General features: G+C 72.7%; 51 protein-coding genes, 1 tRNA gene and 1 pseudogene (1 of these 53 running past the window's edge). 29 read left to right on the top strand and 24 right to left on the bottom strand.

What is annotated here, in order from left to right; translation table 11 throughout:
* A protein-coding gene (locus tag IF99_RS0114145) for a LacI family DNA-binding transcriptional regulator (RefSeq protein ID WP_078655086.1) crosses the window boundary here: on the top strand, positions 1 to 630 show its 3' portion. The gene continues 462 nt to the left of window position 1, outside the view; only the last 630 of its 1,092 coding nucleotides appear in the window; the start codon falls outside the window, past its left edge; its stop codon occupies positions 628 to 630.
* Between the two features lie 339 nt (positions 631 to 969).
* On the opposite strand, the gene IF99_RS0114140 is transcribed toward IF99_RS0114145, so the two are convergent.
* A complete protein-coding gene (locus IF99_RS0114140) occupies positions 970 to 3,174 on the bottom strand; it encodes an MMPL family transporter (protein ID WP_051703493.1) in 2,205 nt (734 codons plus the stop codon).
* Between the two features lie 113 nt (positions 3,175 to 3,287).
* Between IF99_RS0114140 and IF99_RS0114135 the strand changes: the two genes are divergently transcribed.
* Positions 3,288 to 3,893, top strand: a complete 606-nt coding sequence (locus tag IF99_RS0114135; RefSeq protein WP_030996807.1) for a TetR/AcrR family transcriptional regulator — start codon at positions 3,288 to 3,290, stop codon at positions 3,891 to 3,893.
* 279 nt (positions 3,894 to 4,172) lie between these two features.
* On the opposite strand, the gene IF99_RS0114130 is transcribed toward IF99_RS0114135, so the two are convergent.
* Complete coding sequence (locus tag IF99_RS0114130) at positions 4,173 to 4,628, bottom strand: MarR family winged helix-turn-helix transcriptional regulator (RefSeq protein ID WP_030996806.1); 456 nt, start codon at positions 4,626 to 4,628, stop codon at positions 4,173 to 4,175.
* Between the two features lie 108 nt (positions 4,629 to 4,736).
* On the opposite strand from IF99_RS0114130, the gene IF99_RS0114125 reads away from it, so the two are divergent.
* The 3 genes and pseudogenes from IF99_RS0114125 to IF99_RS33440 form a co-directional block, all read left to right on the top strand.
* Positions 4,737 to 6,209 carry an MFS transporter gene (locus IF99_RS0114125; RefSeq protein ID WP_051703491.1) on the top strand — a complete coding sequence of 491 codons (1,473 nt, stop codon included), beginning with the start codon at positions 4,737 to 4,739 and terminating at the stop codon, positions 6,207 to 6,209.
* Positions 6,206 to 6,781 (top strand): YbhB/YbcL family Raf kinase inhibitor-like protein, encoded by a 576-nt coding sequence (locus IF99_RS0114120; RefSeq protein ID WP_051703490.1) that lies wholly within the window; start codon positions 6,206 to 6,208, stop codon positions 6,779 to 6,781. Before IF99_RS0114125 ends, IF99_RS0114120 begins: the two co-directional genes overlap by 4 nt.
* Positions 6,782 to 6,796: 15 nt before the next feature.
* Positions 6,797 to 6,967 (top strand): annotated as a pseudogene (locus IF99_RS33440) (integrase core domain-containing protein); the annotation flags it as partial.
* Positions 6,968 to 6,979: 12 nt separating this feature from the next.
* Here IF99_RS33440 and IF99_RS0114115 read toward each other — a convergent pair.
* The gene (locus tag IF99_RS0114115; protein ID WP_030996803.1) at positions 6,980 to 7,621 is read right to left on the bottom strand and encodes a response regulator transcription factor; all 642 of its coding nucleotides are present in this window, start codon (positions 7,619 to 7,621) and stop codon (positions 6,980 to 6,982) included.
* Positions 7,622 to 7,717: 96 nt separating this feature from the next.
* Here IF99_RS0114115 and IF99_RS0114110 point away from each other — a divergent pair, with 96 nt between their 5' ends.
* The 4 genes from IF99_RS0114110 to IF99_RS0114095 all read left to right on the top strand — a co-directional run bounded on the left by IF99_RS0114110 (position 7,718) and on the right by IF99_RS0114095 (position 10,993).
* Complete coding sequence (locus tag IF99_RS0114110) at positions 7,718 to 8,614, top strand: oxidoreductase (protein WP_030996802.1); 897 nt, start codon at positions 7,718 to 7,720, stop codon at positions 8,612 to 8,614.
* A 159-nt stretch (positions 8,615 to 8,773) separates the two neighbouring features.
* Positions 8,774 to 9,271 (top strand): SRPBCC family protein, encoded by a 498-nt coding sequence (locus IF99_RS0114105; RefSeq protein WP_030996801.1) that lies wholly within the window; start codon positions 8,774 to 8,776, stop codon positions 9,269 to 9,271.
* Positions 9,268 to 10,116: a helix-turn-helix transcriptional regulator gene (locus tag IF99_RS0114100; RefSeq protein ID WP_030996800.1), complete on the top strand. Its 849-nt coding sequence runs from the start codon at positions 9,268 to 9,270 to the stop codon at positions 10,114 to 10,116. The genes IF99_RS0114105 and IF99_RS0114100 overlap by 4 nt, the downstream gene beginning before the upstream one ends.
* 322 nt (positions 10,117 to 10,438) lie before the next feature.
* Positions 10,439 to 10,993 (top strand): maleylpyruvate isomerase N-terminal domain-containing protein, encoded by a 555-nt coding sequence (locus IF99_RS0114095; RefSeq protein ID WP_051703489.1) that lies wholly within the window; start codon positions 10,439 to 10,441, stop codon positions 10,991 to 10,993.
* Positions 10,994 to 11,262: 269 nt separating this feature from the next.
* Here IF99_RS0114095 and IF99_RS0114090 read toward each other — a convergent pair whose 3' ends face one another.
* Entirely contained in the window at positions 11,263 to 12,711 is a 1,449-nt protein-coding gene (locus tag IF99_RS0114090) for a GntP family permease (RefSeq protein WP_030996798.1), read from the bottom strand.
* Positions 12,712 to 13,131: 420 nt separating this feature from the next.
* Between IF99_RS0114090 and IF99_RS0114080 the strand changes: the two genes are divergently transcribed.
* Positions 13,132 to 15,240, top strand: a complete 2,109-nt coding sequence (locus tag IF99_RS0114080; RefSeq protein WP_234340693.1) for a sensor histidine kinase — start codon at positions 13,132 to 13,134, stop codon at positions 15,238 to 15,240.
* Positions 15,237 to 15,935: a response regulator gene (locus tag IF99_RS0114075; RefSeq protein WP_051703488.1), complete on the top strand. Its 699-nt coding sequence runs from the start codon at positions 15,237 to 15,239 to the stop codon at positions 15,933 to 15,935. Before IF99_RS0114080 ends, IF99_RS0114075 begins: the two co-directional genes overlap by 4 nt.
* Positions 15,936 to 16,108: 173 nt before the next feature.
* Here the strand turns inward: IF99_RS0114075 and IF99_RS30785 are convergent, their stop codons facing one another.
* Positions 16,109 to 18,493, bottom strand: a complete 2,385-nt coding sequence (locus tag IF99_RS30785; protein ID WP_051703487.1) for a DEAD/DEAH box helicase — start codon at positions 18,491 to 18,493, stop codon at positions 16,109 to 16,111.
* 76 nt (positions 18,494 to 18,569) lie between these two features.
* On the opposite strand from IF99_RS30785, the gene IF99_RS0114060 reads away from it, so the two are divergent.
* A complete protein-coding gene (locus IF99_RS0114060; protein ID WP_030996795.1) occupies positions 18,570 to 18,953 on the top strand; it encodes a hypothetical protein in 384 nt (127 codons plus the stop codon).
* A 248-nt stretch (positions 18,954 to 19,201) separates the two neighbouring features.
* Here the strand turns inward: IF99_RS0114060 and IF99_RS0114055 are convergent, their stop codons facing one another.
* The 5 genes from IF99_RS0114055 to IF99_RS0114035 form a co-directional block, all read right to left on the bottom strand.
* The gene (locus IF99_RS0114055) at positions 19,202 to 19,444 is read right to left on the bottom strand and encodes a DUF6411 family protein (protein WP_030996794.1); all 243 of its coding nucleotides are present in this window, start codon (positions 19,442 to 19,444) and stop codon (positions 19,202 to 19,204) included.
* 180 nt (positions 19,445 to 19,624) lie between these two features.
* Positions 19,625 to 20,626 (bottom strand): cation diffusion facilitator family transporter, encoded by a 1,002-nt coding sequence (locus IF99_RS0114050; RefSeq protein ID WP_030996793.1) that lies wholly within the window; start codon positions 20,624 to 20,626, stop codon positions 19,625 to 19,627.
* Positions 20,627 to 20,729: 103 nt separating this feature from the next.
* On the bottom strand, positions 20,730 to 21,611 hold the full coding sequence (locus IF99_RS0114045) for an acyl-CoA thioesterase (protein ID WP_008745836.1): 882 nt from the start codon (positions 21,609 to 21,611) through the stop codon (positions 20,730 to 20,732).
* Positions 21,612 to 21,672: 61 nt separating this feature from the next.
* Entirely contained in the window at positions 21,673 to 22,830 is a 1,158-nt protein-coding gene (locus IF99_RS0114040; RefSeq protein ID WP_030996792.1) for an acyl-CoA dehydrogenase family protein, read from the bottom strand.
* A 199-nt stretch (positions 22,831 to 23,029) separates the two neighbouring features.
* Positions 23,030 to 23,215 carry a hypothetical protein gene (locus IF99_RS0114035; protein ID WP_030996791.1) on the bottom strand — a complete coding sequence of 62 codons (186 nt, stop codon included), beginning with the start codon at positions 23,213 to 23,215 and terminating at the stop codon, positions 23,030 to 23,032.
* 183 nt (positions 23,216 to 23,398) lie between these two features.
* On the opposite strand from IF99_RS0114035, the gene IF99_RS0114030 reads away from it, so the two are divergent.
* The gene (locus tag IF99_RS0114030) at positions 23,399 to 24,016 is read left to right on the top strand and encodes a nucleoside/nucleotide kinase family protein (protein WP_030996790.1); all 618 of its coding nucleotides are present in this window, start codon (positions 23,399 to 23,401) and stop codon (positions 24,014 to 24,016) included.
* A gap of 118 nt (positions 24,017 to 24,134) precedes the next feature.
* On the opposite strand, the gene IF99_RS0114025 is transcribed toward IF99_RS0114030, so the two are convergent.
* A complete protein-coding gene (locus IF99_RS0114025; protein WP_030996789.1) occupies positions 24,135 to 24,947 on the bottom strand; it encodes an alpha/beta fold hydrolase in 813 nt (270 codons plus the stop codon).
* Positions 24,948 to 25,358: 411 nt separating this feature from the next.
* On the opposite strand from IF99_RS0114025, the gene IF99_RS0114020 reads away from it, so the two are divergent.
* A complete protein-coding gene (locus IF99_RS0114020) occupies positions 25,359 to 26,864 on the top strand; it encodes an MDR family MFS transporter (protein WP_030996788.1) in 1,506 nt (501 codons plus the stop codon).
* Between the two features lie 6 nt (positions 26,865 to 26,870).
* Here the strand turns inward: IF99_RS0114020 and IF99_RS0114015 are convergent, their stop codons facing one another.
* Complete coding sequence (locus IF99_RS0114015) at positions 26,871 to 27,458, bottom strand: TetR/AcrR family transcriptional regulator (RefSeq protein ID WP_030996787.1); 588 nt, start codon at positions 27,456 to 27,458, stop codon at positions 26,871 to 26,873.
* Between the two features lie 132 nt (positions 27,459 to 27,590).
* Here IF99_RS0114015 and IF99_RS0114010 point away from each other — a divergent pair, with 132 nt between their 5' ends.
* From IF99_RS0114010 to glmS, 7 genes are all read left to right on the top strand, one after another.
* Positions 27,591 to 29,312 (top strand): carboxyl transferase domain-containing protein, encoded by a 1,722-nt coding sequence (locus IF99_RS0114010; RefSeq protein ID WP_030996786.1) that lies wholly within the window; start codon positions 27,591 to 27,593, stop codon positions 29,310 to 29,312.
* Positions 29,313 to 29,377: 65 nt separating this feature from the next.
* The gene (locus tag IF99_RS0114005; RefSeq protein ID WP_030996785.1) at positions 29,378 to 31,378 is read left to right on the top strand and encodes a biotin carboxylase N-terminal domain-containing protein; all 2,001 of its coding nucleotides are present in this window, start codon (positions 29,378 to 29,380) and stop codon (positions 31,376 to 31,378) included.
* A complete protein-coding gene (locus IF99_RS0114000; protein WP_030996784.1) occupies positions 31,375 to 32,316 on the top strand; it encodes a hydroxymethylglutaryl-CoA lyase in 942 nt (313 codons plus the stop codon). The genes IF99_RS0114005 and IF99_RS0114000 overlap by 4 nt, the downstream gene beginning before the upstream one ends.
* A gap of 109 nt (positions 32,317 to 32,425) precedes the next feature.
* Positions 32,426 to 33,598 carry an acyl-CoA dehydrogenase family protein gene (locus IF99_RS0113995; protein WP_030996783.1) on the top strand — a complete coding sequence of 391 codons (1,173 nt, stop codon included), beginning with the start codon at positions 32,426 to 32,428 and terminating at the stop codon, positions 33,596 to 33,598.
* 332 nt (positions 33,599 to 33,930) lie between these two features.
* Positions 33,931 to 34,353, top strand: a complete 423-nt coding sequence (locus IF99_RS0113990) for a hypothetical protein (protein WP_030996782.1) — start codon at positions 33,931 to 33,933, stop codon at positions 34,351 to 34,353.
* Between the two features lie 924 nt (positions 34,354 to 35,277).
* Positions 35,278 to 35,562: a hypothetical protein gene (locus IF99_RS0113985; protein WP_030996781.1), complete on the top strand. Its 285-nt coding sequence runs from the start codon at positions 35,278 to 35,280 to the stop codon at positions 35,560 to 35,562.
* A 163-nt stretch (positions 35,563 to 35,725) separates the two neighbouring features.
* Positions 35,726 to 37,549 (top strand): glutamine--fructose-6-phosphate transaminase (isomerizing), encoded by a 1,824-nt coding sequence (glmS, locus tag IF99_RS0113980; RefSeq protein ID WP_030996780.1) that lies wholly within the window; start codon positions 35,726 to 35,728, stop codon positions 37,547 to 37,549.
* Between the two features lie 108 nt (positions 37,550 to 37,657).
* On the opposite strand, the gene IF99_RS0113975 is transcribed toward glmS, so the two are convergent.
* Entirely contained in the window at positions 37,658 to 38,182 is a 525-nt protein-coding gene (locus IF99_RS0113975; RefSeq protein WP_007822581.1) for a universal stress protein, read from the bottom strand.
* A gap of 1,203 nt (positions 38,183 to 39,385) precedes the next feature.
* On the opposite strand from IF99_RS0113975, the gene IF99_RS0113970 reads away from it, so the two are divergent.
* The 5 genes from IF99_RS0113970 (at position 39,386) to IF99_RS0113950 (ending at position 43,020) form a co-directional block, all read left to right on the top strand.
* The gene (locus IF99_RS0113970) at positions 39,386 to 40,570 is read left to right on the top strand and encodes a helix-turn-helix domain-containing protein (RefSeq protein WP_030996779.1); all 1,185 of its coding nucleotides are present in this window, start codon (positions 39,386 to 39,388) and stop codon (positions 40,568 to 40,570) included.
* A 10-nt stretch (positions 40,571 to 40,580) separates the two neighbouring features.
* Positions 40,581 to 41,177: an oligoribonuclease gene (orn, locus tag IF99_RS0113965; protein ID WP_030996778.1), complete on the top strand. Its 597-nt coding sequence runs from the start codon at positions 40,581 to 40,583 to the stop codon at positions 41,175 to 41,177.
* 103 nt (positions 41,178 to 41,280) lie between these two features.
* Positions 41,281 to 41,353, top strand: a tRNA-His gene (locus IF99_RS0113960).
* 575 nt (positions 41,354 to 41,928) lie between these two features.
* Positions 41,929 to 42,483, top strand: a complete 555-nt coding sequence (locus IF99_RS0113955) for a peroxiredoxin (RefSeq protein ID WP_030996777.1) — start codon at positions 41,929 to 41,931, stop codon at positions 42,481 to 42,483.
* 3 nt (positions 42,484 to 42,486) lie between these two features.
* Entirely contained in the window at positions 42,487 to 43,020 is a 534-nt protein-coding gene (locus IF99_RS0113950) for an alkyl hydroperoxide reductase (RefSeq protein ID WP_030996776.1), read from the top strand.
* A gap of 76 nt (positions 43,021 to 43,096) precedes the next feature.
* On the opposite strand, the gene IF99_RS0113945 is transcribed toward IF99_RS0113950, so the two are convergent.
* The 4 genes from IF99_RS0113945 to IF99_RS0113930 all read right to left on the bottom strand — a co-directional run bounded on the left by IF99_RS0113945 (position 43,097) and on the right by IF99_RS0113930 (position 48,417).
* Positions 43,097 to 44,452: an AI-2E family transporter gene (locus IF99_RS0113945; protein WP_030996775.1), complete on the bottom strand. Its 1,356-nt coding sequence runs from the start codon at positions 44,450 to 44,452 to the stop codon at positions 43,097 to 43,099.
* 147 nt (positions 44,453 to 44,599) lie between these two features.
* A complete protein-coding gene (locus IF99_RS0113940) occupies positions 44,600 to 45,340 on the bottom strand; it encodes a lytic transglycosylase domain-containing protein (RefSeq protein WP_030996774.1) in 741 nt (246 codons plus the stop codon).
* Positions 45,341 to 45,809: 469 nt separating this feature from the next.
* On the bottom strand, positions 45,810 to 47,132 hold the full coding sequence (locus IF99_RS0113935) for a PhoH family protein (protein ID WP_030996773.1): 1,323 nt from the start codon (positions 47,130 to 47,132) through the stop codon (positions 45,810 to 45,812).
* A 523-nt stretch (positions 47,133 to 47,655) separates the two neighbouring features.
* Positions 47,656 to 48,417 carry an isoprenyl transferase gene (locus IF99_RS0113930; RefSeq protein ID WP_030996772.1) on the bottom strand — a complete coding sequence of 254 codons (762 nt, stop codon included), beginning with the start codon at positions 48,415 to 48,417 and terminating at the stop codon, positions 47,656 to 47,658.
* 112 nt (positions 48,418 to 48,529) lie between these two features.
* On the opposite strand from IF99_RS0113930, the gene mgrA reads away from it, so the two are divergent.
* The 3 genes from mgrA to IF99_RS0113915 all read left to right on the top strand — a co-directional run bounded on the left by mgrA (position 48,530) and on the right by IF99_RS0113915 (position 51,348).
* Positions 48,530 to 49,537 carry an L-glyceraldehyde 3-phosphate reductase gene (mgrA, locus tag IF99_RS0113925; RefSeq protein ID WP_030996771.1) on the top strand — a complete coding sequence of 336 codons (1,008 nt, stop codon included), beginning with the start codon at positions 48,530 to 48,532 and terminating at the stop codon, positions 49,535 to 49,537.
* A gap of 599 nt (positions 49,538 to 50,136) precedes the next feature.
* The gene (locus IF99_RS0113920; protein ID WP_030996770.1) at positions 50,137 to 50,580 is read left to right on the top strand and encodes a DUF192 domain-containing protein; all 444 of its coding nucleotides are present in this window, start codon (positions 50,137 to 50,139) and stop codon (positions 50,578 to 50,580) included.
* Positions 50,581 to 50,829: 249 nt separating this feature from the next.
* Positions 50,830 to 51,348 carry an AAA family ATPase gene (locus tag IF99_RS0113915; RefSeq protein ID WP_234340692.1) on the top strand — a complete coding sequence of 173 codons (519 nt, stop codon included), beginning with the start codon at positions 50,830 to 50,832 and terminating at the stop codon, positions 51,346 to 51,348.
* On the opposite strand, the gene IF99_RS0113910 is transcribed toward IF99_RS0113915, so the two are convergent.
* The 7 genes from IF99_RS0113910 to IF99_RS0113885 form a co-directional block, all read right to left on the bottom strand.
* Positions 51,323 to 52,138 carry a methyltransferase type 11 gene (locus tag IF99_RS0113910; RefSeq protein WP_030996768.1) on the bottom strand — a complete coding sequence of 272 codons (816 nt, stop codon included), beginning with the start codon at positions 52,136 to 52,138 and terminating at the stop codon, positions 51,323 to 51,325. The two genes, IF99_RS0113915 and IF99_RS0113910, sit on opposite strands and share 26 nt — an antisense overlap.
* A gap of 218 nt (positions 52,139 to 52,356) precedes the next feature.
* A complete protein-coding gene (locus IF99_RS0113905; protein ID WP_051703486.1) occupies positions 52,357 to 52,971 on the bottom strand; it encodes an OmpA family protein in 615 nt (204 codons plus the stop codon).
* Positions 52,971 to 53,294, bottom strand: coding sequence for a hypothetical protein (locus IF99_RS34905; protein WP_234340691.1), 324 nt, complete (start codon positions 53,292 to 53,294; stop codon positions 52,971 to 52,973). The genes IF99_RS0113905 and IF99_RS34905 overlap by 1 nt, the downstream gene beginning before the upstream one ends.
* 308 nt (positions 53,295 to 53,602) lie before the next feature.
* Complete coding sequence (locus IF99_RS32290) at positions 53,603 to 54,172, bottom strand: pilus assembly protein TadG-related protein (protein ID WP_078655082.1); 570 nt, start codon at positions 54,170 to 54,172, stop codon at positions 53,603 to 53,605.
* Between the two features lie 17 nt (positions 54,173 to 54,189).
* Positions 54,190 to 54,381, bottom strand: coding sequence for a hypothetical protein (locus IF99_RS0113895; protein WP_030996765.1), 192 nt, complete (start codon positions 54,379 to 54,381; stop codon positions 54,190 to 54,192).
* Between the two features lie 89 nt (positions 54,382 to 54,470).
* Positions 54,471 to 55,118 carry a response regulator gene (locus IF99_RS0113890; RefSeq protein WP_030996764.1) on the bottom strand — a complete coding sequence of 216 codons (648 nt, stop codon included), beginning with the start codon at positions 55,116 to 55,118 and terminating at the stop codon, positions 54,471 to 54,473.
* Positions 55,099 to 56,345, bottom strand: a 1,247-nt coding sequence (locus IF99_RS0113885) for a sensor histidine kinase (protein WP_037826902.1), incomplete at its 5' end; no start/stop codon positions are given. The genes IF99_RS0113890 and IF99_RS0113885, both read right to left, overlap by 20 nt.

The following is a 56,345-nucleotide window of genomic DNA, read 5'->3' as shown; positions in this document are numbered from 1 at the left end:
GACCTGCGGGTCGGCGACCCGCGCCCCGCGCTCGTGACGGCGCTGGACATTCCGGCGCTCATCGTCGGTCCGCCGCAGGAGGGCACCGCCATCCCGTCCATCGGCGTCGACGACGGCAGCGGCATCCGCCAGGCGGTCAGGCACCTGCGCTCGCTCGGGCACCGGCGCATCGGCCATGTCTGCGGCGCCGAGGGCTACGTCCACACCGAGAGCAGGCGCATCGCGTGGAGCGAGGCGCTCGCGGAGGCGGGCCTGCCCGAACTTCCCCCAGCCAAGGCCGACTTCACCGGGGCTTCCGGCGCCCAGGCCACCCACCGGCTGCTGGACCAGGACGAACGCCCGACGGCGATCGTCTACGCCAATGACCTCATGGCCATCGCCGGGATCGCCGCCGCGACCAGCCGCGGCCTGCGGGTCCCGGAGGACCTGTCGGTCGTCGGCTTCGACGACATCCCGCTGGCCGACTGCATCTCACCCCCGCTGACCACGGCCCGGCAGGACGTCCTGGCGTGGGGCCACGCCGCCGCGCGCACGCTGGTCGCACTGACCGGGGGCAAGGACTTCCAGCCGGTCCCCCTGCCGCCCGTGCAGTTCATCGTCCGGGCCAGCACCGCTCCCCCACCGGCGTGAGCTTCGCCGCCTCGCTCCCCGGCCGCCGCCGGCGCGCTCGCGCCGGTGAAGCGGTGGGACGAACCCTGCCGCCCTGACTGATCGTTGCCGCATGCCGAGCGGTGGCTCGGAGCGTGCTCGTCACGCGTCGGGACGGTGAAGACGCGCGAACTCGCCGTTCCCGCCGGGCCGGTGAGCACCCGGGTCGTGCTGCTGATGGCGCCCCGCGCCGAGCAACGCGGTCGGCCCGGACGGGCCGGGCGTTGTCACGGAGGACGCCGAGGACGAGGAGCCAGGCCGAACGGGGGGTGCCCACCGAGCGCATGGCCTCGACGGGCACCCCCTGGGGTCGGCGTGGGGTCAGGCGTCGGCGGGGACTGGCTGTTCGGGGCGGCGGGTGCTGCGGTGGCCGAGGCGCTCTTCGAGCTTTTCGCCTTCGATGTCGGGGGCGGGGACGAGGCGGCCGTACCACTCGGGGTGGTGCCAGATCCGGCTGCCCACGAGCGCCATGAAGGCGGGGACCAGGGCGAGGCGGACGACGAAGGCGTCGAGGAAGACGCCGACGGCGAAGCTGAAGCCGAGGGCCTTGACGACCGGGTCGGTCTCGGCCATGACGGCGACGAAGATGGACACCATGATCAGGGCGGCGGCGGTGACCACGCGGGTGGACAGTCCGGTACCGGTCACGGCGGCGGCGCGGGCGTCGCCGTGCCGGGTGTAGTGCTCCTTGACGCGGGAGACCACGAAGATCTCGTAGTCACTGGACAGGCCGAACATGATGGCCAGCAGGATGATCGGCAGGAAGCACAGGGTCTGGGAGGGGGTGATGCCGAGCGCGTCCTTGAACCAGCCCCACTGGAAGACGGCGACCTGGGCGCCGAAGGCGGCGCCGGTGGAGAGCAGGAACCCCACGATCGACTTCAGCGGCACGAGGATGGTGCGGAAGGCGAACGTCAGCAGGACGAAGGCGAGTCCGACGACGACGAGCAGGAAGACCGGAAGGGCGTCGCCCAGCTTGGTCGCGATGTCGATGTGGGTGGCGGTGGCGCCGCCGACCAGGAGGTGGGCGCCGGTTCCCGCGGCCAGTTCGGTGCGGTGGTCGCGGATGTCGTGGACCAGGTCGGAGGTGGCGGAGTCGCTGGGGCCGGTGGTGGGCACGACGTTGATCACCGCGATGCCGTTGACGACAGCGGCCGGGTCGGCCGACGCGACGCCGTCGAGCTTCTTCAGGGCGGAGCTGATGGCCTGCGCCTGGGCGGGCTGACCGACGTTCTCGGCGACGATGGTCAGGGTGCCGTTGTAGCCGGGGCCGAAGTGCTCCGTCGTCAGGTCGTACGCCTGGCGGGAGGTGTCGGAGGTGGGGCGCGCGTCCGCGCCGGGCAGCCCGAGGTCCATGCTCGCGGCCGGGACCGCCATCAGCCCCAGGCCCAGAACGCCGACGACCAGGACGGGGACGCGACGGCGTACGACCCAGTTCGCCCAGCGGGTACCGGTCAGCTTCTCGGGCGCGTGGACAGCGGTTTCGGTCGCCGGGCGGGCACGGCGCAGGCCGGGGAGGCGGGAGAAGCGGCCCATCCGCTCACCGGCGAAGCCGAGGAAGGCGGGCAGCAGGGTCAGGGCGATCAGCAGGCCGATGGCGACCGTGCCGGCGGCGGCCAGGCCCATGACGTTCAGGAACGGGATACCGACGACGGTCAGGCCGCACAGGGCGATGATGACGCTCAGGCCCGCGAACAGCACCGAGCTTCCGGCGGTGCCCGCGGCTCGGCCCGCGGCCTCTTCCGGACTGTGGCCCGCCTGCAGGTTGGCCCGGTGGCGGGAGACGATGAACAGGGCGTAGTCGATGCCGCACGACAGGCCGAGCATGGTGGCCACCGAGGTGGCGGCCGAGGCGATGTCGAAGACGGCGGCGAGCATGGTGAGGCTCATCATCGAGATGACCACGCCGAACAGGGCGGTGACGAGGGGCATACCGCCCGCGACGAGCGAGCCGAAGGTGACCAGCAGGACGAGGAGGGCGACGACCATGCCGACCGCCTCGGAGTTCACGCCCGCCTCGTCGTGGGGGTAGACGTCACCGGAGAAGGCCACCTTCACGTCGGCGTCTTCGGCCGCGGCGGTGGCCGGCTCCAGCTTGTCGACGGTGGCCTCCTCGACGTCTCCGGCGGCTGTGTCGTAGGCGACGGTGGCCAGCGCGATCCGCTTGTCCGGTGAGACGAGCTTCGTCTCGAACGGGTTGCTGACCCGCGTCACCTGGGGCAGCGCGCCCAGGTCCCTGACGGCCTGGGTGATCGCCTTCTGACGGGTCGCTTCGGTGATGTCCTGCCCGTCGGGGGCGGCGAAGACGACCTGGGTGGAGGCGCCGGAGGCGGCCGGGAGCTTGTCCTTCAGCACGCTCACGGCCTGCTGGGACTCGGTGCCGGGAATGGAGAAATTGTCGTCGGTCCTGCCGCCGGCGGCCTGAGCGCCCAGGACGGCCACGGTCACGATCAGGATCCAGGACGCCAGGGTCGCCCAGCGGTGCCGGAAGCACCACCGGGACAGTCGGTACAGGTAGGTGGACACAGCCACGAACTCCTTGGAACAGGTCGGATCAGCGAGCGGACCCCCGAGATAACTGCCAACCATAGCATTTTTGCGTCAGAGCGCAGTTTCGCGCCCCATGTTACTGTTCCGGTATGACCGCACCTGGGACGACATCGGGGTCGCACCGTGAACGCGTCAAGGCGAAGCGCCGTGAAGCGATCCGCCGCTCCGGCATGCGCCTGTTCGCCGAGCACGGCTACGACGGCACGACCATCGCCGACATCGCACGCGCCGCCGACGTCGCACCGCGCACTGTGCAGCAGTACTTCCCCTCCAAGCACGACATCGCGCTGAGCGTGGCCAACGAGGTCGCCTCCCGGCTCACCGACGCCGTCGAACAGCACCCCGAGGCCGGCTTCCTCGACGTGGTGGACATCTGGCTCGCGGCGGAAGCGGAGTTCAACGACGCGGAACTCATGGCACTCACCAAGGCCATGAACGAGGCCAACCCCGGCCTGCAAGCACTCAGCAGCAGCCAGTTGACCGATGTCGTCCAGGTCGCCTCGACCCGGCTCAGCGCGGAAACCGGCCTGGCGGTCGACGAACCCCTCAGCGCCGTCCTCGCCGCCGCCGTCGGAGCCGCACTCGCCCAGTACATCGGCATCGCCCACCAGTTCCGCGACACACCGGGGCTGCACCACGACGTGATGACCTGCCTGCGCGCACTCATCGACGCGGCCAGAGCCACCCACGACTGAGGCCGACGGCCGTGAACACCACCGCCCGGCCGGTCGTGTTCACGGCGGCGGTGTACGCGCTGACCAGCCGGGCTTCTCGTCCACGTCGCATCCACCGGTCGAGCAGGCCCAGAAGCAGATGCCGCTGATGATCACGGCCGGACAGCGCGGTGACTCCCCGCAGTTCCAGGTGTTCCTGGGCCGTAACCGGGTGCCTCGGCTCGGGCCGGACGGTCCGCGAGTCCGGCCGGACAGGGTTCGCGCCGGCACGGTTTCGCGGTGCGCCTGGAACGTGGATTCTCAGGCGTCGGCGAGTCGGCGCAGGATGCGGGAAGCCCGCAGGAGCGTCAGCCGCTCTTCGTCGGACAGTTGGGCCAGCTGCCCGTCCAGCCAGTCCTGACGCGTTGCCAGTGCTCCACGAGCCACTTCGGCGCCGGACGGTGTGAGGCGGAAGAGGACGCGGCGCCCGTCCTCCGGGTCCTTCTGCCGTGTCGCGTGCCCGCCGGAGACGAGTCGGTTGACGGTCTGGCTCATGGAGCTCGGTGTCACGCGGGCGCGGCGGCTGAGTTCGGTCAGGCTCTGCGGGCCGTGCTTGAAGAGTGCGGTGAGCACGATGACAGCCGCCTCGGCCATCTCGCCTTCGCCGCGTTCGGAGCGGAAGCGGCTGTAGATCCGGGCCACCGCGACCCTCAGCTCGCTGCCGAGGGCCTGGGCGTCCCTGGAGGACGGATGGTCGGGCTTTGCGTTCGCGCTCACGGTTTCTTAGTATAACGAAGGAAGGCGTTTCGTACTAAGAAAGATGCACCTCCGGTACGCCCCGTTGCGGCGCTCTGCTTCCGCTTTCACCCCGACCGATGAGGCCCCATGTCTCTCTCGCCTCCCTCGCGCCCCGGTACGCCCGCCAAACCGGCGGCATCCTCCGGTGACGGGTTCGGCCTGCGGTTCACGTTCCCGTTGATGCTGGGCACGTCGTTGAACCCGGTGAACAGTTCCCTGCTCGCCACCGGTCTCGCCGGGATCGCCGCCGACTTCCACCTGGGTCCTGGCCCGGCCGCGTCCCTGGTGTCCGTGCTGTACCTGTGCAGCGCGGTCATGCAGCCCACGATGGGCAAGCTCGCCACGATCTTCGGCCCCAGGAAGATCTTCCTCAGCGGCGTGACCATCCTCCTGGCCGGCGGCGTGTTGGGCGCCGTTGCGCCCGGTTTCCGGGTCCTGCTGCTCTCCCGCGCACTGATCGGCATCGGCTCGTCCGCCTGCTACCCCGCCTCCATGGCGCTGGTGCGCCGCCGGGCCGAGCAGCTCAGGACCGGCGTGCCCAGTACCGTGCTGGGCAACTTCTCCATCGCCTCACAGATCGTCGCCGTTCTCGGTCTGCCGCTCGGAGGTGTCCTGGCCGGTGCCTTCGGCTGGCGTGCCCTGTTCCTCGTCAATGTGCCCCTGGCCGCCCTCGCCCTGGTCTTCGCCGCCAAGAACGTGGAGAAGGACCCGCCCGCCGAAGCGCGTGGCCTCAAGGGCTCGCTCGCGTCCGTCGACCCCCTCGGCATCGCCCTGTTCGCCCTGTCCGTGGTGTGCCTGCTCCAGTTCCTCAACGACCTCGACCACCCCGCCTGGCCACTGGGTGCCCTCGCCTTCGTCACGCTCGCCGCGCTCATCTGGTGGGAACGGCGCACCGTCTCACCCCTGATCGACGTCCGTTCCCTCGCCCGCAACCCGGCGCTGCGCCGTACCTACACACGCCAGTTGCTGGTGGGCCTCGGGGTGTACGCCTCGATGTACTCCCTCACCCAGTGGCTGGAGGGCAGCGCCGGCTACTCCTCTTTCCAGGTCGGCCTGATCATGCTGCCGATGTCCGCCGTCAGCATGATCCTCGCGCGCCTCGTCTCCACGCGCGGCTGGGTGCGCCGGCCGCTGCTGACCGGGAACCTCGCGCTGGTGGGGGGCGGACTCCTCATGCTCACGGCACACAAGGGGAGCCCCCTGGTACTGGTCCTGCTGACGACCGGCGTCCTCGGCTTCCCCAACGGCCTGTGCAACTTCGCCAACCAGACCACCTTGTTCGTCCAGACCTCCGCCGACGAAGTCGGCGTCGCCGCCGGACTGTTCCGCACCTTCGGCTACATCGGCGCGATCTTCTCCTCCAGCGTCATCGCCCTCAGCTTCGGCGACCACGTCACCGACGCCGGCTTCCACCACATGGGCTGGATCGTCCTCGCCCTGGGCGCCCTCACCGTGCTGACCACCCTCTTCGACCGCACCATCCCCACCACCGTGTCCCAGGACAAGGGCCCCGGCACCGCCGGCAACTCCGGCACCGCAAACGAAGGAACTTCCCGATGAAACTGCTCGCGATCCTTCTGTACCCGCTCGGCCTGCTGCTGCGCCGCAAGCGCGCGGGCACCACGCACAGCATCAGCAACGCACCCGAACTGGCCACCGCCCGAACGGGCACGCTCGGCCTCACCTCGCCCGCCTTCACTCACGGCGCGACGATCCCGCCGCAACACGCGACAATGGACCTCGGCCCCAACATCTCCCCGGCCCTGGCCTGGGAAGAACCGCCCGCGGGCACCAGGCAGATGCTGCTCGTGATGGAAGACACCGACACTCCCACTTCCAGGCCGACCCGGCACATGGCCGCCTTCTTCGCACCCGGGCCGCCCCGTATCGAGGAGGGCGAACTCACCGAGGACAACCGGCGATTCACCTACCTGCCCGACCACCGGGGCCGTGGCGGCTACCAAGGTCCCCGGCCGCTGCCCGGCCACGGCACGCACCACTACCACTTCCACCTCTACGCACTCGACACGGAAGCCGATGCCTCCGCGACGAAGGACCTCGATGCCCTGCTGCCGCAGTTCGCCGGACACGTCCTGGCATCAGGCCACCTGGAAGGCACGCTGCGCGGATAGCCGGAAACAGCGGCCACGTCCGCACCTGCCGGGATCGTTCACCAACGCACTCGCCCCTCTCGTCCGCAGACGAACGGCAAGGTCGAGCGTCCAACTCGCATCCCGCTCGACGAGTGGGCGTACGTGCGCCCGCACTCCAGCAACGCCGAACGGACACAAGCCCTGGCGGACTTCCTCCACCCGTATTGAAGACAGGCCCTAGATCAGCCCCAGGTCGCGGGCCCGCATACCGGCCTGGAAACGGGACTCCGCGCCCAGCGCGGACATCAGCTCCGCCACCCGGCGCCGGTAGGTGCGCACCCCGAGGCCCAGCGCGCGGGCCGCCGTCTCGTCCTTGCACCCGGACGCCAGCAGTTCGAGCACCCGGGGCGCCATCTCGCGCAACTCCGCGTACCGCACGTCGTAGACCGCCAGGTCGGTCGCCGACCGCCAGGCCGCCTCGAAGAGCGAGGCGACGTTCTGGACCAGCACCGGTTCGGAGACCGCGCTGTAGCTGCGGCGGCCCTCGCTCGTGTCGCCCGCGAGGATCGCGAAGCGCCGGTCGATGATGATCGTCTCGTTGACGCTGTCGGCCGTGATGCGGACCTGCGCGTCGGGGCCTGCCGCCACGGCCCGCAGATGCTCTGCCATGCGCGGGCTCATCAGCGCGTTCGGCCGGTACAGCTTGCGCAGCCGGGGAGGCGTCCCGGCCAGCCGCTTCACGAGGTCCTGGGCGATGACCCAGGTGTTCAGGTGCCGCGCCGCGCACCACAGCTCACCCGCCGTGGCGAGCAGATGCCCGGCCCGGGCGAACACCTCGGCCTCGCCGCGCAGCACACGTCCACCGCTCTCCACACTCATGGCCCCAGTGTTCCCCCGGCGCCGCCGACCCGCCAAGAGCGGCAGGAAGTTGCCACCCGCGGCCCCCGGCGCCTTCGCAGAGGAAGACTTCCTGCCATGACTACGATCCACGCCGGTGCCGCCGGCACCTGGACGCTCGGCGACCGCACCGTCAACCGCCTCGGCCTGGGCGCGATGCGCCTGATCAGCAAGGCCGACGGCAGCCCGAGCGACCGCGCGCAGGCCGTCGAGGTGCTCCAGCAGGCGGTCGAACTGGGCGTCAACCACATCGACACCGCCTCCTTCTACTTCTCCTCCCTGCGCTCCGCGAACGAGCTGATCAACACCGCGCTCGCCCCCTACCCGGACGACCTGGTCCTCACCACCAAGGTCGGGACCGGCCGCGACCCGTCCGGCGCCTTCATCGGGGCCCACACCAAGGAGGAGCTGCGCGGCCAGGTCGAGGAGAACATCCGCCAGCTCGGCCTGGACCGCCTCGACGTGGTCAACCTCCGCATCGGCCTCGACCTCGAACGCGGCGAGGGCTCCCTCAAGGCGCGGTTCGAGGCCCTGGCCGAACTGCGCGAGGAGGGCCTCATCCGGCACCTGGGCATCTCCAACGTCGGTCTTGAGCACGTGGAGGAGGCCCTGTCCATCGCGCCCGTGGTGTGTGTGCAGAACCAGTACGGGCTCACCATCCGCCGCGAGGACGACGCGATTCGGCAGGTCTGCGCCGAGCGGGGCATCGCCTTCGTCCCGTTCTTCTCGGTGGGCGGCGGCCCCGCCGGGGTCACCGCGGTTGCCGACGCCCCCGAGGGGGCGGCGGACCGGGCCGTCGCCGAGGTGGCCGCCCGCCACGGTGCCTCGCCGTCCCAGGTCCGCCTCGCCTGGACCCTCCACCAGGGCCCCCACGTGCTGGCCATCCCCGGCACCGGCAACCCCGCACATCTGAGGGAGAACGTGGCGGCCGCCGCCCTGCGCCTCACCGAGGAGGACCTGGCCCTGCTCGGCTAGGCCTGTCTCAATCTCACCTCGTCCGCAGGGCGGCCGCGCGGCGTCCGGTGCGTGCTCCCGCGTGCCGGACGCGGTCCGAGGGGGCGGAGCACCAAGACCGCGAGGGTATGTACTGACAGGTGTCTGCCTCGCGCGGCCATCGCTGGCGATGCTGAGGGCATGACGAAACACAGCGTTCCGATCACCGTCTTCGCCCGTACGACGGCCGCCCCCGCCCACACCTTCCGGGTCATCGTGCCGATCGACCTGTCCCAGGTCTTCAAGCCCTGGGGACCGTTCCCCGGCGTCGCGGAAGTGCGCGAGCAGACCGGCGCCTGGGAGCGGCCGGGGCTCTCGCGCCAAACATGGTTCACCGACGGCTCCAGGGCCGACGAGCGGCTCACCGAGGTCGTGGACGGGCACGGGTTCGCCTACGAGCTCAGCGGCTTCACCAACGTGCTGGCCAAGCTGGTCTCCGGGGTGCGTGGCGAGTGGTCCTTCCTGCCCGACGGCACCGGCACGTCGATCCGGTGGACCTACGACTTCCGGCCGCTGCCCGGTCGCCGCTGGATCGTCGCGGGCCCGTTCAAGCCGCTCTGGACCCGCTACATGCGCGCCGCGCTCGCCCGGATGGTCACGGTGGTGGAGGCGACGCCCGGTGCGATCATGAAGGAGTGAGCGATCTGAGCTTCGGTGCCCTCGTACGCGGCTGGCGTGACCGTCTCGACCCGGCCGAGGCCGGCTACGCCCGGACGGCTCGGCGGCGCGCCCCCGGCCTGCGCCGCGAGGAACTCGCCGAACTCGCCGGTCTTTCCCACGAGTACGTGCTGCGGCTGGAGCAGGGCCGGGCCACCCACCCGTCCGCCCAGGTCGTCTCGGCCCTGGCCCGCGCGCTGCGGCTCTCCGCCGCCGAACGTGACCAGCTCTACCGTTCCGCGGGCCTGCTCGCGCCGCGCGACCAGCTCGTCGGCACCCATGTGTCGCCGAGCATCCGGCGCCTCGTCGAGCGCCTCGGCGATCTCCCGATCGGCGTGTTCGCCGCTGACTGGAGCCTGCTGTGGTGGAACGACATGTGGACGGCCTTGCACGGCGATCCGTCCGGGTTGCCGCCCGCCGAACGCAACCTCGCCCGCGCTCTCTTCGGCACGGGCGAGGGCCGATGGCACCTGCGACCGGTCAACTCGGCAGCCGGGCCGGACGCTTTCGAGACCGCGATCGTCGCGGACCTTCGCGAAGCGGTCTCCCGCTACCCGGCCGACCAGGAGTTGGCGGCGCTCGTGGACGGCTTGCGGGCGGCCTCGTCCTTCTTCGGCGAGTTGTGGTCGGTGGCGGGCATCGGCCGGCTGGTCGGTGATCTCAAGACGATCAGCCATCCCGAGCTGGGTGATATCACGCTGGACTGCGACGTGCTGACCGTGCCCGGCGCCGACCTGCGCATCGTCACGTACACAGCGGCCCCGGGGACCAGCGGCGCCGATCAGCTCGACCTCCTGCGTGCGTCCCGGCTCAGCGAGGCCCGCTGACCACCGAGCCGCCCGGCGACCCGGGCCGGCGACACCGACTCGATCACCAGCCCGGCAGGGAGGCCGGGCGCATGCGTGATCGCCGCACGGCATCCGTGGACGGAGCGGTCCAGGGCAGGGCGTCCCGGAGCCGGGCGGACGGCCCCACCGCGGCCGGCCGCCTCGGCCTCGGCTCCGAGGGGCGTCGGGAGGGAACGAGGCGGTCTCCCTTGCCTCTGGGCCCCCGTGGTCTCCGGGCCCCACGTGCGGTGGACGGTCAGGCGTCCGTTCTTCTTGAATGCCTGTACTCACTACTGACAAGAAAGCTGGTTGGCTTCGCGACATGGAAACGTGGCTCAAGGACCTCGTCACCCAAATCGATGATGCGACGGCGCGACTGATGACGACAGTCAGGGGGCTGACCGATGAAGAGGTGCTCGAACCGTCTCTTCTGCCCGGCTGGAGCCGAGGTCACGTCCTCGCCCACATCGCACGCGCCGCCGAGGCTCATCGAAACCTGCTGGAGTCGGCCCGCACCGGCACCGACCTCCCCGCCTACGCGAGCCAAGATGCCCGCGACACGGACATCGAGAACGGTGCGGGCCGGCCGGTCGCGGAGCACATCGCGGACATCGAACGGACGGCAGCGGTGTTCCGGGCCGCGGTGGGCACGGTACCCGGCAAGGCGTGGACGACCAGTGTCACCATTCTGCACCTCGATCCGTTCCCGGCCAGTCAAGTCGTTCTGCGCAAGCTCGTCGAGCTGGAACTGCACCATGTGGACCTGAACGCGGGCTACCGTCCGGCCGATTGGCCGGCCACCTTCAGACCACTGGAGTTGCCCGAACCCATGCGAAGCCAGGCCGCCGACCGCTTGTCCTGGTTCTCCGCGGGGTGATTCCACGCGCGTCCGCTTGTCCGGCTGCGGGCGCGTGACCCAGCCCGACGCGCGGTTCCGTCGGCATGCATCCGCCGGATGGGGGCGTGGGTTCAGTTCCCGTCTCCATGGTGCCGTGGCATGAGGAGAACGAGGCGGCGACGCCGCTCGACGAGTTCATCACCGAGGCCGTCTCCTTGCCCGAAACGCAGCCCCCGGCCTCACCGGCGTCAGGCACTCGGCGCTCGCCCGTCGGCGCTCCGGCAGCCGCCGGGGTGCCGACGGGTGGGTCAGACGAAGACCGAGAGCAGCAGGGCCATCAGCAGCCCGCAGACGCTCACCAGCGTCTGGATCGCCGTGTGCGATTTGGTGGCCTGGCCCAGCGTCATCCCGAAGGACTCCTTGACCAGCCAGAACCCCGCGTGGTTCACGTAGTTGAGGCCGATCGAACCGGCGCCGATGGCGACGACGAGCAACGAGCTCTCCAGGCCGCCGCCGGTACCCGCCATGGGGCTGAGGATGCCGGTCGCGGCGACGATGCCGACGGTCGCCGAGCCGGTGGAGAAGGACAGCACCAACGCGATCAGCCAGCCGAGCAGCAGCAGGTTGAGGTGCGCCCCGGAGGCGGCCGACTCGATGGCCTTGCCGATCCCGGTGTCCTTCAGCACCTGGTTGAACGCGCCGCCGCCCGCGATGATCAGCAGGATTCCGGCCACGGACTTGATGCTGTCGGTCAGCGACTCGCGTACCTTCTCCGCCGGCTGGCCGCTGCGGTAGCCGAGGGCGAAGAGCGCGAAGAGGAAACCGGCGAACATCGCGATCACCGGCTCGCCCACGAAGACGAGCACATGCCGTACCGGGCTGGATTCGGCCAGCGCCAGCTCCGCGATCGTGCGCAGCAGCATGAGGACCACCGGTACCAGCACCGCGGCCAGGGCCCAGCCGAGCGAAACCCCGCCGGGCTTCCCGGTCCCCGCGCCACGTGGCCCCTCGCCGCCCGCCGTCGCGGTGCCGGTACCTGTCGTGGCGTCCCCGGTACCCGTCGTGGCGGTGCCGGTGAACTGGGCGACCAGTTCCCGGTCCGGGTGCACGGCCAGCCGGGGTGCGATCCACCGCCCGTAGACCGGGCCCGAGATGACGATGGTGGGCACCGCGCAGATCAGTCCGACCAGGATGGTCATGCCGAGGTCGGCGTGCAGGCCCTCGACGCCGATCAGCGGGCCCGGGTGCGGGGGCACCATGCCGTGCAGGGTGCACAGGGCCGCGATGGTCGGCGTGGCGAGGTAGACGTAGGGCGAGCCTTTGACCTGGCCGCTGTCCTGGAGCCGCCGCGCGACGCTGAAGATCAGCGGCAGCAACACGATCAGCCCGATCTCGAAGAACATCGGGATGCCGATGACGAACGCGGCGCCCGCCATGTACCAGGGCAGCGAACGCGTCCCGGCCCGGTCCACGATCACCCTGGCGATCCGTTCGGTGGCCCCGGAGTTGGCCAGCAGCCGGCCGAGCATCGCGCCGAACGCCAGGGTGATACCGACGTCTCCGAGGATGCCGCCCGCGCCCTCCTCCAACGACTCGGCGACCTGCTCGGTGGACATACCGGCGACCAGAGCCACGCCGACCGAGACCAGCATCAGCGCCGCGAAGGGGTGGAACCGGAGCCGCGAGTTGATCAGCAGCACCAGCACGCCGATGGCGACGACGAGGGTGACCAGGAGCAGCCACGCGTGCCCCGTCACGGCCGCCGCCCGGCGGTGTCGGCGAGACGCGCCACGGGAGGCACGGGGAAGGGGGTGGAGCCGTGGGCGGTGCTGCGGCCGGTGCCGTCGCGCCACGCTGCGCGCGGTATGAACATGTCACTCCTGAGATTGCGGCTCGTGCTGGGGCACTTCCGGCGTCCCGGCCGGGTCCGGCCCGGCGGCCCCGCGCCCGGTACCGTGCGGCGGCCTGCGGCGTGCGGTGGACGTCCGGTCTCCACCCGGGGGCTGGGTGGCCTCGCGGAGGAGGCGGAAGCCTCCCCGCGTCGCGTGTGTCCCAGGCCGGGAAGCTATCCGCCGGGCCCGGCCGCTTTGAAGCATTCGCGCGCAACCCGCGAATTCGCTGTTCCGTGAGTTGTGCGCATTGTGCTCAGCGCCTGCGGCGGGGTTACCGTGGGAGCGGTGAAGCCCGCACCGCCCCCGCCGTCCGCCGACCGCCGCGTTCCGGCAGCTCCCCGCGCCGACCGCCGCGCCCCGGCCGCGCGCCTCCGGCGGCCCCGCAGGTGGCCGTGGCTCCGTCTGCGCACCCGCACCCTGCTGTTGCAGTGCGCGGTGGTCACCCTCGTCGTGGGCACGGCCTTCGGCGCCTTCGCGTACGACAGCGAGCGGCGCCTCACCGGCGAGTACCAGCAGCGCGCGCTCGCCATCGCCCGGACGGTCGCCGGGGAACCGGGCGTGCGCGCGGCGGCGGACCGCTGGTCGGCCGCCGCCGCGCGTTCGGAGGGCGCCGCGCGGACCCCCCGCTCCGTGCTCGCGGACGGCTGGCTCAACAAGCGCGCCGAGACGGTGCGGCGGCGCACCGGCTCCCTGTTCGTCGTGGTCACCGACGACCGCGGCATCCGGCTGGCCCACCCCGACAGGGCGGAGCTGGGGCGCGAGGTGAGCACCGACCCCTCGACCGCCCTCTCCGGGCACGAGGAGCTGGCCCGGCACCACGCTCACCTGGGCGAGGAGGTGGTGGCCAAGGTCCCGGTACGCGCGCCCGGCTCCCGCAAGGTCGTCGGCGAGGCGAACGTCGGTGTCTCCGCCGGGGCCGTGCGCGCCGAGCAGGCCCGGGTACTGATCGGCGGCCTGGGCTGGCTCGTGGCCGCGCTGCTGGTCGGCCTCGCCGCGTCCGTCCTGCTGGTCCGCCGCTGGAAGCGGCTCACCCTCGGTTTGGAGCCGGAGGAGCTGGCGACCCTGGTCCAGGAGCAGGAGGCCGTCCTGCACGGCATCGGCGAGGGGGTGCTCGCCCTGGACACCAGGGACCGGGTGACCGTGGCCAACGACGAGGTCCGCGCGCAGCTCGGCATCGAGGCGGCCCCCGGCACCCCGCTCGCGGAGCTGGGGCTGACCCCGCGGGTGCGCGACGTGCTGCGCGAGCCGGATGCCGGGCGCGCCGTGATGGCCGTCGTGCGCGAGCGGATGCTGGTGGTGTCCGCGCGGACCGTCCGGCGCGAGGGGCGGCGGCTCGGGACGCTGCTCACCGTGCGGGACCGTACGGCTGTGGAGTCACTGACCCGGCAGCTCGACGCCGTCCGCACCATGAGCGCCGCGCTGCGCGCCCAGCGGCACGAGTTCGCCAACCGGCTGCACGTGCTCTCCGGGCTGGTGCACGCGGGGCAGCCGGCGGAGGTCGCCGACTACCTGGGGTCCCTGCTCGGCTCGGGGCCGCTCGGTGAGACCCTGCCCGACCTCGGGCCGGACACCGTACGGGACGCCTCGCTGCGCGCCTTCCTGACGGCGAAGGCCGCGGCGGCGCGCGAGCGCGGTGTGACGCTGGTGCTGGGCGGTGGCACGTGGGTGCGGCGGACGGTCGCCGCGCCCGTCGATGTGACCACGGTGCTCGGCAACCTCGTGGACAACGCCGTGGACGCGGCGCAGGCGGGGCGGCGCAGCCCGCGCCGGGTGGAGGTCGAACTCATCGGCGTGCGGGACACGTTGCTCATCACGGTCGCGGACAGCGGCGACGGCGTGGCCGGGCCCCTGCGGGGTGACCTGTTCGACGAGGGTGTCTCCACCAAGGAGCCCGGCGCCGAGGATGTCGGCGGGCGTGGCATCGGGCTTCCGCTCGCCCGCCAGATCGCCCGCGCCCGCGGCGGCGACCTCCGGCTCACGGAACCGGGGGCGCCCCCGCGGGCCCCGGCGCCGCACGGAGAAGGCCGGGCCGCTGCGGAAGGGGCCGTTCCGGCCGGAGCGGGGCACGAGGCCACGGGCGGCCCGCCCCCCGGTGAGGAGGACCGCGTGTCGGGCGGAGCCGTCTTCGTGGCCCGGCTGCCCGGCGTACTGGCGCCCGGCGAGGACACCGCCGACGACGACGGCGAGGGCGCTTCCGGGACCGGGAGCGGTCCCGACGAGGGCGGCGAAGGCGGTTCCGGGAACGGAAGGAACGACCCTCGCGCGGGCTCCCCTCCCCTGGCGGGCACCGGGCCCGGCAGCGCGTCCGCCGCCGTCCCCGAACCTCCGCCCGGCGGCTCCCCGCACGACGCCCCGCCCCCTGCCCGCCACCACCCTCCGGAGCACCCCGCATGAGCATCAGCCGTACGGCCGCGGACGAGCGGCGGCCCCTGTCCGTCCTGGTCGTCGACGACGACTTCCGGGTCGCCGGGCTGCACTCGGACATCGTGGCGGAGACGCCGGGCTGCGCGGTCGCCGGGGTGGCACGCTCGGCCGACGAGGCGCTGGCGGCGGCGGGGCGGGCCGAGGCACCGGTGGATCTGGCCCTCGTCGATCTGTACCTGCCGGACCGTCCGGGGCTGGAGCTGCTGCGGGCGCTGCCCTGCGACACGTTCGTGCTGAGCGCGGCGGCCGAGGGCCGTACCGTGCGCACGGCGCTGGCGGCGGGCGCGCTCGCGTACCTGATCAAGCCCTTCGCGCCGGAGGCGCTCGCCGCCCGGCTGCGCGGCTATGCGCGGTACCGGCAACTGACCGCCGCGGAGACCCTCGACCAGGAGGCGCTGGACGACGCGCTCGCCGCGCTGCGCGGAGGCGGCGCGGGCGGTCGCCGGTCGGCCACCGCCGCGCACACCGTGACCCGGGAGCTGGTGCTCGGCGCCGTCCAGGACGCGGCGGGCCCGCTGTCCGCCGGTGAGGTCGCCGCGCTGGTCGGCGTATCGCGGGCCACCGCCCAGCGGTACCTGGCTGACATGGTCGGCCGCGGGCTGCTCCGGATGCGTCTGCGCTACGGGGCCGCCGGACGGCCGGAGCAGGAGTACCGGGCCCCCTGAGCGCCGGGCCGACCCGGCCTGCGGCAGGGCGGCGGACAGCCCTCGGGAGACGCCGTTGTTCGCTGTCTCGTCGCAGGTCCGGCGTCCCTGGGCGGCGTCGGACCTGCCCCGCACTCGGCTGCCCCCTGCCCCCTGGCGCTCGTCATGGTCGCCGGAGACGGGTTTCCGGCCGTTCAGCCCCCTCCCCGGACCGCTCGCGGGCCGTCCGGCCCTTCGGTCTCCGCCACCCCGAGCCGCTCCCGTTCCTCCGCCACGATCCGGCGCGCGATGTCCGCGTCGAAGGTGTCCGTCGCCTCGGGGATGCTCTCCGCGATGACGCTGCGGCGCGCGTGCGTGTCGAAGAGGTGGGTGCGCTCCTCCTGCACGGCGAGGAGACGCGCGTCGATGCCGCCGGGGGTGAGGAGGTGGTGCACCCGTACGGAGCGGGCCTGGCCCATGCGGTGGGCGCGGGCGATGGCCTGCGACTCCAGCGCTGTGCTCGTCTGCGGCTCGCACAGGACGACGACGGAGGCGGCCTGGAGGTTGAGGCCGAGCCCCGCCACGCGGATCGGGGCGAGGAGGACGGCCGGTCCGCCAGTGGTCGTGAAGGCGTCCACGACGTCCTGCCGCGCGCGGGCGTCCATCGCCGCGGTGAGCGGGCCGTGCACGGGGACGTCGGGCGGCAGGTGGGGGCGGACCGCGTCGAGCACGTCGGGGAAGTACGAGAAGACGAGCGTCTTGCGGCCGTTCGCCGCCGCTTCGGCGACGAGGTCCCGCAGCCGGGCGGCCTTCGCGGAGTGCTCCGGGTCGGCGAAGGCCGCGCGCCGCATCGCGGGGAAGCGGGCCGCGACGACGGCGGCGCGGTAGGCGGCGTTCTCCGCGGGGCCCGACGCGAGCCACTCGCGGGTGTGCTGGACGCCGGGCAGTTCGGCGAGGACATCGGCCTGTTCGCGGCGCAGGTAGACGGGGGCGAGCGCGGCCCTGAACGCGTGCGGGCTCTCGGGCGCCTCCGGCCCGGTGAGCCGCAGCCGGTCGTCGAGGAAGGCGACGAGCGCCGCGAGTTCGGCGGGGCGGTGCTCCATCGGCGTACCGCTCAGGAGCAGGACGCGGCGCGACTCCTGCCGGGTCCACTCGCGGGCGGCCTCCGCCCGCTGGGTGCGGTGGTTCTTGACGTACTGCGCCTCGTCGAGGACGACGGTCGCGACCTCGGACACGTCGGCGACCGGCAGTTTCGCGAGCGAGGTGTACGTCGTCAGGCCGACCCCTGTGCCGCTGCGCCACTCCTCGTAGGCGCGGGCGCGCCCGGGTCCGTAGAGGACGTGGACGGGGAGCGCGCTGTGGGTGGCGAATTCGCGCTGCCAGTTGATGAGGAGGCTCGTCGGGCAGACGACGAGGGCGCGCGCCTCGGCGGCGGACGGGCTGTCCTGGCCGGAGGGGGGCCACGCGTCGCGGGGGCCGGGAAGGCCGGGGGGCGACGGTTCCTCGCGGGCGCCGGGGAAGCCGGTGAGGCGGCGCTCGGCCGGGGCGAGGGCGCCCGTGCCCGCCCGGCGTCGCCGCTCGCGCCGCCAGTCCTCGGCCTCGGCCGTGAGGTGGGTGAGCACGGCGATCGCCTGCACCGACTTGCCGAGCCCCATCTCGTCGCCGAGCAGGACGCGGCGGCGGGCGAGCGCGAAGCGGGCGCCGAAGGACTGGTACGGGCGCAGCGTGACGCGCAGATGCCGCTCGTCCAGCGGCTGTTGGCGCACCTCCTCGGCGATCTCCGCGGGAAGGTCCCCGGCCACCGCCGCGGAGCCGGGATCGAGACCGGCGGCGGAGGCGAGCACGGCGTGGTAGTCGGCGGCGCGCAGGGCGAAGTCCGTCCACGCCGCCGCCTCGGAGCCCGGCGTGCGGAGCAGATCGGCGGACGTCTGCGCGAAGCGCTCGACGAGCCCGGCGGCGGCGGCCTCGGCGACCAGTGCCCGCAGTTCGTCGAGCGCGGAGCGGGCCGCCGCGAGGGCCCGGCCCCTGGCGGGCACGCAACGGGCGGCGAGGGACCGGGCGGCGGCGCGCGGCCAGGCGGCGTCGAGCGGCGCGGCGACGGCGAGCGGTTCCTCCAAGCGTCCGGCCCACTCCTCCGCCTCGACGACGACGCGCCGCCCGGCGGTCCCGACGACGACGAGCGGGTGCAGCGCCCGGAGCAGCGCGGTCGTGCCGGGCGTGGGGCGGTCCGCGTCCAGCCGTACGGTCAGGGCCTCGCGCACCGTGTCGGCGAACCGCCCGGCGGCGGCCGTGAGTTGGCGCGCGCGGCCCACGCCGACGCCGGGTATGCGGAGCAGCGCGTGCTCCCCGGCCTCGTGGAGGGCGCCGACCGTGGTGTACCCGGCGGCCTCGACGTCGGCGGTGCGCAGCCGCCCGCGCGTGACCTCCTGGAGCCGCGCGAGCGGCACGGGGGCGAGGAGCGCGGCGACTTCGGCTTCGAGGAGCGGGTCGACCGCGCTCCGTACGGAGGTGACGGCACGGTGCCAGTCGACCCGCACCGCCTCGGCCGCTCGCGCGAGGCTCCTCGCCCGTGCGTACGCTTCCCGCTCGTCGCGTCCCACCGCGCGCTCTCCTCCCGTCTCGCGGGCGAGCTCCCGCGTAGACTCGAATCATCCATGCCGGACGGGGGTTGGGCACATGAGTACGTGGCTGTGGGTGCTGTTCTTCGTGGTCGTCTTCGGGGGCGGCGGGATCGGTGAGCGGGCGCGCAGGGCGCTGCGGACGCGGCACAAGCGCAGACTGGAACTCACGGAGGCGAAGGCGCGGGCAGAGCGGGCGCGGCTCGACGCCGGACGGCCGCCCGAGCCGGTGTGCGGCTGCGGCCATCACCTCGCGACGCACGACGCGGAGGGCCGCTGCCACGAGTCGGTGCGGGCGGCCGTGGCCTGGGACGCGGAGAACAAGCCGGAGCGGTACGAGGCGCGGGACTGCCCGTGCCAGCGGTACGTGGGCCCGGAGCCGCTCCACCTCACGTTCGCGCAGGAGCTGACGGACCTGGACCGCCGCCCTCGGGAGCAGTAGCGGGAAGCGCGGCGGGGCGGGCCTGGGCACGCCCGGGAGAGCGGGGAAGGCGTGAGGGGGGCGCTCCGCGCGGGCCGGGTGGTCGTGCACCACGGCTGTCAGCCCGACAACCGGTCACCTGCGCGGCCCGTCGGCTCCACGGCGCCTCGTGAGCCGCTGAGGACAGGGGCGAGTGGGGCTGTTCCCCTCGGGGGAACAGCCCCACGTGCCCGCGCCGCGCGCCCTGGGGGGGTGCGTCCGGGGAGGGGTCAGAACGGCATGTGGCCCCGTGCCTTGCGACCGGCGGAGCCGCTGTGGCCCACGGCCCGGGAGCTGCTGCTGAACGGCTTGCTGAAGAGCTTGCCGAGGATGCCGGGGGCCTTGGACCCGGCGCGCGAGCCGAGGCCCAGCGTGCGCTGGGTGCCGTGCTGCGGCTTGCGGGACAGCCGGGGGACGAGGAAAGCGAGGACGAGGAGAACAGCGCATATCGCGACGATGCCGACGACGACCATGGGGGGCTCCTGTGCGGTGAGGACGGAGAATCTTGGCCCTGGGGCCGTTGTGGACCGCGTGCCCGGCGGCCCTCCCCGCATACGTGCGGATATAGGTGCCCCGTGCAAGCTGATCGGCGCCCCCCACCGGGTGACGCGTCCCGGCGCCCCGCGGGCAACCCGCCCGCACCGCCCAGGGGTTCAGCCCGCGTCGCCCCAGGGGTTCAGCCCCTCCCGCCGCCGCTGGCCCGCTCCGGGCGTGGGATCGAGGTAGACCCGGGTCACGCGCGGGAAGCGCTCGCGGATGCGGCGTTCGGCGCGTTCGCAGGTCCACTCGATCTGCGCGGCGGTCGAGGCGTCGCGGAAGTCGATCTTCGCGGCGACCAGGGCCTCGTCGGGGCCCTGGACGAGCGTGACGAGGTCGAGGACCGCCTCGACGTGCTCCGTGGCGAGGAGTTCGGCGCGGATCGCCGCGCGCTCGGCGGGCGGAAGGGGGCGCCCGGTGAGCAGTTCGGTGTTCGAGCGGCCGAGGACCCACGCGACCCAGACGAGGAGCGCGCCGATGAGGAGTGACGCGATCCCGTCCCACGTGCCGTCGCCCGTCGCGTGCGCGAGCGCGAGACCGGCCGCGGCGAGGACGAGGCCCACGAGCGCCGCCGAGTCCTCGAAGACGACGGCCTTGACGGTCGTGTCGCTCGTCCACCGCAGGTGCTTGCGGAAGGTCGTCCGCGCGGCGCGCGCCTCCCCCGCCATCTGTTGGAGCCCCGTGCGCAGGGAGTAGCCCTCCAGGAGGAAGGCGATGGCCAGGACGGCGTACGACGGGAGCGGGTTGCCGAGGGTCTCGCCGTGCGTGAGCGTGTGGACGCCGTCGTAGACGGAGAAGACGGCGCCGCCGACGAACGTCGCGACGGAGGCGAGCAGGGCCCAGACGTAGCGCTCGTGGCCGTGGCCGAGCGGGTGGTCCTCGTCTGCGGGCTTGGCGCTGCGCCGCAGCGCGAGCAGGAGCAGCAGCTCGGTGACCGTGTCAGCGAGCGAGTGCGCGGCCTCCGAGAGCATCGCCGAGGAGCCGCTGACGAGCCCGGCGACGAGCTTCGCCGCGGCGATCGCGAGGTTGGCGCCGGCGGCGACGAGGACGGTGAAGGTGCTCTCGCCGCCGGGGTCGGGCGTCGTGGCGGGCGGCTGCGCGGGATCACTGCTGCTCATAGCGGCGCAGTATGCCGAGCGGTACGGGTGCGGCCCGGCGGACACGCCCCGCCGGGCACCCGGGACACGCTCCGCCGCACCCGTACCGGGGCATCCGGCCGCGTCACCGCTCGCGCGGCACCCGCATCAGCCCCTCCTGGATGACCGAGATCGCGAGCCGCCCGTCCTGTGTGTAGATCCGGGCCTGGCCCAGGCCCCGGCCGCCCGAGGACGAGGGGGACTCCTGGTCGTACAGGAGCCACTCGTCGGCGCGGAAGGGCCGGTGGAACCACATGGCGTGGTCGAGGCTCGCGCCGACGATGTCGCCCGTGACCCAGCCGCCGCGCCCGTGCGCGAGGAGGACCGAGTCGAGCAGCGTCATGTCCGAGACGTACGTCGCGAGGCAGACGTGCAGGAGCGGATCGTCCCCCGCGAGCTTGCCGTTGGTGCGGAACCACACCTGCGAGCGCGGCTCGCGCGGCTGCCCGGCGGTCGCGTAGGGGGGCGCGTCCACGTACCGCAGGTCGACCGCCTCGCGGGCTTCGAGCAGCTTGCGCACGACCGCCGGGCCGCCGACCGCCTCGGCGTACCGGGGCAGGGCCTCGGGCGCGCTCGGCAGCGACTCGGGGTCGGGCGCGGGCGGCATCGGCGCCTGGTGGTCGAGTCCTTCCTCGTGCACCTGGAAGGAGCACGAGAGGTGGAAGATCGGCTGGCCGTGCTGGATCGCGACGACGCGCCGGGTCGTGAAGGAGCGGCCGTCCCTGATGCGGTCCACGCGGTAGACGATGGGCGCGCCCGGGTCGCCCGCGACGAGGAAGTACGCGTGCAGCGAGTGCGCGTACCGGTCGGCGGGCACGGTGCGGCCCGCGGCGACGAGCGCCTGAGCCGCGACCTGCCCGCCGAAGACGCGCGGGACGAGGGTGGGCCTGGACTGGCCCCGGAAGATGTCCACCTCGATCCGCTCCAGATCGAGCAGATCGAGGAGGTCGTCGAGTGCCTCGCTCATACGGCGTACTCCCTGTGCTCCCTGGTCGCGCGCGCGTGCGCGGCCCTCGCCCCGGGCCGGCTCACAGCCCCATGCTCTTCGCGATGATCATCTTCATGACCTCGCTCGTGCCACCGTAGATGCGGTTGACGCGGTTGTCCGCGTAGAGGCGGGCGATCGGATACTCGTTCATGTAGCCGTAACCGCCGTGGAGCTGGAGGCAGCGGTCGATGACGCGCGAGGCGACCTCGGTGCAGAAGAGCTTCGCGGACGCGGCCTCGGCGGCGGTCAGCTCGCCCTTGTCGTGCGCTTCGAGCGCGCGGTCGCACACGGCCTCGGCGGCGTCGACCTCTGCCTTGCAGGCGGCCAGCTCGAACTTCGTGTTCTGGAACGCGGCGACGGGCTTCCCGAAGACGGTGCGCTCCCGCACGTACTGCTGCGCGAAGCGGATGGCGGCGGCGGCCTGCGCGTAGGCGCCGACGGCGATGCCGAGGCGCTCCTGGGGGAGGTTCTGGCCGAGGTAGTGAAAGCCCTTGTTCTCCTCGCCGAGGAGGTCGGCGACGGGCACCTTGACGTCGGTGAAGGAGAGTTCGGCGGTGTCGGAGGTCTTGAGGCCGAGCTTGTCGAGCTTGCGGCCGACCGCGTAGCCCTCGGACTTCGTGTCGACGACGAGGAGCGAGATGCCGAAGCGGCGGTCGTCCTCCTTCGGCGGCGCGGTACGGGCGCAGACGATGACGCGGTCGGCGTGGACGCCGCCCGTGATGAAGGTCTTGGCGCCGTTGAGGACGTAGTGCGTGCCGTCGGCGGAGCGCTTCGCGGTGGTCTTCATGCCCGCGAGGTCCGAGCCGGTGCCGGGCTCGGTCATCGCGATGGCGAACATCGCGGCGCCGGAGACGAAGTCGGGCAGCCAGCGCTTCTTCTGCTCCTCGGTGGCGTACGCCTTGAGGTACGGCAGGCACAGCGCGACGTGCACGCCGCTGCCGCCGAGCGAGACACCGGCGCGGGCGGTCTCCTCGGAGAGGATCGCCTGGAACTTGAAGGACTCCTCGCCCGCGCCGCCGTACTCCTCGGGCACCTCGATCCCGAAGAGGCCCAGCTCACCGAGCTTGTAGTAGAAATCGCGCGGTACCTGTCCTGCGGCCACCCACTCCTCGTGCCGGGGCACGACCTCGGCCTCGATGAAGGCGCGGATCGTCTCGCGGAACGCCTCGTGGTCCTCGTTGTAAACGGTACGGCGCACTGACGCCACCCTCCTTCGGCGGCCGGTGCCGGTCCGCCCTTCAGCGGCCGGTGCGGGCCGGTCCGCGCGGTACGTACGAAGGCGGGGCGCCGGACATACTAAGCGCCCGCTCACCGTTGAAGTTACCCGCACGTATGGCGGGTGTCCAGACGGGAGAGGGGCGGGCGCGGGGCGCCCCGCGGGGCGGCGGCGGCCCGGCTCACACGGCGCAGGAGCCGCCCCCGGGCCGCCCGCGCTGGGCGCGTGTGGAGACGAGGAGCGCGGCCATCTCGTCCGGGTCGAAGTCGTCCTCGCCCTCGGCCACGGGGTCCATCCCGACCGGCTCGGGCTCGGCCTCGGGGGGCGGCCCGGCCTTCAGCTGCCCGAGGGGGAAGAAAGCGGTCATGGGGCACCTCCGGGGAGTGGGGTCGTGCGGAACCGACTCTACGCGCGGGCGCACGCCCGCACACGGTGTCCCTCGGGGCGGTTCACCGCGCCGCCCGGGACCACGACGGCCGTCACGGCCCCCGCCACCGCTCGCCCCGGACCCGGCGGCCACCCGCGCACGGCCGCCCGCACAATGATCCGCATGGACCCCTCCTTCGACGCCCTCCTCGCCCGCGCCCGCCTTCTCTCCGCCCCCGGCCGCCGTCATCTCCTCGGCATCGCGGGGGCGCCCGGGGCGGGGAAGTCGACGCTGGCGGAGCGGCTCGTGGCCGCCGTGCCCGGCTCCGTGCTCGTGCCGATGGACGGATTCCACCTGGCGCAGGCCGAGTTGGAGCGGCTCGGGCGTGCTGGACGGAAGGGGGCGCCCGACACGTTCGACGCGGCCGGGTACGTGGCGCTCCTGCGGCGGCTGCGCGAGCCGGTGGCGGACGAGGTCGTGTACGCGCCGCTGTTCCGGCGGGAGTGGGAGGAGCCGCTCGCCGGGGCGGTGCCCGTACCGCCGGACGCGCCGCTCGTCGTCACCGAGGGCAATTACCTGCTGCTCGGCACCGGCCCGTGGTCGGCCGTACGGGACCTGCTCGACGAGACGTGGTTCCTCGCCCCGGACCCGGCCACGCGGGTGCGGCGGCTCGTGGAGCGGCACGTGCGGTACGGGCGCTCGCGCCCGGAGGCGGAGCGGTGGGTGGCCGACTCGGACGAGGCCAACGCGCGGCTGGTGGAAGGAAGTCGAGGGCGGGCGGACCTGCTGGTACGGGAGTGAGGGGCAGTCCTCGGACGGGAAGCGAGGCGAGGGGGCCGCGCGCTGACTACGGCCGCCTCGCCGGGGGGCGCGCACCTCGGGCTCCGAGGGGGGGTGCGCGTCGGCGAGGCTTCCGCCCTCAGTCCCCCGCCTCGCGCAGGAAGTCCGCCGCCACCTGCCCCCACTCCTCGACCTCCGGCGCGGTCCGCGCCACGGAGAGGCGGGCGCCCGGGATGTGCCGCGCGACGGTCTCGGCGGAGGAGACGGGGTGGCCCGGGTCGGTGTCCCAGGCGAGGACGAGGGTGGGGACCGTGATGCGGGCGAGGGTCTCGGGGGCGGGGAGGTCGGAGCGCGCGGCGCCCTCCAGGACGGCGGGCAGGAGCGAGGCGCGGACGTCGCCGGTGCCCTGCTCGCGCCCGGCGAAGATCGGGGGCACGGGAGCGGCGGCGCGCAGGGCGTCGAGCCCGGCGGGGTCCTCGGCGGCGAGCGCCGCCATCCGCCGGTAGAGCCCCGCCTGCGCCGCGCGGGTCTCCCAGGCGGTGGGGACGGCGGTGAGGACGAGCGCGAAGAAGCGGTCGGGGGCGCGCAGTGCGGCGTGCAGTGCCGTCGCCGTGCCCATGGAGCAGCCGATCGCGGCGACGGGGGCCTCCGGCGAGAAGTGGTCGGCGAGCGCGAGCATGTCCCCGGCGAGGGCGCCCCACTCGTACGCGTCCGGTTCGGGCCTGCCCCCGCTCTCGCCGTGTCCCCGCGCGTCGTAGGCGACGAGCCGGTGGTGCGCCGCGACGGGCGTGTAGCCGGGGAGCCCGTACCGGGCGTCGTGCGCGCGGCTGCACGTGACCCCGTGCGCGAGCAGCGCGGTGGGCCCCGCCCCGCGCACGGTGCAGGCGATGCGGGCGCCGGGGAGGGGGACGACGGGGAAGTCGGCGGCGGGCGGGGCGGGTCGCTGCGGCATGAGGGGCTCCTCGGCGGAGTGGGGGCTGGGCCGGTCCCGTCCCTGCTGGGCTGGGCTGGGCTGGGCTGGGCTGGGCTGGGCCGAAGGTACACCTGGGGGCGGGGTGGCGCGGCGGCTTTCTCCGGGCGGCGGCGGGGGTCCGCACGCGTCGAGCCGACGGGACGGGGAGGGGACCGCCGCGCGAGCGACGCTCCTCGTACGTGTGCGCGTACCGCCGCGAGGTGCCTCCTCGTTCTCCCGTGGGAAGCCATGGATCAGATCCACCTAGGGGGTTGCCGGGGAGCGGAAGCTATCTCCGCGCCCGTCCTTACGAACTTGTTCGTGACGAACGCGTTCGTTACGCTCACCGTGCGGCACGTGCTCCCCCTGCCGCCGCCTCTCCCCTGCCCGAGCCCCAGAAAGGGGGACGTCATGGCCGACGCCCCGCGCCCGGACCCCTCGCCCGCCGTCCCCGCGCCCGCCCGTCGCCCCGTCCCCGTCCGCTGGGTCCTGCTCGGCGTTCTCCTCGCCCTGCTCCTGTCCATGCTGGACGGCCTGATCGTCGGTACCGCGATGCCGACCGTCGTGGACGACCTCGGCGGGCTGGACCGGATGTCGTGGGTCGTCACCGGCTACACGCTCGCGACGGCGTGCTCGACCGCCGTCTGGGGCAAGCTCGGTGATCTCTTCGACCGCAAGCGCGTCTTCCTCGCCTCGGTCGTGCTCTTCCTCGTGGCCTCGGCGGCATGTGGGCTCGCGCCCTCGATGAACGCGCTCATCGCCTTCCGCGTCGTGCAGGGACTCGGCGCGGGCGGCATGGGCGCGGGGGCCTTCGCGCTGATCGGCGCGCTCGTGCCGCCGCGCGAACGCGGCAGGTACCAGGGCATGATCGCCGCCGTGATGGCGGCCGGGCAGCTCGGCGGGCCGCTCGTCGGGGGCTTCGTGACCGGGCACCTGGGCTGGCGCTGGGCCTTCTACGTGAACGTCCCCGTGGGCCTCGTGTGCCTCACGTGGTGCGGGCTGCTGCTGCGGCTCCCCGCGCGGGAGCGGCAGGGGGCGGTACGGATCGACTGGGCCGGGATCGTGCTGCTCAGCGGGGCCCTCTCGGCCTTCGTGATGGCGGCGACGTGGGCGGGGAGCACGTACGCGTGGGGCTCGTGGCGGATCCTCTGCCTCGGCGCGCTCGCCGTCGCGCTCCTGGTGGCCTTCGTCGCGACCGAACTCCGCGTCGGCGAACCGCTGATGCCGCCGCGCGTCTACACGAGCCACCGCAACTTCCCGCTCGCCGCCGTGCTGTTGACGGTGACGGGGATGGCCTTGTTCGGGGCGACGCTCTACCTCCCGCTCTACCAGCAGGTGGTGCAGGGCGCCACGGCCTCGCACTCCGGGCTTCTGCTGCTCCCGATGATGATCGCGACGCTCGTCGCGACGAGCGTCGCGGGCAAGGTCATGTCGGCGACGGGCCGCTACAAGCTCTTCCCCGTCACGGGCGCGGCGAGCATGGTGGTCGGCATGGGGCTGCTGTCCACGGCGGGAACGGACACGCCGCACTCCCTCACGACGGTCTCCATGGTCCTCCTGGGCATCGGCAGCGGCTTCGCCCTGCAAATGGCGAACACGATCGCGCAGAACTCGGTCCCGATGCGCGACATGGGCGCGGCCTCGGCGGCGACCAACCTCTTCCGCACCCTGGGCGGCTCCCTGGGCCTGGCGCTCTTCGCCTCGCTCTTCACGTCGAGCGTCCGCGGCGGCCCGGCGCAGGGCCCCGTCCACGCCGCACGCGTCGCCCACGCGACGCACCTGATCTTCCTGGTGGGAGCCTGCGTGGGCGTGGCGGCCCTCCTCGCGGCCCTGGCGATCGAGGAGGTCCCGCTGCGGGGCACGGAGCCCGCGAAGCCGGTGGCTGAGGGCGGGAAGGGGGCGGCGGGGGTGGCGTGACGGCTCTCACGCCGCCCCGAACGCCCCGCGCGCCAGCCGCAGCAGGAGGTCACCCATCTCCGTCCGCCCTATGCCGTCGGCCACCTGGTGCGGGGTCGAGTTGAGGAGGCCGAAGACCGCGTGGACCGTCGCGCGGGCCGTGGGCTCGTCCGTCGTGGGGCGGGCCTTGCGGAGGGTGTCCACCCAGAGTTCGACGTACTCGCGCTGGAGGCGGCGCACCCGGCGGCGGTCCTCGTCGCGGAGGCGGTCGAGTTCGCGGTCGTGGAGGACGATCAGGGCGCGGTCGTCGAGGGCGAAGTCAATGTGCCCGGCGAGGAGGGAGTCGAGTGCCGCTTCCGGAGGCCCCTCCGCCGCGGCGAGACGCGCGCGGCCGCCCGCGAGCAGGCGCTCGCTGATGCCGACGAGCAGTTCGGCGAGCATCGCGTCCTTGCCCGCGAAGTGGCGGTAGAGGCCGGGGCCGCTGATCCCCACGGCCGCGCCTATCTCGTCCACTCCGACCCCGTGGAAGCCGCGCGCGGCGAAGAGGCGGGCGGCCTCCCGGAGGATCTGGACCCGTCTCGTCGGCGCGTCTGCGCTCGCGGGGCTGGTGCTCATGGGAAGTCATTCTAGACAAGGCCGTTAGCGCTCGTTAACCTGAACGACAGACGTTAACGCTCACTAACACGCGCACTCATACGTTCAGCGACCGCCGGGCGACGGAGCCCGGCCGGCGAGGGGATCGACCGCATGGCGGACCAGACGACGGCGACGGGCGGCGGCACGGGCGGCGCGGCCCCGCACCTCCACGAGGCCCACTCCCCCGGCCCCTCCGGCGTCCACCCCGCGGCGACGGTCCAGCTCGCCCCGGTCCTCACGACCTCCGCCGATCCGGCGTCCGAGGCGTGGCGCGCCAACGAGGCCGCGCACGCGAAGCTCGCCGACGAGCTGCGCTCGCGCCTGGAGCGGGCCCGGCTCGGCGGCGGCGAGCGCGCCCGCGAGCGGCACGTCTCGCGCGGCAAGATGCTCCCGCGCGAGCGCGTCGACAGCCTGCTCGACCCCGGTTCGCCGTTCCTGGAGCTGGCGCCCCTCGCCGCCGAGGGGCTGTACGAGGGGGCCGCGCCCGCCGCCGGGGTCGTCGCCGGACTCGGCATGATCTCGGGCCGGTTGAGCGTCGTCGTCGCCAACGACGCGACGGTCAAGGGCGGTACGTACTACCCGATGACCGTCAAGAAGCACCTGCGCGCGCAGGAGGTCGCCCTGGAGAACCGCCTGCCGTGCGTGTACCTCGTGGACTCGGGCGGCGCGTTCCTGCCGATGCAGGACGAGGTCTTCCCCGACCGCGAGCACTTCGGCCGGATCTTCTACAACCAGGCGCGCATGTCGGCGGCGGGGATTCCGCAGATCGCCTCGGTGATGGGCTCGTGCACGGCCGGGGGCGCGTACGTGCCCGCGATGAGCGACGAGGCGGTCATCGTGCGCGGCCAGGGCACGATCTTCCTCGGCGGACCGCCGCTCGTGAAGGCGGCCACGGGCGAGGTGGTGACCGCCGAGGAACTGGGCGGCGGCGAGGTCCACAGCCGCGTCTCGGGCGTCACCGACCACCTCGCCGAGGATGACGCGCACGCGCTGCGGATCGTCCGGAACATCGTCGCGACGCTGCCCGCCCGCAAGGAACTCCCGTGGGCGGTGAGGGAGCAGGAGGAGCCCGCGGTCGATCCGGCGGGCCTCTACGGAGCCGTGCCCGCCGACTCGCGCACCCCGTACGACGTGCGCGAGGTCATCGCGCGGATCGTGGACGGTTCCCGCTTCCAGGAGTTCAAGGCCGAGTACGGGCAGACGCTCGTCACCGGCTTCGCGCACGTCCACGGCCACCCGGTCGGCATCGTCGCGAACAACGGCATCCTCTTCTCCGAATCCGCGCAGAAGGGCGCGCACTTCATCGAGTTGTGCGACCAGCGCGGCATCCCGCTGCTCTTCCTCCAGAACATCTCGGGCTTCATGGTCGGCCGCGCCTACGAGGCGGGCGGCATCGCGAAGCACGGCGCGAAGATGGTCACGGCGGTCGCGACGACCCGCGTGCCGAAGCTCACGGTCGTCGTCGGCGGCTCCTACGGCGCGGGCAACTACTCGATGTGCGGCCGGGCCTACGGACCCCGCTTCCTGTGGATGTGGCCCAACGCGAAGATCTCCGTCATGGGCGGTGAACAGGCCGCGTCCGTCCTCGCGACCGTCAAGCGCGACCAGATGGAGGCGCGCGGCGAGGAGTGGCCCGCCGACGACGAGGAGCGGTTCAAGGCACCGGTCAGGCAGCAGTACGAGCGGCAGGGCGACGCCTACTACGCGACCGCCCGCCTGTGGGACGACGGCGTGATCGACCCGCTCGACACGCGCCGCGTCCTGGGCCTCGCGCTCACCGCCTGCGCCCACGCCCCGCTGCCCGAACCCCGCTTCGGCGTCTTCCGGATGTGATCTCGATGACGACCCCCGCGACGACCTCACGTCCACCGACGTCCAAGGCGACTTCGAAGGTAGCCATGCCAGGAACCGCTCTGTTCGACACCGTCCTCATCGCCAACCGCGGCGAGATCGCCGTCCGCGTCATCCGCACCCTGCGCGCCCTCGGCATCCGCTCGGTCGCGGTCTACAGCGACGCGGACGCGCGCGCACGGCACGTGCGGGAGGCCGACGAGGCCGTCCGCATCGGCCCCGCGCCCGCGACCGAGAGCTACCTCTCGGTGCCCGCGCTCCTGGAGGCCGCGCGGCGCACCGGCGCCCAGGCGGTGCACCCCGGCTACGGCTTCCTCGCGGAGAACGCGGCCTTCGCACGCGCCTGCGCGGACGCGGGCCTCGTCTTCATCGGCCCCCCGGCGGACGCCGTGGACCTCATGGGCGACAAGATCCGCGCCAAGGAGACGGTCAGGCAGGCGGGCGTCCCGGTCGTGCCGGGCTCCAGCGGCAGCGGTCTCGACGACGAGGAACTCGCCGACGCGGCACGGGAGATCGGGATGCCGGTGCTGCTCAAGCCCTCGGCGGGCGGCGGCGGCAAGGGGATGCGCCTGGTCCGGGACGAGGCGCTGCTCGCCGAGGAGATCGCGGCCGCGCGCCGCGAGGCCCGTTCCTCGTTCGGCGACGACACGCTCCTCGTCGAACGGTGGGTGCAGCGCCCCCGGCACATCGAGATCCAGGTCTTCGCCGACCGGCACGGCAACGTCATCCACCTCGGCGAGCGCGAGTGCTCGCTCCAGCGCCGCCACCAGAAGCTCATCGAGGAGGCGCCCTCGGTCCTCCTCGACGAGGCGACGCGCACGGCGATGGGCGAGGCGGCCGTCCGCGCGGCCAGGTCCTGCGGCTACGAGGGCGCGGGCACCGTCGAGTTCATCGTCCCGGGCCCCGAGCCGGACGCCCCGGCCGGGACCGCGCCCGAGGCGTACTACTTCATGGAGATGAACACGCGCCTCCAAGTGGAGCACCCAGTCACCGAGTTGGTGACCGGGCTCGATCTCGTCGAGTGGCAGATCAGGGTCGCGGCCGGGGAGCGGCTCCCGCTCGCGCAGGAGGACGTCCGTCTCGACGGGCATGCGGTCGAGGCGCGGATCTGCGCCGAGTCGGTACAACTCATCGATGGATCACCGGCCTTCCTGCCGAGCGGCGGCACCGTGCTGCGCCTGGAGGAACCCACGGGGCCGGGCGTACGGGTGGACTCGGGGCTCAGTGAGGGCGTCGAGGTCGGCAGCGCGTACGACCCGATGCTCGCGAAGATCGTCGCGTACGGCCCGGACCGGGACACGGCCCTGCGCCGCCTGCGGGGCGCGCTCGCCCGGACGGTGACGCTCGGCGTCCCGACGAACGCGGGCTTCCTGCGCCGCCTGCTCGCCCATCCGCAGGTCGTGGCGGGCGAGTTGGACACGGGGCTCGTCGAGCGCGAGGCGGCCGGGTTCGTGGAGCCCGAGGTGCCGCGCGAGGTGTACGCGGCGGCCGCGGCCGTGCGCAGGGCGGCCCTCACGGCGGGCGGAGCTGGGCCGGGGTGGCGTGATCCCTTCGCGGCGGGGGACGGCTGGCGGCTCGGCGGGACCCCCGCGGCGCTGCGCGTGCCGCTGCGGGTGCCGGGCCACGAGCCGGTCGAGCGGACCGTGCCCGCGGACGCCGAGGTGAGCGAGGAGGCGGTGACGGTCACGGCGGTGGGACGGCGGCTCCGCTTCGTACGGGCCGGGGACTGGCTGGGGCGCGACGGGGACGCGTGGGAGGTCCGCGACCACGATCCGGTCGCCGCCGCGCTGCGCGCGGCCGGGGGCGCGGGCGGCACGGGCTCGCTCACCGCGCCGATGCCGGGCACGGTCACGGTCGTCAAGGCCAAGGAGGGCGACACGGTACGGGCGGGCGACGGGCTGCTCGTGGTGGAGGCGATGAAGATGGAGCACGTCATCACCGCGCCGCACGACGGCACGGTGACCCGGGTCGCCGTCCGGCAGGGCGGCACCGTCGCGATGGACGAAGTCCTCGCGGTCGTGGAGCCGTTGACGGAGGTGGCGCGATGAGCACGGGGCTCCCGATGACGGTTCCGCTCGGCGGTCTGCCCTCCCGCGTCCGCGTCCACGAGGTCGGCGCGCGCGACGGACTCCAGAACGAGAAGAGCACCGTACCCGTCGACGTGAAGGCGGAGTTCGTGCACCGGCTCGCGAGCGCCGGGCTCACGACGGTCGAGGCGACAAGCTTCGTGCACCCGAAGTGGGTGCCCCAACTCGCGGACGCCGAGGTGCTGTTCCCTCGCCTCGCGGATCTGCGGGAGCAGGGCGTGCGGCTGCCCGTCCTCGTACCGAACGCACGCGGCCTGGAGCGGGCGCTCGCCCTCGGCGCGGACCGCGTGGCGATCTTCGCGAGCGTCACGGAGAGCTTCGCGAAGGCCAACCTGAACCGCACCGTGGACGAGTCCCTCGCGGTCTTCGCACCGGTCGTCGCGGAGGCGAAGGCCGCCGGGGCGCACGTGCGCGGCTACCTGTCGATGTGCTTCGGCGACCCGTGGGAGGGTCCCGTGCCGGTCGAACGGGTCGTCGCGGTCGCGAAGGCGCTCGAAGGGATGGGCTGCGACGAGCTGAGCCTGGGCGACACGATCGGCGTCGCGACGGCCGGGCACGTACGGGCCCTGCTCACCGCCCTCACGGAAGCGGGCGTACCGCTCGCGACGCTCGGCGTCCACTTCCACGACACGTACGGGCAGGCCCTCGCGAACACCCTGGAGGCGCTGCGCATGGGCGTGACCACGGTCGACGCCTCCGCCGGCGGGCTCGGCGGCTGCCCCTTCGCGCGCAGCGCCACGGGGAACCTCGCGACCGAGGACCTCGTGTGGATGCTGCGCGGCCTCGGCATCGAGACCGGTATCGATCTGGAAGCCCTCGTGGAGACGAGTACGTGGATGGCCGGCCACCTGGGCCGCCCGTCCCCGTCCCGCACGGTCCGCGCACTGGCCGGTTCCTGAACTCCGCGCGTACGTCCCCCTCCCGTCCCCTCGCCCGACCGGCGATCCCCTCCCCCGCGTCCCGGCACCCCGGGCGCGCCCCCGCTCACCCGTACCGAGGAGTGACCCCATGCCCCTGGACCACAGGCTCACCGAGGAGCACGAACAACTGCGCCGTACCGTCGAGGAGTTCGCGCACGACGTCGTCGCGCCGAAGATCGGCGACTACTACGAGCGGCACGAGTTCCCCTACGAGATCGTGCGCGAGATGGGCCGCATGGGGCTCTTCGGGCTCCCGTTCCCCGAGGAGTACGGCGGGATGGGCGGCGACTACCTCGCGCTCGGCCTCGCGCTCGAAGAACTCGCCCGCGTGGACTCCTCGGTGGCGATCACGCTGGAGGCGGGCGTCTCGCTCGGCGCCATGCCGATCCACCTCTTCGGCACCGAGGAGCAGAAGCGCGCGTGGCTGCCGCGCCTGTGCACTGGGGAGATCCTGGGCGCCTTCGGGCTCACCGAGCCGGGCGCGGGCTCGGACGCGGGCGGCACCCGCACGACAGCGGTGCTCGACGAGGCGACGAACGAGTGGGTCATCAACGGATCGAAGTGCTTCATCACCAACTCCGGCACGGACATCACGGGCTTGGTGACCGTGACGGCCGTGACCGGGCGCAAGGACGACGGCAGCCCGCGCATCTCCTCGATCATCGTGCCCTCGGGAACCCCTGGCTTCACCGTGGCCGCCCCGTACTCGAAGGTCGGCTGGAACGCCTCGGACACGCGCGAGCTGTCCTTCCAGGACGTACGGGTCCCGAAGGCCAACCTGCTCGGTGAACCCGGGCGCGGCTACGCGCAGTTCCTGCGCATCCTCGACGAGGGCCGGGTCGCGATCGCGGCGCTCGCGACGGGGCTGGCACAGGGCTGCGTGGACGAGTCGGTCGCGTACGCGAAGGAGCGGCACGCCTTCGGGAAGCCGATCGGGGCCAACCAGGGCCTCCAGTTCAAGATCGCCGACATGGAACTGCGGGCGCACACCGCGCGGTTGTCGTGGCGGGACGCGGCGAGCAGGCTCGTTCACGGGGAGCCGTTCAAGAAGGAGGCGGCGCTCGCGAAGCTGTACTCCTCGACGATCGCCGTCGACAACGCGCGGGACGCGACACAGATCCACGGCGGCTACGGCTTCATGAACGAGTACCCGGTCGCGCGCATGTGGCGGGACGCCAAGATCCTGGAGATCGGCGAGGGCACGAGCGAGGTCCAGCGCATGTTGATCGCACGGGAGTTGGGGCTTCCGATGGCCGCGTGAGGGGAGGCCGGGGCGGAGGGGGGCGGCTTTCCGGGCGGGGTCGGCTTTCCGGGTGGGGGGCGACTTTCGGGGCGGGAGGCCGGTTGGTGGGGCGAGTGACCGGTTGGCCGGCGGGGGCGGTCGGCCGATTCGCCAGGGCGAGCGACGGCTTCACACGGGCTATCGGCGCGGTCGACCGAACGGTGAGACCCGCCCTGGAGCTGTCGCCGTCCTTCGGGTAGCGTTCCAAGGTTCCGCTCCGTGCGCCTGAACGGGAACCGTTCGGGCGTGTGGAGCGGACTTCACTGGAGAGGCGCCGCAGGGGGCGGCGCCCACTACCCGGGGGGATCTCCATGCACACCCGACGCCGCACCACCGTCGCCGCCGCTTGTCTCGGCCTCGCGCTCAGCCTCTCGCTCACGGCGTGCGGAGGAGGAGGACAGAAGGCGGTGAGGGGGACGCTCGTACAGACCACGAACACCCCCTCCTCGCTCTACTGCGTGCAACTCGACGACGTCAACGGCAAGTCGGACCAGGACGGCCGCTGGTACGAGGTGAAGCAGACGGACTACAGCAAGGCGAGCTCCTCCGAACCGGGCGCCCGCCTGAAGTTCACGCCGAAGGACGACGACTGCGAGAAGTCCTCGCACGGCTCGTCCTCCTCGTACTCGGGCGGCCACAGGAAGAGCCACAAGGCCGGCACGAGCAAGAGCCGGAGCGGTACGAGCAAGAGCCGGAACCGCAGCCGCGGGGGGACGAGGAAGAGCCGCCACTGACGGACGGGCGGGGAGGCGCCGACGGGGCCCGACGAGCCGCCCGGCGGGGCGAGCCGCCCGGCGGGCGGAGGGCGGGCCCGGCCGCTGCGGGAGGGCGGCCGGGCGCCCGCTGGCAGGCGGATGGCGGGGGACGCGGCAGCCGGACGGCGGCCGGGCACACGCCAGCAGGTACGCACCGGCGGGAGGTGTCCCGGCATACCCCGGCGGGCCGGGGGTTACCGGCCGTCTGTGGACAACTACGCGCACGCCAGAGAACGGCTCACTCTTCGGAGTGAGCCGTTTCGCGATTTCGGCGAGGTTATCCACAAATCCGGGCGTCGAGGCCGTGGACGGGGTGACGGAGCGTGGCGACTTGGGATGATGGTGTAGGGGTCGTCCCCCCGGGCGGGAGGGGGCTGCCACCGATCACCTCAAGGCCTTTTGCCCACGTGGTCCCCGGCCGGCAGGGGGCCACCACCGGCCCCCCAAGACGTTCCGCCGCTCCTAGTCGCCCCGGGCGGGAGGGGGGCCGCCCTTCAAGGCGTTCCACCGCTCCTGGTCGCCCCCAGACGGGATGGGGCCGCTTCCCTCCACTCACCGCGTGCACCGCTCGCACGACGGCGCTCTCGGCTGATCGGGAGCTGCCGCCGCCTTCAAGACGTCCTGCCCCACCCGATCTCCCGGGCGGCAGGAGGCTGCCGAAGACGAAGAGTTCAGCAACACCCCACCGAGTGCGCCCCGGGCGGGAGGCCGCCCCCTCCCCTCCCCGCACTGCACCGCTCGCTCAACGTTCGCCCCCACCCCCGCAGGGCCTACCGCCACCACGAACCCGGCAGCCCCCTCCTCCAGCCCCCGGCCCCGAGGGGATTCCCCCACCACTCACCCCCTGCCCGATTCCGGGCAGATTTCTTGCGAAACCCCACTCCCCTCCCCCAATATCGACGAGTGCACGAACGCCGGGCCGACCCCGACCCCCTCGACGAGCTGCTCGACCACCTCACGCGGAGCACCCCGCTCAGCCGTGGCGAGGCCCATCGCGTGGTGATGGACGTCCTGGCGTTCTACGACGAGACCACCGAGGAATGGGTCCGCAGGCGGCACCGGGAGCTCCAGGCCAAGGGCCTGACCAACCCGGCGATCTTCGAGCGGATCTCCGAGGAGCTGCCGCACCGCGCGGTGGCTCCGCCCCAGCTCTCCCTGCGGCAGCTGCGGCGCCTCGTCTACGGCTGAACTCGCCACGGCCGCACCCGCGCGGGACCCGCGGGACCGGCCGGTACGGCCCGAAGGGACGCGTACCACCCGAAAGGACTCCGGGCCGACCGACCGGCCCGTGCCACCCGAAAGAGGCCGGCCCACCGGACCGGCCCGCACCACCACCAAGGGCGGAAGCGATATGTGCGGAATCGTGGGATACGTGGGGCGGCGCGATGTCGCTCCGCTGCTGCTCGAAGGGCTCCAGCGCCTGGAGTACCGGGGCTACGACTCGGCGGGTGTCGTGATCACCAGCCCGAAGGCGAAGACGCCCGGTCTCAAGCTCGCCAAGGGCAAGGGCCGCGTCCGCGACCTGGAGGCGCGCATCCCCAAGCGCTTCGCCGGGACCACCGGCATCGCGCACACCCGCTGGGCGACCCACGGCGCCCCCAGCGATCCCAACGCGCACCCCCACCTCGACGCGGCCGAGCAGGTCGCCGTCGTGCACAACGGCATCATCGACAACGCCGACGAACTGCGCGCCCGGCTCACCGCGGACGGCGTCGTCTTCGCCTCCGAGACCGACACCGAGGTCCTCACCCACCTCATCGCCCGCGCCCCGCACGAGTCCCTGGAGGACAGGGTCCGTGCCGCGCTCGGCCAGATCGAGGGCACGTACGGCATCGCGGTGCTGCACGCCGACTTCCCCGAGCGCATCGTCGTCGCCCGCAACGGCTCCCCCGTCGTCCTCGGCATCGGCGACAAGGAGATGTTCGTCGCCTCCGACGTCGCCGCCCTCGTCGCCCACACCCGCCAGATCGTCACGCTCGACGACGGCGAGATGGCGACCCTCACCGCCGACGACTTCCGCACCTACACCACCGAGGGCTCGCGCACGAACCCGGAGACGACCCTCGTGGAGTGGGAGGCCGAGTCGTACGACATGGGCGGCCACGACACGTACATGCACAAGGAGATGAGCGAGCAGGCCGAGGCCGTCGACCGTGTGCTGCGCGGCCGGATCGACGAGCGCTTCTCGACCGTGCGGCTCGACGGGCTCAACCTCGACGCCCGTGACGCCCGCACCGTGCGCCGCATCAAGATCCTCGGCTGCGGCACCTCGTACCACGCCGGGCAGATCGGCGCGCAGCTCATCGAGGAGATCGCCCGCATCCCCGCCGACGCGGAGCCCGCGAGCGAGTTCCGCTACCGCAACCCCGTCGTCGACCCCGAGACGCTCTACATCGCCGTCTCGCAGTCCGGCGAGACCTACGACGTGCTCGCGGCCGTGCAGGAGCTGAAGCGCAAGGGCGCGAAGGTCCTCGGATTCGTCAACGTCGTGGGCTCCGCGATCGCCCGCGAGACGGACGGTGGGATCTACGTGCACGCCGGGCCCGAGGTCTGCGTCGTCTCGACGAAGTGCTTCACCAACACGACCGTCGCCTTCGCGCTGCTCGCCCTCCACCTCGGGCGCATCCGGGACCTCTCCGTCGCGGACGGCAAGCGGCTCCTGGAGGGACTGCGGCGACTGCCCGGGCAGATCGCCGAGATCCTGGACCGCGAGGACGAGGTCAAGGAGCTGGCGAAGGCGTACGCGGGCGCCCGTTCGATGATGTTCATCGGGCGCGTGCGCGGCTACCCGGTGGCGCGCGAGGCGAGCCTCAAGCTCAAGGAGGTCAGCTACGTGCACGCCGAGGCGTACCCGGCCTCCGAGCTCAAGCACGGCCCGCTCGCCCTCATCGAGCCTGCCCTGCCGACCGTCGCGATCGTCCCCGACGACGATCTCCTGGAGAAGAACCGGGCCGCGATCGAGGAGATCAAGGCCCGCGAGGGCCGTGTCCTCGCCGTCGCCCACCAGAAGCAGGAGAAGGCCGACGACACCTATGTGGTGCCGAAGAACGAGGACGAACTCGACCCGATCCTCATGGGCATCCCGCTCCAGCTCTTCGCCTACCACACGGCCCTCGCCATGGGCCGCGACATCGACAAGCCGCGCAACCTCGCGAAGTCGGTGACGGTGGAGTAGCCGACGGCGCCCGGCCGGGCTCACGTACGGGCGCGGCCACGGGACGCGGGCAAGGGGCGCCCCCTCGTGAGGGGGCGCCCCTTGCCCGCGTCCCGTGGCCCGTCCCGCTCAGGGGATGACGATCACCGGGCGCTGGGCACGGCGGGCGAGGCGGCCCGAGACGGAGCCGAAGATGCGGCCCACGACGCCGTGCGTCGTACCCACGACGATGGCGTCCGCCTCGTACTCCTTGCCCACTTCCTCCAGTTCGTGGCAGATGTCGCCGCCCCGCTCCACCAGGACCCACGGCACCTCGGAGAGGAAGTCGGCGCAGGCCAGCTCCAGGCCGAGGACCTCGGTGCGGTGGTCGGGGACGTCGACGAAGACGGGTGGCTCGCAGCCCGCCCACACGGTGGTGGGCAGCCGGTTGGCCACATGGACGATGATCAGCGCGGAGGCGGCGCGCAGCGCGAGCCCCACGGCGTAGGAGAGAGCCCGTTCGCTGGAGGTCGAACCGTCGAAGCCGACCACGACGCCGTGCCGGAAGGCCGGATCGCAGGACGGGCGGTTTTCCTCCAGCGCGAGGGGATCGGCCGCCGTTTCGGCGGTGGGCCGCTTGCGGTCCGCTGGTTCGGGGAATTCGTGACCGGCCATCGGTGTCTCGGCGAGTGAGTCCTCGTGAGAAGGAAGACGGAAGAAGCAATCAGGGAAAGCGCATCAGGGGGAACTCGGGGAAAGCGGTGCACGGGGAGGAACAGGGAGCGACGCGATCACCGGGTCGTGCGACTGTCCGGGAATCGCCTTCCCCAGCGCATACCCCCAAGGGTACGGCCTCACTCCTCCCCGAAGGGCCCGCCCGAGGCGGTCCGCCGACGCGTTCCAGGGAGCATGCCCGAGTCCTGCCCTCTCTGGCAATGGCCGGTGGCGTGTGCCGCGTGGACGAACGGGACGGCGGCAGGCGTACGGGGCGGGGGAACAAGGCCGGGGCGGCCCTGGACGGGCGTCGGAGCCGGGGATGGGCGCGGTGCCGTGCGGGTGGTACGGGCGCGCGTCCCGGCGTGCGCGGGTGGCCGCGCGCGGGGGCGGGCACGGACGGGGCGGACCGGGCACGGCCTCGCACCACCGGCCCGTACCCGTACCTCGTACCGCACCACCGGGGCCGTACGGGGCGGGACCCGCCCCTACCCCCGTGCGCCGGGGGCGTTCGCGCACGGGGGGTGTTCGGCGGCGTCCTGTTTACGGCGGTCGTGCTCGCCTGCGGGGTGCGCGTGGCCGGGGGCGCGGGAGGGGCGCCCGGGCTCGACGCGGTGCGCGCCGAGCGGCAGGTGACGGGTAGTCAGGACGAGCGGGCATCCGCTCATCCGGCGAGGTGCGGGGCCCGTACGCCTCAGTACGCCCCGGCGCCCGACAGGCCCCGGGGAGCGCGGTGGGAGCACCGCACCCCAGGGGGCGCACACCCTGCGGGAGCGATGTGTCCCGCGCACGCCCCCGTAGCTTTTCAGCCAACTTATCGGTCAACCGGCTGAGTGCCCCTTACCCCCGCCAAAGCCCCGTCCGAGCAGGGTGGAAAGCCTCGCGCGGGCGCGAGGCACCCTATGGGGATTGGCCACCGGCGAGAGGCGTACTTCCCAGCCGGGCCACCAAGTGCAACGCTTCGTGATCGAATGCTTTACGCCACGTTGCCATGTCGACATAGTGGCTGGTGGCGAACAGGTCACGCGGGCACCGCGGGACACAGTAGATTCGATCATGGCTGTCGTACGGCGGGGGACTCGTGCCGGACCGAGGGGACAAGGTGCAGGAGCGGAACGCCCGACAAGGACGGGGTGCGTCGAAGACCGAGGGGGGCTTAGCGCCATGAGCCAGGATGTCACTGTCGCACCGGAGGCGCCGGGCCGCAGGCTCTCGGGCCGCAGACGCCGCGAGATCGTCGCGGTCCTCCTCTTCAGCGGTGGTCCCATCTTCGAGAGTTCGATCCCGCTCTCGGTCTTCGGCATCGACCGGCAGGACGCCGGGGTGCCGCGTTACCGCCTGCTCGTGTGCGCGGGCGAGGACGGTCCGCTGCGCACCACGGGCGGCCTCGAACTGACGGCCCCTCACGGCCTGGAGGCCGTCTCGCGGGCCGGCACCGTCGTGGTCCCCGCCTGGCGGTCCATCACGGCCCCGCCCCCCGCCGAGGCGCTCGACGCGCTGCGCAGGGCGCACGAGGAGGGCGCGCGGATCGTCGGCCTGTGCACCGGCGCCTTCGTGCTCGCCGCCGCGGGCCTCCTCGACGGCCGCCCCGCCACGACCCACTGGATGTACGCCCCGACGCTCGCCAAGCGCTACCCCTCGGTCCACGTGGACCCGCGCGAACTCTTCGTCGACGACGGCGATGTCCTCACCTCGGCCGGTACGGCGGCCGGGATCGACCTGTGCCTCCACATCGTCCGCTCCGACCACGGCAACGAGGCGGCCGGGGCGCTCGCCCGGCGTCTCGTCGTGCCCCCGCGGCGCTCGGGCGGCCAGGAGCGCTACCTGGACAGGTCTTTACCGGAGGAGATCGGCGCCGACCCGCTCGCCGAGGTCGTCGCCTGGGCGCTGGAGCACCTCCACGAGCAGTTCGACGTGGAGACCCTCGCCGCGCGCGCGTACATGAGCCGCCGCACCTTCGACCGCAGGTTCCGCTCGCTGACCGGCTCGGCCCCCCTCCAGTGGCTGATCACGCAGCGGGTGCTCCAGGCGCAGCGGCTCCTGGAGACCTCGGACTACTCGGTGGACGAGGTCGCGGGGCGCTGCGGCTTCCGCTCCCCCGTCGCGCTGCGCGGCCACTTCCGCCGTCAGCTCGGCTCGTCCCCCGCCGCGTACCGGGCCGCCTACCGCGCCCGGCGTCCGCAGCAGGAGCGCGCCGAGCAGCCGGCGGCCGCCGTCGCGGTCGAGCGGATGGCCGCGCCGGGCGCGGTCCCCGCGCAGTTGCGGCGCCAGAGCGAGGAGCGCGCCGAGGCTCTCGCCGGGCTGCCCGCCCGCGGCGTACTGCCCAGTCAGCGGGAGCGTCCCGCGTAGGCTGAGACATATGAACGATCGCATGGTGTGGATCGACTGCGAGATGACCGGTCTCTCGCTGGCGAACGACGCGCTCATCGAGGTGGCCGCACTGGTCACCGATTCCGAGCTGAACATCCTCGGGGACGGGGTGGACATCGTGATCCGCCCGCCCGAGCAGGCTCTCGCGACGATGCCCGAGGTGGTGCGCGACATGCACACCTCCTCGGGTCTCCTCGCCGAGCTGGACGGCGGCACGACGCTCGCGGACGCGGAGGAGCGGGTCCTCTCCTACGTGCGGGAGCACGTGAAGGAGCCCCGCAAGGCGCCGCTGTGCGGGAACACGGTCGGCACCGACCGCAACTTCCTCGCGCGGGACATGGCGGACCTGGAGGGCTTCCTCCACTACCGCATCGTCGACGTCTCCTCGATCAAGGAGCTGGCCCGCCGCTGGTTCCCGCGGGCCTACTTCAACGCCCCGGAGAAGAAGGGCAACCACCGCGCCCTCGCCGACATCCGCGAGTCGATCGCGGAGCTGCGCTACTACCGCGAGGCCGTCTTCGTCGCGCAGCCCGGCCCCGACTCCGAGACGGCGAAGGCCGTGGCCGCGAAGTACCAGCTCTCCTGACCCTCTTCCCGGCGCTCCCGGGCCGCCCGGGAAAAGGTGTGCGCGAGCACCCCCCGAAACCCTGTACACTTTTTCTCGGCCGGTCAGAAAAGCGCCGGTCATGGTGGGTGTAGCTCAGTTGGTAGAGCACCTGGTTGTGGTCCAGGTGGCCGCGGGTTCAAGTCCCGTCACTCACCCTCTCGGAAGAGGCCCCTCATCTGCGGAAACGCAGGCGAGGGGCCTCTTTCTCGTACCGGCGGCCTCGTACCGGCGGCCGGGGCCCGCACCGCTCGCGTGACCGTCGTCACCAGGTGAATCCCGGCTGGACCTCCCCGCACGCTCCCTCGTCCTCGCCGTTGGGCACCGAGGCCGGTTCCGAAGCCCTCAACCCCCGACTCGTGCGGGAGCGCCTGCACCTCGGCGAGCGCGGCCCGCCCGGCTTCCTGCTTCCCCTCGCGTTCGCCGCCTGCGCCCGCCCGTCACCCGGTCTCCCCCTCGCATCGCCCAGCAACTCCCCTCGCAGGCCGAAGAGTCGGGCGCGGAACCCCCCGGGGGTGCGGAACCCCCGTTCGAGTCCGGGCCCGCACGTGACATTCGAGTCCGGGCCCGCACCGTGACAGCGGAACGCTCCCGTCCTGTTCGGAGACGGACCGTTATTGATCGAGTATTGATCGGTCGCACCTATCGACACGAAACGACTGATCGATTTCCCTGCTAGATCGGCTGTGTGGCACGCTGTGTCCTGTCCAACCCCGCACCATCGGAGGCTTTTGTGCTCACTGTCGGTGACCAGTTCCCCGCGTACGACCTCACTGCTTGTGTCTCGCTCGAGAAGGGCAAGGAGTTCGAGCAGATCAACCACAAGTCCTACGAGGGCAAGTGGCGCGTCGTCTTCGCGTGGCCGAAGGACTTCACCTTCGTGTGCCCGACCGAGATCGCCGCCTTCGGCAAGCTGAACGGCGAGTTCGCCGACCGCGACGCCCAGATCCTCGGCTTCTCCGGCGACTCGGAGTTCGTGCACCACGCCTGGCGCAAGGACCACCCGGACCTGACCGACCTCCCCTTCCCGATGATGGCCGACTCGAAGCACGAGCTCATGCGTGACCTCGGCATCGAGGGCGAGGACGGCTTCGCGCAGCGCGCCGTCTTCGTGGTCGACCCCAACAACGAGATCCAGTTCGTCATGGTGACCGCCGGTTCCGTGGGCCGTAACCCCAAGGAGGTCCTGCGGGTCCTCGACGCGCTCCAGACCGACGAGCTGTGCCCCTGCAACTGGAGCAAGGGCGACGAGACCCTCGACCCGGTCGCGCTCCTGGCCGGTGAGTGAGCCATGGCCCTCGACGAACTGAAGTCCGCGATACCGGACTACGCCAAGGACCTCCGCCTCAACCTGGGCTCGGTCATCGGCAATTCGCCGCTGCCCGCGCAGCAGCTCTGGGGCACCGTGCTGGCCTGCGCGATCGCCTCGCGCTCGCCGAAGGTGCTCGCCGAGCTGGAGCCCGAGGCGAAGGCGAACCTCTCCGCCGAGGCGTACACGGCCGCCAAGTCGGCCGCGGCGATCATGGCGATGAACAACGTCTTCTACCGCACCCGCCACCTCCTCTCGGACCCCGAGTACGGGAACCTGCGGGCCGGACTGCGGATGAACGTCATCGGCAACCCGGGCGTGGAGAAGACCGACTTCGAGCTGTGGTGCCTCGCGGTCTCCGCCATCAACGGCTGCGGCCAGTGCCTCGACTCGCACGAGCAGGTGCTCCGCAAGGCCGGCGTCGAGCGCGAGACGATCCAGGAGGCCGTCAAGGTCGCCTCGGTCCTCCAGGCCGTCGGTGTCACCATCGACGCCGAGGAGCGTCTCTCCGCCTGAGACGCGCCGTAGTACGTGAGGAGGGCCCCGTGGATGTCCACGGGGCCCTCCTCACGTGTACCGGAGCCGTACGGGCTCAGTCCGCCGGACGCGGCGCGGGCTCCGACCCGGCCTCCGGCTCCTGCTCGGGCGCCGCTTTCGGCCCCGGCCCGGGGTCCTTGACCTTCTCGACCTCCGGCGGCCCGCCCTGCAACGGCGGGTCCACGCGCGCCGAGTACCGCCGCAGATAGCCCACGACGGTGTTGAGGACGGCCACGAGCGGCACCGCGACGACGGCTCCGCCGATCCCGGCGATCATGCCGCCGCCCGCGACGGTGAGGACGACGGCGAGCGGATGGACCCGCACCGCCCGCCCGAGGATGAAGGGCTGGAGGACGTGGCCCTCGATCTGCTGCACGAGCAGGACGACGCCGAGCACGATGATCGCCGTCCACACCCCCTGCGTCACGAGCGCCACGAGCACCGCGAGCGCGCCCGAGACGACCGCGCCGACGAGCGGCACGAAGGCCGCCAGGAAGATGATCACGGCGAGCGGCACGGCCATCGGCACATCGAGGATGTAGATGCCGATGCCGATGAAGACCGCGTCGATGAGCGCGACGATCACCGTTCCGCGCACGTACGAGGTGAGCGTGTCCCACGCGCGCGGGCCCGCGCCCGCGACGCCCTCGCGCGCGGCGGCGGGGACGAGCTTGAGGAACCAGCCCCAGATCTTCTGGCCGTCGTAGAGCAGGAAGATCGTGGAGAAGAAGGCGAGGAGCAGCCCCGTGAACATCTCGACGACGACGGTGACGCCCTCGATGCCCGCCGAGGTCAGCTGCTCCGTGTTGGTGCCGATCGCCTCGCGCAGGTTCTTCGCGATGTCGTTGATCTGCTTCTCGGTGACATGGAGGGGGCTGTCGAGCAGCCAGCGGCGCAGGTCCTCGATGCCGTCCTGGACCTGGCTGGAGAGCTGGTCGACGTTCTCCATGATCTGCCAGACCACGAACCAGCCCATGAGCCCCATGACGAGGAAGCCGAAGAGCGTGGTGAGCGCCGTCGCGAGGCCGCGCGGGACCCCGTGCCGGGTGAGCCGGGCCACGAGGGGCTGGAGGAGCGCGGTGATCAGCAGGGCGACCACGAAGGCGAGCACGACGAGACGGACCGCGCTGATGACCTTCATCAGCACCCAGACCGTCGCGGCGAGCACGAGGAGCCGCCAGCCCGCCTCGGCGGCGACCCGCACGCCCCACGGGACGGCGGTGGCCGGCTCGGGCCGCGGGCGCGGCAGCGGGCGGTAGGACGGCGGGGACTCGCTCGCGGGTGCGCGCGTCACCGCGGGGAGGCCGGGCTCGTCCCGTTCCTCCGCGGCGCTGCGTCTTTCGTCGAGTCTCTGCCCTATGTGCGTGATCCGCGCGCTCGCGCGCCCGAACCACTCCGGCTTCTTCGGCATGTACGTCCCTGTTCCCCGTCGTTCCCGGACCACCCCCGAGGCCCCGGGGAAAGACCGTACACGGCGGAACCCCCCGCCGGGGTGGGCGAGGGGTTCCGGGGTGCGAGCGGGTACCGGCGCGCTCGGGCGGCGTACCGGCGGGCCGGCCTAGTACCAGCTGTTGGCCTGCCAGAAGGACCAGGCGCCGCACGGGCTGCCGTACCGGCCGTCCATGTAGTTGAGGCCCCACTTGATCTGGGTGGCCGGGTTGGTCTGCCAGTCGGCACCGGCCGAGGCCATCTTGGAGCCCGGGAGGGCCTGGACGAGACCGTAGGCGCCGCTGCCCGCGTTGGTGGCGCGGTAGTTCCAGCCCGACTCGTGGCTCACGATGTTGCTGAAGCACTGGAACTGGTCCGCGGGCACGATCTGGCGTGCCATCGCCTGGACGTCGGCGACCGAGTACGAGCTCTGGACCGTGAAGGAGGAGGCGTCGCGGGTCGTGGAGCGGCTGGCCGCCTGCTCCTTCTCCTTGGCCTCCTGCTCGCGCTTCTTGGCGAGCTCCTCGGCCTTCTTCTTCGCCTCCTCGGCCTTCTTGACCGCCGCTTCCTTCTTGGCGGTCGCGGCCTCGGCCGCGCTCTTGCGGGCCGCTTCCTCGGCGGACTTGCGAGCGCCTGCCTGCGCGGCGTCCGCCTGGGCGTCGGCCTGCTGGGTCAGCGTCGCGGTCTGCACGCGGGCCTGCTGGCCCGCCGGGATGTCCGCGAGGAGGGTGGCGTCTTCCGCCGCGGTCGCCTCGAAGTCGTTCGAGGTCTGCTGGGGGGTGCTGCCCGAGGCAACGCCCACCACGGCTCCGACGGTGGTGACCGCGGTGGCCGAAGCCACCGCGAATCCCCGGACCGAGATCCGGCTCACACGGTTTCCTTCCAGCGTCGCCCGCTTAGGTGACCTCGCGGGCGCGATCGTGCCCCTGACACTGGCTTCCCCCTGCTCGTGGTCACGGGAAGCGCGGACCCGAGGGGCGTGGCCCGGCTGCTTCCTCACAGCGGGACGCCCCGTGGAACACGGGTGGCACACAGCTTCTCTATGGAGTTGCGGGGCCCGGTGCCTCACCCGTGACGCGGGTGCGGTGCCGAGGCCGTGGAGACACAAGCTGTGCGCGGGGCCTGACGGCTGAGAACTTTGCCGGAACGGGACGCCGCAAGGCAATTCTCCGTTGCGTGGGATAGGTCACACGCCGTTTGGGTGGTGTTTCTGAGGGATAAGGCCGCGCAGACGGGCGCCGCCCGGCTAGGCTCCTTGGCCATGTGCCGGGCGGCGTCTCGGAATCACGCGGTGGGACGGGTCAACTTCCCTGCTCAAGGAGGGAGTTGACGCTCCCCTCTCACAGCTCGCGGTCCTCCAGGAGTTCGGTCACAAGAGCCGCGATCTGGCTACGCTCCGAACGGGTGAGGGTCACGTGTGCGAAGAGGGGATGCCCCTTCAGCTTCTCCACGACGGCCACGACCCCGTCGTACCGCCCCACCCGGAGGTTGTCGCGCTGCGCGACGTCGTGGGTGAGCACGACACGCGAGTTGGCGCCGATCCGGGAGAGGACGGTGAGCAGGACGTTGCGTTCGAGTGACTGGGCCTCGTCGACGATGACGAAGGCGTCGTGCAGCGAACGGCCGCGGATGTGGGTGAGCGGCAGGACCTCCAGCATCCCGCGGGAGACCACTTCCTCGATGACCTGCCTGCTGGTGACGGCGGAAAGGGTGTCGAAGACCGCCTGCGCCCAGGGGTTCATCTTCTCGGACTCACTGCCGGGCAGGTAGCCGAGTTCCTGGCCGCCGACCGCGTAGAGCGGCCGGAAGACCATGACCTTCTTGTGCTGACGGCGCTCCAGGACCGCTTCGAGGCCCGCGCACAGCGCGAGCGCCGACTTGCCGGTGCCGGCCCGGCCGCCCATCGAGATGATGCCGACCTCGGGGTCGAGGAGGAGGTCGAGCGCGACGCGCTGCTCGGCGCTGCGGCCCTTGAGCCCGAAGACCTCGCGGTCCCCCCGCACGAGACGGATGTCCCCCGACGGCGTGACACGGCCGAGCGCCTTGCCGCGCTCCGACTGGATCGTGAGCCCCGTGTGCACGGGCAGCTCGGCGGCCTCGGGGACGCTGACCCGCTCCTCCTCGAAGAGGCGGTCGACCTGCTCCCCCGTCAGGCTCAGCTCCGCCATCCCGGTCCAGCCCGAGTCGGTGATGGCGAGTTCGGCGCGGTACTCCTCGGCGAGCAGGCCGACCGAGGAGGCCTTGATGCGCAGCGGCAGGTCCTTGGAGACGACGGTGACGTCGTACCCCTCGGCCTGGAGGTTGCGGGCGACGGCGAGGATGCGCGAGTCGTTGTCGCCGAGGCGGTACCCCGAAGGGAGCACCGAGGGGTCCGAGTGGTTCAGCTCGACGCGGAGCGTGCCGCCGATCTCGCCGACCGGGAGCGGCTCGTCGAGCCGTCCGTAGCGCACCCGGTAGTCGTCCAGGAGGCGCAGTGCCTCCCGGGCGAAGTAGCCGAGTTCCGGGTGGTTGCGCTTGGCCTCCAGTTCTGTGACCACGACGACGGGGAGCACGACCTCGTGCTCGTCGAAGCGGTGCACGGCGTTGGGGTCGGCCAGCAGGACGCTGGTGTCGATGACGTAGGTGCGCCGGTCGGGCTTGCGGCGCTGCGTGCTGGTCACCACGGAGAGACATACCCCCTCGGACGAGGACGGGGAACGGCCGCCCCGCGCGCCCCCGCGCCGCGCACGCGGACGTGCGGGGTCAGGGGAGGAGGGACGGCCGGTGAATGGGGACCGGGAGAGGCCGGGACAGGCGCGAGGAGGGTGACCGCCCGGCTCCGCGGGCCGGTGCTCCGGCCGTGTGAACCGGTGTTCCGGCCGGGTGGGCCGGTGAGGTGAAGACGTACCGCTCGGTCGTCCTGGCGCAAGGGCCCTCCCGGGCGGGAGGCACCCTGCCACCCGCTGAGATCCGGTGTCCGTGGGTCGGATACCGGCCTGGGTGAGCTATTCCCGGACCGGTGGCCGGTCATGCGCGAGCGTCTGCCGACACGTGGGGGAACGAGAGGTGAAGCCGGGGAGCGGCGGGGTGCGCCCGGGGCGTGCGGGGCGGGGCCGCGCGAGCCGGCACGGGAGGCGGTACGGGGGGACACGCGAGGCCGCGTGGTCCGACGCGCGGCCCGTCGTACGGGGGCTCGGCCCCGGCCGCTCAGCCTCCGTAGCGGCGGTGGCGGGCCGCGTAGTCGCGCATCGCGCGCAGGAAGTCGACCTTGCGGAAGGCCGGCCAGAAGACCTCGCAGAAGTAGTACTCCGAGTGGGCGCTCTGCCAGAGCATGAAGCCGGAGAGGCGCTGCTCGCCGCTCGTGCGGATGACGAGGTCGGGGTCGGGCTGGCCGCGGGTGTAGAGGTGCTCGGAGATGAGGTCGATGTCGACGGCCTCGGCGAGTTCCTCGAAGCTCGTGCCCTTGCGGGCCGCGTCGTGCAGGAGGGAGCGGACGGCGTCGGCGATCTCCTGGCGGCCGCCGTAGCCGACCGCGACATTGACCAGTATCCCGGTGTTGTCCGAGGTCGCGGCCTCCGCTTCCTTGAGAGTGGTGCGGGTGTTGTCGGGCAGGATGTCGAGGGCGCCCACGTGGTGCACGCGCCAGCGGCCGTCGGCGGCGAGGGCCCGGACGGAGTCCTCGATGATGCCGAGGAGGGGGGTCAGCTCGGACGCGGGGCGGTCGAAGTTGTCCGTGGAGAGCATCCACAGCGTCACGACCTCGACGTCGGTCTCGGCGCACCAGCCGAGGAACTCCTCGATCTTCTCGGCGCCCGCGCGGTGGCCCTGCGCGGTCGTGCCGCCCGAGGCGCGCGCCCAGCGCCGGTTGCCGTCGAGGATGAGTCCGATGTGCTTGGGGACCTGCTCGTGGTCCAGGCGCCCTCGCACCCGTCGTGCGTAGAGTCGGTACACGAGGTCGCGCATGTTCACGTCTGTCAGCCCCTCCGTGCGGCAGGCAATGCACTCCGGAAGGCGCCACCCTACCGCCGTTCGCGGGCGGCCCCCGACGCCGGGTCACATGGCCCTCACGTAGCCTTCGCGCATGTCAGACAACGCTTTCTTCCAGGCGGCGGACGGCCGTTACGACACCATGGAGTACCGGCGGACGGGCCGCAGCGGCCTGCTCCTTCCCGCCGTCTCCCTCGGCCTGTGGCACAACTTCGGAGACGACCGTTCCCTGGACTCGCAGCGCGAGATCCTGCGGCACGCCTTCGACCTCGGCATCACGCACTTCGACCTCGCCAACAACTACGGGCCTCCGGCGGGCTCGGCGGAGCTGAACTTCGGCAAGCTCCTCGCGCGGGACTTCGCCCCGTACCGGGACGAGCTGGTCCTCTCGACCAAGGCGGGCTACCGGATGACCCCGGGCCCGTACGGCGAGTGGGGCTCGCGCAAGTACCTGCTGAACTCGCTCGACGCCTCGCTGCGCCGGATGGGCACGGACCACGTCGACATCTTCTACTCGCACCGCTTCGACCCGGACACGCCCCTCGAAGAGACGATGGGCGCGCTCGCGACCGCCGTCCAGCAGGGCAAGGCGCTGTACGTGGGTGTCTCCTCGTACTCCTCGGAGCAGACCGCCGAGGCGGCCCGCATCCTGCGCGAGATGGGTGTTCCCGCGCTCATCCACCAGCCCTCGTGCTCGATGATCGACCGCTGGACGGAGCGGGACGGCCTGCTCGACACGCTGGAGACGGCGGGCATGGGCTGCATCTCCTTCGTGCCGCTCGCGCAGGGCGTGCTCACGGGCAAGTACCTGGGCGGCATCCCGGAGGGCTCGCGGGCCACGCAGGGCAAGTCCCTGGACCCGACGACGCTCACCGAGGAGCGGATCAAGAAGCTCAACGAGCTGAACGAGATCGCGTCCGGGCGCGGCCAGACCCTCGCGCAGCTCGCGCTGAGCTGGGTCCTGCGCGACCCGCGCATGACCTCCGCGCTCATCGGCGCCTCCTCGACCCGCCAGCTCGACGAGAACGTGGCGGCCGTGTCGGCGCCCGCGCTCACGGCGCGGGAGCTGGAGCGGATCGACGCGCTGACGGTGGAGTGGTGACGGGGGCGGCGGAGCCGGGCCGGGGCTGAAGCCTGCGGCTGCTGGGGGCGGCTGGGCTGCTTGGGGGCCTCGGCCGTTCGGGCTGCTGGGGGCGCCTGGGCCGTTCGGGCCGGCCGGGCCCTCTGGGGCGCCTCAGTCGTGCGGGCTGCCTGGGCCGTCTCGCGTTCGGGCCCCTGAACGCTCGCTCGGGCGAAGCACCGCCGAGACCGGTGGGGTGCCGTGCCGCCCGGGTCCGGGAAGACCTTGCGGGGCCCCGCCGTCCTCCGGCGCGTCCGGGCAAAGAAAACGGGCCGGTCCGTGGGGGGGGGTTACGGACCGGCCCGAGGGGGGGAGTTCCAGCCTAACCCTTCGTGAGGGAATACGGCGACATTCACGCCCTACCACTACGCTCCGGGGTCGCCCGACGACGTGGCGCCGATCGATTCGCTCATATCCCGACCTCTTGATGCCCGTTTCCGCCGCTTTCTCTCCGGAGCGGGGCCGCGCGGGATCACCGCCCACCGCTTCGCGGCTCCTCCCACCCACACGGACGAAGCCGGTGCGGCCCGTTTGACGAGAGGACGGTACGCGGGCGCCGCGGGGGCACTACGGTCGCCCGTATGACGAGTACGGAGCCCCCGTCCGGCGGCCGTCCGGGGGAGCCCCTCGCGCCGGGAACCGTGCTGCGGGTCCTCGCCCCGGACGGCTCGCCGCGCTCCGCGGTCCCCCTGGAGGTCGCGCGGACGGCGCGGGAACGGGGGCGCGGGCTGCTCGGGAGGGACGCGGTCCAGGGGGCGCTGCTGCTGAGCCCGGCGAGCGCGGTGCACACGCTCGGCATGCGCTTCGCGATCGACGTGGCGTTCCTCGACCGCGAGTGGCGCGTGCGGTCCGTGCGGACGATGCGTCCCGGGCGCCTGGGCCTGCCCCGGCCGTGGGCCCGGCACGTCCTGGAGGCGGAGGCGGGCGCGATGGCCGGCTGGGGCCTGTCCCCCGGAGCCCGTGTCACCGTCGAGGACACCGGGAGCGGCGGAAGCTCCGAAAGCGACGGGGAGACCCACGGCTGAGCGGGGGCGGGTCCGGACCGGTACCGCGCGGCCCCCTCCACCGCGCGGTACCGGAACACGCGTGTTTGCGCGTGCGATTTCCGTTGGTCCGAACTTAGGGGATTGATGACTTCTGCACGAGACCCTCACGGTAACGATGCGGAATCAGGCGGTCGTACGGAGCGCTCGCCCCTACCGCCCGATGAGCGTTCCCCCGTACCGCCGCCGTTCGTCGTGGTGACGGGCGGGCCGGGGGCGGGGAAGACGACGTTGCTCGACGCGCTGGCGCGGCGCGGGCACCCGGTCGTGGCGGAGGCCGGGCGGGCGGTCATCCGGGAGCAGCGGGCGTGCGGCGGCGACGCGCTGCCGTGGGCCGACCGGGCGCGCTTCGCGGAGCTGATGGCCGCGCGGGACGCCGCAGCGTACGCGGCCGCCGAGCGCGCCGGGCCTCCCGTCTTCTTCGACCGGGGCCTGCACGACACGATCGGCTACCTCCGCCTGGAGGGCCTCCCCGTCCCGCCCGCGCTCCTTCGCGCGGCCCGCGCGCACCCGTACCACCCGCGCGTCCTCCTCGCGCCTTTCCGGCCCGACATCTACCGCCTCGACCAGGAGCGCGCCCAGACGCCCGCCGTGGCGCGGCGCACGGGCGAGGTGATCGCGGGAGTGTACGAGGAGTACGGCTACGAGGTCGTGCCGCTGCCATGCGTCGACGTGGTCGGACGGGTCGCGTTCGTCGAGGAGCTGTTCGGGACCGCGCCCGCGCTCAGGACGGCTTGCGCGCCTCGATGAGGAACCGGCTGCTGTGGGCGAGGAAGCGGCCCTCGGCCACGATCAGCTCGTGCAGCTCCCGCAGACGGTCCTCGTACCGCCCGACGGTGAAACCGGGGACCATCCACACGACCTTGCGCAGGTAGTGGACGACCGCGCCGATGTCGTGGAACTCCATCCGCAGCCGTACCGCCCGCAGGTCGACAACCTCCAGGCCCGCCGCCTCGGCGGCCGTGCGCGCCTTCTCGGGGTCGCGCGCGGTCCACGTCTCCTCCGGCCGCGGCCCGAGGAACCACTCGCTGACCTCGGCGCCGCTCCACGGGCCGACCTCCTGCGAGAAGTACGTGCCTCCGGGCGCGAGGACGCGCGCGACCTCGGGCCAGTCCGTTCGGACCGGGTGCCGGGCGCTCACCAGGTCGAAGACGCCGTCCGGGAAGGGCAGCGGCTCCCCCGCGCGCGTCGCGACCACGACGATGCCGCGCGGTGCGAGGAGCGCGGTGGCCTTCGCGGCGTTCGGGGGCCAGGACTCGGTGGCCGCGGCGCAGGGCGGTACGGCGGGCGCACTCGCCAGGACCTCTCCCCCGCCCGTGTCGATGTCGAGGCTCACCCGCGCCCGCCCCATCCGTTCACCGAGCAGCCGCGCGTACCCCCACGGGGGCCGTTCTTCCGTGGCCCGGCCCTCGAACCACGAGAAGTCCCAGCCTTCGACGGGGGAGGTGGCGCCGTCACGGACGAGGGCGGCGAAGTCGCCTGGGGCGGGGCCATGGCGGGTGGGGCCGTGCGGGGTGGGGTCGTGTGCCGTGGGGTCCATGGGGAGAGCATGGCGCGGCGGCGCGGGCCGGGCCACCGGCTTTTTCGTGGGCGGAGCCTGCCGGTGAGCGGGACGAGGGGGCCGCGGTGCGGGCTGTGGGGCCTGGGACGACCTCGCGCCTTGCCACCGCCCGCGCTCCTGCGGCGGTGCGTGGGGCCTCCCCCGCTCGCCGTGGGTCTTTGGGAGCCGGGATCACGTCGCTCGGGCGGTTCCCCGTCTCAGCCGGTGCGGGGGAAGGAGACCTCGACGCGGCGGTTCTTGCGGCGGCCTTCCTCCGTGGTGTTGTCGGCGATGGGGTAGTCCTCGCTGTAGCCGCGGACCTCGAAGGTGACTTCGGGGCCGAGGTACGGGGCGAGTTCGTCGTGGACCACATCGGCGCGGCGTTTCGAGAGCGTTTTGCCGTGGGCGTAGCTGCCGAGGTTGTCGGTGAAACCGAAGACGCGGACGGTGCGAGCCCTTTGTTTCTTCGCCTCGTCGGCGATGGCCTTGATGCGGGCTCTGCCGGAGGGGTCGAGGGCGAATTTGTCCTTGTCGAAAAGGACTTCGGCCTGAAGAGCGAATTTGACGTCGGTGTTCGTGTCCTCGCGGCGCTCCTCGCCGCCGAGATCCTCGACGACGGACTTGATGTCGAGCACTTTGGCGGGCGCGAGTTGCGCGCCGTCGGCGAGGCGGAGTCCCGGACTGCTCGAATCGACGTCGGGGGGCGGCGAGGTGGTCACACTCCCCGGCGGGACGGTGGGCCCGTCATCGGCAACGGCCACTCCCCCGGGAACCCCGAAAGCCAACGTCGCCGAAGCCACCACCACAGCCGCCCCCGCCCGAAGCCGCCCCATCACTGCGCCTCACTGAGCGGGATCTCGGCGGGCGGCATGCTCCCGACCTGGAACGTGACCTTCTTGGTGGAGGAGGGAGGAGCGGGGAACTGGGCGAACCAGTCGACGGTCTGGCCGGAGCGGACCCGGCCGTCAAACTTGGTGCACAAGCAGTGGCCCTTCGTGTCCCGAAGCACCAGATACTTCTTCTTGGCCGCGTTGTCGACGAGGCTGGCGCCGGCGAGCGAACCGCCGTTGGAGGCGAGTTCCGTCTCATCGCTCTGCCAGTCCGCTCCGAGCCATGAACCACTCCCGTTGTTGGTGACCGTTCCGGATACGGTCACGTACCCTCCCGCCCCCCGGACAGCGGACGTGATCACCACGCTTCGGTCCCCCGACTTGCCCTCGGCAATCGGCTGGGTGTTGCCCTCGGACGGCTCAGCCGCGGACGGTGAACCCGACGACGCGGCACCGGAAGAGGAGGAACCGGTGGTCGACGACGCGGCTTTGGCGGGTTCATCCTTCCCGTCCCCCCCGCCTCCGCAAGCGACCAACGCGCAAAGTGCGACAACAAGTCCTACCAAGGCTGTGCCGGAGCGGCGGTGCTGCACTTCTACTCCCTCCCTTGTATGAGCATCTCTTCTCCGCGCGCCTAATCCGCCAGAGATACAGCGAACAAGACCGAAGCGTCTGGCAAATCGACGGGGTCAAATGTGCCGGGGTCGAAATCGAAGGATTCACCGTGCGCACAGGTGAAACGGATCTCTTCGGGCGGGTCCGCTTCCGGATCGACCTGACACCTTGGCCGCACCACCGCGGTTGCACGGGCGCTGGCATGTTTCCCGGCCGTGCCAGGAACAAGCGTGGCACCAATCGTGGTGGTTGTGCGCACATGCGCCTCGAATCCGGGGAAGCCACGCACCTCAACGGCTTGCAGACCGAGGACCGAAGCGCCATTGGCGGCAGCGAGCCGTTCGGCGGCCGCTTGGGAACGCGCTGGGGAATGCGCCTGTCCTGTCAGCCAACGCACCCAGTCACCGTCATCGGCAACAGCGTCCACCAGCCCGTGCACGAGTTCGTCCCGCTCGCCCTGCGCCGCGGCGAGAGCGGCGGCGTCCGCCGCCGACTGGGCGGAATTGCGCAGTACTGCCGCTTGCGCGAAGACATAGAGAACGAACGCCGCGAAAAGAATCGCTCCACTCGCCCAGATGAACAACGGCAAGGTCTGACCGGAATCCGTCAGCCTCCGACGACTCGGTCCACGGCATCCCCGATCGCCCCGGAGATCAGCCCGTCCAGCCCCAGTTGGTCGATCAGCACGAAGATCCCCGCGATGATGATCAGCAGCCCCGCGTATTCCACGAAACCCGCTCCGTCGTCCCTGCGGAGCTTGTGGAGGAGGGTGGGGAGCCAGGTGGTGGGCTGGGGCATGGTGCTCTCCCGGGTGGGCCGGTGTGGTGGTGTGACGGTAGGGCGACGGAGGGTGGTGGGGGGAGGGTCCGTGGGCCCAAGTGGTGAGGTCAGGCATGGGGTCCTCCCAGGGCGGGGTGGGCCGTGCCGAGCCAGCGGGCTATGGCCTCGCTGCGGGTCGTGGTCTGGAGCTTGGCGAAGATGCGGTTGATGTGGTTCTTCACCGTTTTTTCGGTGATGAAGCACGCCGCCGCGATCTGCCGGTTGTTCAGGCCGGCCGCGATGAGGTTCATGACCTCTTCCTCCCGTGCGCTCAGCGGTCCGCCCCACGAGGGTCGCACAGGTGATTGCTTTTGCGAAGGGGGAGGGAGGCTCGGGCTCCCGGCGCGTAAATGACGGACCGCCCCGACGAGTTGAGGGACCGTGAAGTCGCCGTGCACCAGGCAGCCGGCCGCGCCCATCCGTCTCGCCCGCGCGTGGAGTTCCGCGTCGCGCCCGTACGTGATGACGAGGACGGGTGCCAGGCGGGCGAGGCGGGGGAGAACGGTCAGTCCGTCCACGACCGGCATCCGCAGGTCGAGGAGGACTCCGTCCGGCCGGTGGCGTTCGGTCGCGGCCAGCGCCTGGCGGCCGTCCGCCGCCTCGGCCACGACCACCGCGTCGGCGCGGCCTTCGAGGAGGGCGCGGAGTCCGGCCCGTACGACGGGGTTGTCGTCGGCCACGACGAGCCGCAGTGGTTCAGGCGGAGCGATGGGCATGGTCCTCGGGCTCCTCTCGGGCGGTGGGGAGGGTCAGTTCGGCGCGGACCTCGGTGCCCGGTCCGCGCGGGGGCGCGCCGATCGTGAGGCGGGTGGGGCAGGGCAGGGTCGCGAGGCGTTCACGCAGGCCGAGGAGTCCGTAGTGGCCGCGCGCGGCGAGTTCCTGGGGAGCGGGGAGGCCGGGCGGCAGGCCGTCGCCGTCGTCGCGGACGGCGAGGACGAGGCGGCCGGTGGCGGGCTCGGTGCCGTATTCGAGGACGACGTGGCGCGCGGAGGCGTGGCGGGCCGTGTTCTCCAGGGCCTCGGCGGTCACGAGGAGCAGGGTGCGGGCCGTGGCGGGGGCGAGCAGCGGGGCGGGGCCGAGCGCCGAGCGGGTGGCGGGGGTGCCTGTGCGGTCGGTGTGGGCGGCGAGGAGGGCGTCGAGTTCGGGGGCCAGGTCGACGGGGCCGCCGGGATCGTCGGTGCGGCGGCGCAGGCCGCCCAGGAGGACGCGGGACTCGGTGGCGGCGCGGCGGGCCGCCCGGGCGACGTGGGCGGCGTCGCGGCGGACGACGGCGGGGTCCTCGGTCGTGGAGAGGGCCTCGGCCGCGAGGGCGACGCCGTGCAGGGTCTTGGCGACGGTGTCGTGCATGTCCCGGGCGAGGCGGGCGCGTTCGGCGGCGAGCGCCTCCGCGACGGCGAGGCGCTCGCGGGTCTCGGCGAGGGTGGTGCTCGCGGCGAGGAGGCGGAGCACGAAGGCGCGGAGCGTCGCGCCCACGAGGGCGGCGGCGAGGCAGAAACCGGCGACGAGGAGGACCCCGGCGCGGGGCGCGGCGGGGGGTGTGGCGAGGGCGGCGAGGATCGTGAGCTGGAGGACGGTGAAGAAGACGGCCCAGCGGCGGGTGTAGAGGAGGGCGGCGAGGAGGGGCGTCGCGACGGCCGCGTAGCCGAGGGGCGAGGCGGGGGTCGCGATCAGCAGGAGCACGGTCGTGGCGGCGAGGTCGACGGCGAGGAGCGTGGGGTGGCGCAGCAGGAGCGGGACGACGCGTTCCCAGTGGCGCAGCACCGCGTACGAGCCGAGCAGGCTCAGGACCGCCGCGGTGACCGCGAGGGCGCGGGAGGCGCCGGGCTCCGCGGAGCGCAGGGCGAAGGGGATGCCGAGGGCGAGGACGGCGAGGCGGGCGCCGATGACATGGCGGCACAGCGCGGCGAGGGCGTGGGCGGGGGGGGGGGGCGGGGGGACGGCGG

Source organism: Streptomyces sp. NRRL F-5630, from assembly GCF_000719475.1.
Taxonomy (GTDB): domain Bacteria; phylum Actinomycetota; class Actinomycetes; order Streptomycetales; family Streptomycetaceae; genus Streptomyces.
The sequence above is the reverse complement of the archived record's forward strand: the minus strand, read 5'-3'. Positions and strand labels throughout refer to the sequence as shown.

Bases quoted from the DNA above. Each gene is read 5' to 3' on its own strand.
- IF99_RS0113910 (WP_030996768.1), bottom strand. From the start codon at position 52,138: ATGGACCCCACGGCACACGACCCCACCCCGCACGGCCCCACCCGCCAT.
- IF99_RS0113905 (WP_051703486.1), bottom strand. From the start codon at position 52,971: ATGGGGCGGCTTCGGGCGGGGGCGGCTGTGGTGGTGGCTTCGGCGACG.
- orn (WP_030996778.1), top strand. From the start codon at position 40,581: ATGAACGATCGCATGGTGTGGATCGACTGCGAGATGACCGGTCTCTCG.
- IF99_RS0113920 (WP_030996770.1), top strand. From the start codon at position 50,137: ATGACGAGTACGGAGCCCCCGTCCGGCGGCCGTCCGGGGGAGCCCCTC.
- IF99_RS0114120 (WP_051703490.1), top strand. From the start codon at position 6,206: ATGAAACTGCTCGCGATCCTTCTGTACCCGCTCGGCCTGCTGCTGCGC.
- IF99_RS0114075 (WP_051703488.1), top strand. From the start codon at position 15,237: ATGAGCATCAGCCGTACGGCCGCGGACGAGCGGCGGCCCCTGTCCGTC.
- IF99_RS0113950 (WP_030996776.1), top strand. From the start codon at position 42,487: ATGGCCCTCGACGAACTGAAGTCCGCGATACCGGACTACGCCAAGGAC.
- IF99_RS0113990 (WP_030996782.1), top strand. From the start codon at position 33,931: ATGCACACCCGACGCCGCACCACCGTCGCCGCCGCTTGTCTCGGCCTC.
- IF99_RS0114000 (WP_030996784.1), top strand. From the start codon at position 31,375: ATGAGCACGGGGCTCCCGATGACGGTTCCGCTCGGCGGTCTGCCCTCC.
- IF99_RS0114060 (WP_030996795.1), top strand. From the start codon at position 18,570: ATGAGTACGTGGCTGTGGGTGCTGTTCTTCGTGGTCGTCTTCGGGGGC.
- IF99_RS0114050 (WP_030996793.1), bottom strand. From the start codon at position 20,626: ATGAGCAGCAGTGATCCCGCGCAGCCGCCCGCCACGACGCCCGACCCC.
- IF99_RS0113970 (WP_030996779.1), top strand. From the start codon at position 39,386: ATGAGCCAGGATGTCACTGTCGCACCGGAGGCGCCGGGCCGCAGGCTC.
- IF99_RS0114105 (WP_030996801.1), top strand. From the start codon at position 8,774: ATGACGAAACACAGCGTTCCGATCACCGTCTTCGCCCGTACGACGGCC.
- IF99_RS0113890 (WP_030996764.1), bottom strand. From the start codon at position 55,118: ATGCCCATCGCTCCGCCTGAACCACTGCGGCTCGTCGTGGCCGACGAC.
- IF99_RS0114095 (WP_051703489.1), top strand. From the start codon at position 10,439: ATGGAAACGTGGCTCAAGGACCTCGTCACCCAAATCGATGATGCGACG.
- IF99_RS0114125 (WP_051703491.1), top strand. From the start codon at position 4,737: ATGTCTCTCTCGCCTCCCTCGCGCCCCGGTACGCCCGCCAAACCGGCG.
- IF99_RS0114015 (WP_030996787.1), bottom strand. From the start codon at position 27,458: ATGAGCACCAGCCCCGCGAGCGCAGACGCGCCGACGAGACGGGTCCAG.
- IF99_RS0114010 (WP_030996786.1), top strand. From the start codon at position 27,591: ATGGCGGACCAGACGACGGCGACGGGCGGCGGCACGGGCGGCGCGGCC.
- IF99_RS0114020 (WP_030996788.1), top strand. From the start codon at position 25,359: ATGGCCGACGCCCCGCGCCCGGACCCCTCGCCCGCCGTCCCCGCGCCC.
- IF99_RS0114035 (WP_030996791.1), bottom strand. From the start codon at position 23,215: ATGACCGCTTTCTTCCCCCTCGGGCAGCTGAAGGCCGGGCCGCCCCCC.
- IF99_RS0114025 (WP_030996789.1), bottom strand. From the start codon at position 24,947: ATGCCGCAGCGACCCGCCCCGCCCGCCGCCGACTTCCCCGTCGTCCCC.
- glmS (WP_030996780.1), top strand. From the start codon at position 35,726: ATGTGCGGAATCGTGGGATACGTGGGGCGGCGCGATGTCGCTCCGCTG.
- IF99_RS0114005 (WP_030996785.1), top strand. From the start codon at position 29,378: ATGCCAGGAACCGCTCTGTTCGACACCGTCCTCATCGCCAACCGCGGC.
- IF99_RS0113975 (WP_007822581.1), bottom strand. From the start codon at position 38,182: ATGGCCGGTCACGAATTCCCCGAACCAGCGGACCGCAAGCGGCCCACC.
- IF99_RS0114115 (WP_030996803.1), bottom strand. From the start codon at position 7,621: ATGAGTGTGGAGAGCGGTGGACGTGTGCTGCGCGGCGAGGCCGAGGTG.
- IF99_RS0113895 (WP_030996765.1), bottom strand. From the start codon at position 54,381: ATGCCCCAGCCCACCACCTGGCTCCCCACCCTCCTCCACAAGCTCCGC.
- IF99_RS0114030 (WP_030996790.1), top strand. From the start codon at position 23,399: ATGGACCCCTCCTTCGACGCCCTCCTCGCCCGCGCCCGCCTTCTCTCC.
- IF99_RS0114135 (WP_030996807.1), top strand. From the start codon at position 3,288: ATGACCGCACCTGGGACGACATCGGGGTCGCACCGTGAACGCGTCAAG.
- IF99_RS0114110 (WP_030996802.1), top strand. From the start codon at position 7,718: ATGACTACGATCCACGCCGGTGCCGCCGGCACCTGGACGCTCGGCGAC.
- IF99_RS0114055 (WP_030996794.1), bottom strand. From the start codon at position 19,444: ATGGTCGTCGTCGGCATCGTCGCGATATGCGCTGTTCTCCTCGTCCTC.
- IF99_RS0114045 (WP_008745836.1), bottom strand. From the start codon at position 21,611: ATGAGCGAGGCACTCGACGACCTCCTCGATCTGCTCGATCTGGAGCGG.
- mgrA (WP_030996771.1), top strand. From the start codon at position 48,530: ATGTCAGACAACGCTTTCTTCCAGGCGGCGGACGGCCGTTACGACACC.
- IF99_RS0113995 (WP_030996783.1), top strand. From the start codon at position 32,426: ATGCCCCTGGACCACAGGCTCACCGAGGAGCACGAACAACTGCGCCGT.
- IF99_RS0113945 (WP_030996775.1), bottom strand. From the start codon at position 44,452: ATGCCGAAGAAGCCGGAGTGGTTCGGGCGCGCGAGCGCGCGGATCACG.